Annotated in this window: 50 protein-coding genes and 1 pseudogene (1 of these 51 running past the window's edge); 27 read left to right on the forward strand and 24 right to left on the reverse strand. The window is 67.2% G+C overall.

Features of this window, described 5'->3' with window-relative positions; all coding sequences use genetic code 11:
* From ON39_RS44915 to ON39_RS44930, 5 genes and pseudogenes are all read left to right on the forward strand, one after another.
* Nucleotides 1-757, forward strand: a pseudogene (locus tag ON39_RS44915) (hypothetical protein); the annotation flags it as partial.
* On the forward strand, nucleotides 754-918 hold the full coding sequence (locus ON39_RS49545) for a hypothetical protein (protein WP_157195669.1): 165 nt from the start codon (nucleotides 754-756) through the stop codon (nucleotides 916-918). The pseudogene ON39_RS44915 and the gene ON39_RS49545, both read left to right, overlap by 4 nt.
* Nucleotides 919-1,073: 155 nt before the next feature.
* The gene (locus tag ON39_RS44920) at nucleotides 1,074-2,093 is read left to right on the forward strand and encodes a TauD/TfdA family dioxygenase (RefSeq protein WP_051187973.1); all 1,020 of its coding nucleotides are present in this window, start codon (nucleotides 1,074-1,076) and stop codon (nucleotides 2,091-2,093) included.
* Between the two features lie 190 nt (nucleotides 2,094-2,283).
* Nucleotides 2,284-2,430: a hypothetical protein gene (locus tag ON39_RS51660; RefSeq protein ID WP_110293363.1), complete on the forward strand. Its 147-nt coding sequence runs from the start codon at nucleotides 2,284-2,286 to the stop codon at nucleotides 2,428-2,430.
* 262 nt (nucleotides 2,431-2,692) lie between these two features.
* Nucleotides 2,693-3,343, forward strand: coding sequence for an HAD family hydrolase (locus ON39_RS44930; RefSeq protein WP_040743655.1), 651 nt, complete (start codon nucleotides 2,693-2,695; stop codon nucleotides 3,341-3,343).
* Nucleotides 3,344-3,348: 5 nt separating this feature from the next.
* Here the strand turns inward: ON39_RS44930 and ON39_RS44935 are convergent, their stop codons facing one another.
* From ON39_RS44935 to ON39_RS45000, 14 genes are all read right to left on the reverse strand, one after another.
* Complete coding sequence (locus tag ON39_RS44935) at nucleotides 3,349-4,284, reverse strand: helix-turn-helix domain-containing protein (RefSeq protein WP_083895112.1); 936 nt, start codon at nucleotides 4,282-4,284, stop codon at nucleotides 3,349-3,351.
* A 399-nt stretch (nucleotides 4,285-4,683) separates the two neighbouring features.
* Nucleotides 4,684-5,415, reverse strand: coding sequence for a phosphoribosylglycinamide formyltransferase (gene purN, locus ON39_RS44940; protein WP_083895113.1), 732 nt, complete (start codon nucleotides 5,413-5,415; stop codon nucleotides 4,684-4,686).
* A 199-nt stretch (nucleotides 5,416-5,614) separates the two neighbouring features.
* A complete protein-coding gene (locus ON39_RS44945; protein WP_040743513.1) occupies nucleotides 5,615-6,199 on the reverse strand; it encodes a hypothetical protein in 585 nt (194 codons plus the stop codon).
* Complete coding sequence (locus ON39_RS44950; RefSeq protein WP_040743514.1) at nucleotides 6,181-7,137, reverse strand: hypothetical protein; 957 nt, start codon at nucleotides 7,135-7,137, stop codon at nucleotides 6,181-6,183. The genes ON39_RS44945 and ON39_RS44950 overlap by 19 nt, the downstream gene beginning before the upstream one ends.
* 3 nt (nucleotides 7,138-7,140) lie before the next feature.
* Nucleotides 7,141-7,974 carry a TRAFAC clade GTPase domain-containing protein gene (locus ON39_RS44955; RefSeq protein WP_146251019.1) on the reverse strand — a complete coding sequence of 278 codons (834 nt, stop codon included), beginning with the start codon at nucleotides 7,972-7,974 and terminating at the stop codon, nucleotides 7,141-7,143.
* Nucleotides 7,975-8,237: 263 nt separating this feature from the next.
* Nucleotides 8,238-8,756: a hypothetical protein gene (locus ON39_RS44960; RefSeq protein WP_040743518.1), complete on the reverse strand. Its 519-nt coding sequence runs from the start codon at nucleotides 8,754-8,756 to the stop codon at nucleotides 8,238-8,240.
* A 341-nt stretch (nucleotides 8,757-9,097) separates the two neighbouring features.
* Complete coding sequence (locus ON39_RS44970) at nucleotides 9,098-9,973, reverse strand: coiled-coil domain-containing protein (RefSeq protein ID WP_040743522.1); 876 nt, start codon at nucleotides 9,971-9,973, stop codon at nucleotides 9,098-9,100.
* Nucleotides 9,970-11,664 carry an Hsp70 family protein gene (locus ON39_RS44975; RefSeq protein WP_040743525.1) on the reverse strand — a complete coding sequence of 565 codons (1,695 nt, stop codon included), beginning with the start codon at nucleotides 11,662-11,664 and terminating at the stop codon, nucleotides 9,970-9,972. Before ON39_RS44975 ends, ON39_RS44970 begins: the two co-directional genes overlap by 4 nt.
* Nucleotides 11,630-12,760: an Hsp70 family protein gene (locus ON39_RS44980; protein ID WP_146251018.1), complete on the reverse strand. Its 1,131-nt coding sequence runs from the start codon at nucleotides 12,758-12,760 to the stop codon at nucleotides 11,630-11,632. Before ON39_RS44980 ends, ON39_RS44975 begins: the two co-directional genes overlap by 35 nt.
* The gene (locus tag ON39_RS44985) at nucleotides 12,757-13,803 is read right to left on the reverse strand and encodes a hypothetical protein (protein ID WP_040743529.1); all 1,047 of its coding nucleotides are present in this window, start codon (nucleotides 13,801-13,803) and stop codon (nucleotides 12,757-12,759) included. Before ON39_RS44985 ends, ON39_RS44980 begins: the two co-directional genes overlap by 4 nt.
* A complete protein-coding gene (locus ON39_RS44990; RefSeq protein ID WP_146251017.1) occupies nucleotides 13,803-17,126 on the reverse strand; it encodes a hypothetical protein in 3,324 nt (1,107 codons plus the stop codon). Before ON39_RS44990 ends, ON39_RS44985 begins: the two co-directional genes overlap by 1 nt.
* 1 nt (nucleotide 17,127) lies before the next feature.
* Entirely contained in the window at nucleotides 17,128-19,587 is a 2,460-nt protein-coding gene (locus tag ON39_RS44995) for a dynamin family protein (RefSeq protein ID WP_040743533.1), read from the reverse strand.
* Entirely contained in the window at nucleotides 19,584-19,724 is a 141-nt protein-coding gene (locus ON39_RS49555; protein WP_157195670.1) for a hypothetical protein, read from the reverse strand. The genes ON39_RS44995 and ON39_RS49555 overlap by 4 nt, the downstream gene beginning before the upstream one ends.
* A 730-nt stretch (nucleotides 19,725-20,454) precedes the next feature.
* Complete coding sequence (locus ON39_RS45000) at nucleotides 20,455-21,414, reverse strand: alpha/beta hydrolase (protein ID WP_040743535.1); 960 nt, start codon at nucleotides 21,412-21,414, stop codon at nucleotides 20,455-20,457.
* A 155-nt stretch (nucleotides 21,415-21,569) separates the two neighbouring features.
* On the opposite strand from ON39_RS45000, the gene ON39_RS45005 reads away from it, so the two are divergent.
* Genes ON39_RS45005 through ON39_RS45015 form a run of 3 tightly spaced genes read left to right on the forward strand, consistent with a single transcriptional unit; the run spans nucleotide 21,570 to nucleotide 24,353 of the window.
* Nucleotides 21,570-22,235 carry a hypothetical protein gene (locus tag ON39_RS45005; protein ID WP_040743658.1) on the forward strand — a complete coding sequence of 222 codons (666 nt, stop codon included), beginning with the start codon at nucleotides 21,570-21,572 and terminating at the stop codon, nucleotides 22,233-22,235.
* Nucleotides 22,228-23,583 carry a glutamine synthetase family protein gene (locus ON39_RS45010; RefSeq protein ID WP_040743537.1) on the forward strand — a complete coding sequence of 452 codons (1,356 nt, stop codon included), beginning with the start codon at nucleotides 22,228-22,230 and terminating at the stop codon, nucleotides 23,581-23,583. Before ON39_RS45005 ends, ON39_RS45010 begins: the two co-directional genes overlap by 8 nt.
* Entirely contained in the window at nucleotides 23,580-24,353 is a 774-nt protein-coding gene (locus ON39_RS45015; protein WP_040743540.1) for a gamma-glutamyl-gamma-aminobutyrate hydrolase family protein, read from the forward strand. The genes ON39_RS45010 and ON39_RS45015 overlap by 4 nt, the downstream gene beginning before the upstream one ends.
* 59 nt (nucleotides 24,354-24,412) lie before the next feature.
* Here the strand turns inward: ON39_RS45015 and ON39_RS45020 are convergent, their stop codons facing one another.
* Nucleotides 24,413-25,078 (reverse strand): TetR/AcrR family transcriptional regulator, encoded by a 666-nt coding sequence (locus ON39_RS45020; protein ID WP_040743542.1) that lies wholly within the window; start codon nucleotides 25,076-25,078, stop codon nucleotides 24,413-24,415.
* 249 nt (nucleotides 25,079-25,327) lie between these two features.
* Here ON39_RS45020 and ON39_RS45025 point away from each other — a divergent pair, with 249 nt between their 5' ends.
* From ON39_RS45025 to ON39_RS45070, 10 genes are all read left to right on the forward strand, one after another.
* Nucleotides 25,328-26,932, forward strand: a complete 1,605-nt coding sequence (locus ON39_RS45025; protein ID WP_040743659.1) for a class I adenylate-forming enzyme family protein — start codon at nucleotides 25,328-25,330, stop codon at nucleotides 26,930-26,932.
* A 10-nt stretch (nucleotides 26,933-26,942) separates the two neighbouring features.
* Nucleotides 26,943-27,740: an enoyl-CoA hydratase/isomerase family protein gene (locus ON39_RS45030; protein WP_040743545.1), complete on the forward strand. Its 798-nt coding sequence runs from the start codon at nucleotides 26,943-26,945 to the stop codon at nucleotides 27,738-27,740.
* Complete coding sequence (locus ON39_RS45035) at nucleotides 27,737-28,831, forward strand: Zn-dependent alcohol dehydrogenase (protein ID WP_040743547.1); 1,095 nt, start codon at nucleotides 27,737-27,739, stop codon at nucleotides 28,829-28,831. Before ON39_RS45030 ends, ON39_RS45035 begins: the two co-directional genes overlap by 4 nt.
* 26 nt (nucleotides 28,832-28,857) lie before the next feature.
* Nucleotides 28,858-30,315: an aldehyde dehydrogenase family protein gene (locus tag ON39_RS45040; protein WP_040743549.1), complete on the forward strand. Its 1,458-nt coding sequence runs from the start codon at nucleotides 28,858-28,860 to the stop codon at nucleotides 30,313-30,315.
* Nucleotides 30,316-30,346: 31 nt separating this feature from the next.
* On the forward strand, nucleotides 30,347-32,011 hold the full coding sequence (locus tag ON39_RS45045) for a flavin-containing monooxygenase (RefSeq protein ID WP_040743551.1): 1,665 nt from the start codon (nucleotides 30,347-30,349) through the stop codon (nucleotides 32,009-32,011).
* Nucleotides 32,008-32,382, forward strand: coding sequence for a hotdog fold domain-containing protein (locus tag ON39_RS45050; RefSeq protein ID WP_040743555.1), 375 nt, complete (start codon nucleotides 32,008-32,010; stop codon nucleotides 32,380-32,382). Before ON39_RS45045 ends, ON39_RS45050 begins: the two co-directional genes overlap by 4 nt.
* A gap of 5 nt (nucleotides 32,383-32,387) precedes the next feature.
* On the forward strand, nucleotides 32,388-33,719 hold the full coding sequence (locus tag ON39_RS45055) for an NAD(P)/FAD-dependent oxidoreductase (protein WP_051187974.1): 1,332 nt from the start codon (nucleotides 32,388-32,390) through the stop codon (nucleotides 33,717-33,719).
* Nucleotides 33,720-33,741: 22 nt separating this feature from the next.
* Entirely contained in the window at nucleotides 33,742-34,434 is a 693-nt protein-coding gene (locus ON39_RS45060; RefSeq protein WP_040743557.1) for a hypothetical protein, read from the forward strand.
* 32 nt (nucleotides 34,435-34,466) lie between these two features.
* Nucleotides 34,467-35,825 carry a flavin monoamine oxidase family protein gene (locus tag ON39_RS45065; RefSeq protein ID WP_040743559.1) on the forward strand — a complete coding sequence of 453 codons (1,359 nt, stop codon included), beginning with the start codon at nucleotides 34,467-34,469 and terminating at the stop codon, nucleotides 35,823-35,825.
* A gap of 108 nt (nucleotides 35,826-35,933) precedes the next feature.
* Nucleotides 35,934-36,344 carry a hypothetical protein gene (locus ON39_RS45070; protein WP_040743561.1) on the forward strand — a complete coding sequence of 137 codons (411 nt, stop codon included), beginning with the start codon at nucleotides 35,934-35,936 and terminating at the stop codon, nucleotides 36,342-36,344.
* A gap of 50 nt (nucleotides 36,345-36,394) precedes the next feature.
* Here the strand turns inward: ON39_RS45070 and ON39_RS45075 are convergent, their stop codons facing one another.
* From ON39_RS45075 to ON39_RS45095, 5 genes are all read right to left on the reverse strand, one after another.
* On the reverse strand, nucleotides 36,395-36,901 hold the full coding sequence (locus ON39_RS45075; RefSeq protein ID WP_040743563.1) for a hypothetical protein: 507 nt from the start codon (nucleotides 36,899-36,901) through the stop codon (nucleotides 36,395-36,397).
* Nucleotides 36,902-37,045: 144 nt separating this feature from the next.
* The gene (locus tag ON39_RS46660; protein ID WP_051187955.1) at nucleotides 37,046-37,564 is read right to left on the reverse strand and encodes a MauE/DoxX family redox-associated membrane protein; all 519 of its coding nucleotides are present in this window, start codon (nucleotides 37,562-37,564) and stop codon (nucleotides 37,046-37,048) included.
* On the reverse strand, nucleotides 37,561-37,989 hold the full coding sequence (locus tag ON39_RS45085) for a S26 family signal peptidase (RefSeq protein ID WP_040743565.1): 429 nt from the start codon (nucleotides 37,987-37,989) through the stop codon (nucleotides 37,561-37,563). Before ON39_RS45085 ends, ON39_RS46660 begins: the two co-directional genes overlap by 4 nt.
* A gap of 342 nt (nucleotides 37,990-38,331) precedes the next feature.
* Nucleotides 38,332-40,143, reverse strand: coding sequence for an ABC transporter ATP-binding protein (locus ON39_RS45090; RefSeq protein WP_083895115.1), 1,812 nt, complete (start codon nucleotides 40,141-40,143; stop codon nucleotides 38,332-38,334).
* Entirely contained in the window at nucleotides 40,140-40,622 is a 483-nt protein-coding gene (locus ON39_RS45095; protein ID WP_040743566.1) for a TlpA family protein disulfide reductase, read from the reverse strand. The genes ON39_RS45090 and ON39_RS45095 overlap by 4 nt, the downstream gene beginning before the upstream one ends.
* Before the next feature lie 140 nt (nucleotides 40,623-40,762).
* Between ON39_RS45095 and ON39_RS45100 the strand changes: the two genes are divergently transcribed.
* Genes ON39_RS45100 through ON39_RS45115 form a run of 4 tightly spaced genes read left to right on the forward strand, consistent with a single transcriptional unit; the run spans nucleotide 40,763 to nucleotide 44,710 of the window.
* Nucleotides 40,763-41,806, forward strand: a complete 1,044-nt coding sequence (locus ON39_RS45100; protein WP_051187956.1) for a FecCD family ABC transporter permease — start codon at nucleotides 40,763-40,765, stop codon at nucleotides 41,804-41,806.
* On the forward strand, nucleotides 41,803-42,843 hold the full coding sequence (locus ON39_RS45105) for a FecCD family ABC transporter permease (RefSeq protein WP_040743568.1): 1,041 nt from the start codon (nucleotides 41,803-41,805) through the stop codon (nucleotides 42,841-42,843). The genes ON39_RS45100 and ON39_RS45105 overlap by 4 nt, the downstream gene beginning before the upstream one ends.
* Nucleotides 42,844-42,853: 10 nt before the next feature.
* A complete protein-coding gene (locus tag ON39_RS45110; protein ID WP_040743569.1) occupies nucleotides 42,854-43,675 on the forward strand; it encodes an ABC transporter ATP-binding protein in 822 nt (273 codons plus the stop codon).
* Between the two features lie 15 nt (nucleotides 43,676-43,690).
* On the forward strand, nucleotides 43,691-44,710 hold the full coding sequence (locus ON39_RS45115) for an ABC transporter substrate-binding protein (RefSeq protein ID WP_040743570.1): 1,020 nt from the start codon (nucleotides 43,691-43,693) through the stop codon (nucleotides 44,708-44,710).
* Between the two features lie 14 nt (nucleotides 44,711-44,724).
* Here the strand turns inward: ON39_RS45115 and rph are convergent, their stop codons facing one another.
* Nucleotides 44,725-47,352: a rifamycin-inactivating phosphotransferase gene (gene rph, locus ON39_RS45120; RefSeq protein ID WP_040743571.1), complete on the reverse strand. Its 2,628-nt coding sequence runs from the start codon at nucleotides 47,350-47,352 to the stop codon at nucleotides 44,725-44,727.
* A gap of 91 nt (nucleotides 47,353-47,443) precedes the next feature.
* A complete protein-coding gene (locus ON39_RS45125; protein ID WP_040743572.1) occupies nucleotides 47,444-47,800 on the reverse strand; it encodes a hypothetical protein in 357 nt (118 codons plus the stop codon).
* 442 nt (nucleotides 47,801-48,242) lie between these two features.
* Between ON39_RS45125 and ON39_RS45130 the strand changes: the two genes are divergently transcribed.
* On the forward strand, nucleotides 48,243-49,082 hold the full coding sequence (locus tag ON39_RS45130; RefSeq protein WP_051187957.1) for an EamA family transporter: 840 nt from the start codon (nucleotides 48,243-48,245) through the stop codon (nucleotides 49,080-49,082).
* Nucleotides 49,083-49,174: 92 nt separating this feature from the next.
* Here ON39_RS45130 and ON39_RS45135 read toward each other — a convergent pair whose 3' ends face one another.
* Entirely contained in the window at nucleotides 49,175-51,349 is a 2,175-nt protein-coding gene (locus tag ON39_RS45135; RefSeq protein ID WP_146251015.1) for a linalool dehydratase/isomerase domain-containing protein, read from the reverse strand.
* Nucleotides 51,350-51,670: 321 nt separating this feature from the next.
* Between ON39_RS45135 and ON39_RS45140 the strand changes: the two genes are divergently transcribed.
* The 4 genes from ON39_RS45140 to ON39_RS45155 all read left to right on the forward strand — a co-directional run bounded on the left by ON39_RS45140 (nucleotide 51,671) and on the right by ON39_RS45155 (nucleotide 57,176).
* Entirely contained in the window at nucleotides 51,671-54,238 is a 2,568-nt protein-coding gene (locus tag ON39_RS45140; protein ID WP_040743574.1) for an ATP-binding protein, read from the forward strand.
* Nucleotides 54,239-54,546: 308 nt separating this feature from the next.
* Entirely contained in the window at nucleotides 54,547-55,824 is a 1,278-nt protein-coding gene (locus ON39_RS45145) for a cytochrome P450 family protein (RefSeq protein WP_373283809.1), read from the forward strand.
* A 156-nt stretch (nucleotides 55,825-55,980) separates the two neighbouring features.
* On the forward strand, nucleotides 55,981-56,541 hold the full coding sequence (locus ON39_RS45150; protein ID WP_040743576.1) for a superoxide dismutase family protein: 561 nt from the start codon (nucleotides 55,981-55,983) through the stop codon (nucleotides 56,539-56,541).
* 128 nt (nucleotides 56,542-56,669) lie between these two features.
* Nucleotides 56,670-57,176 carry an O-acetyl-ADP-ribose deacetylase gene (locus ON39_RS45155; RefSeq protein WP_040743577.1) on the forward strand — a complete coding sequence of 169 codons (507 nt, stop codon included), beginning with the start codon at nucleotides 56,670-56,672 and terminating at the stop codon, nucleotides 57,174-57,176.
* 53 nt (nucleotides 57,177-57,229) lie between these two features.
* On the opposite strand, the gene ON39_RS49560 is transcribed toward ON39_RS45155, so the two are convergent.
* Nucleotides 57,230-57,671, reverse strand: partial view of a hypothetical protein gene (locus ON39_RS49560; protein ID WP_146251014.1) — the 3' portion only. It continues 425 nt past the right edge of the window; 442 of the gene's 867 nt are visible here — the last part of the coding sequence; the start codon falls outside the window, past its right edge — the gene reads right to left on this strand; its stop codon occupies nucleotides 57,230-57,232.

Below are 57,671 nucleotides of genomic sequence, written 5' to 3' on the forward strand. Positions count from 1 at the left end.
GGCCACGCTCGCCTTCGAACTCGTGCGCATGCTCGGCGTCTTCCGGCGCCACGGTGTCCTGCTCGGCGCGGCGTGCGTCGGCTTCGTGCACCACGCCTTCTACGAGATCTTCGATCAGATCGGCCCGCAACTGCGCTGGTGGGAATGGTCGGTGGACAACCCCATCAACCAACCGATGTTCGACTCCGTCCCGCTGCCCAGCGTGGTCGTCTTCGCCGCCCTGTGGCCCATGTCGCTGGCGCTGTGCGTGCAGTACTTCGTCGGCCGCCACGTCGACGCGGGCACGAATTTCACCGGACGGCAGTTGATTTGGCGCACCGTGGTCGTCGGCCTCCTCGCCTCGGTCGGCACCTTCGTACTCCCGCTACCCGCAACCATCTTCGGCATGGGCAGCGACTCCGTCCGCGGATTCCTCTACGCCGCAGAACTTTTCGTGCTCTCCGTGGTCGCGATAGTCCTCCTGTACCGGCGATGGTCCGCGCAACGCGCAGAACCCACCGAGCCATACCGCAACCGCCTCGCCCAGTCCTACGCACTCATCTACCTGGCCGTAATGGCCCTACTCTGGGCCACCGCCCTACCCGACTACACCGCAGCCGTGGATGGGCACACGCCCAATGGCGACCCTGTCGGCAATCTTTGGTACACGATCGCCTGTTTCGCCATCGCCCTCACCACCGTGCTCGCGACTTTCACGCTCCCACAACGCAACTCACCTGCTTCCGCCATCCAGCCCGCCACCACGCACACCGCGTGAACCGCGCGGAGCTCGCCCGCTTCCGTGTCGATGTGCGAGCGGACCGCACGCCGCTCGACCTTCCCGCCCACGACATCGCGTGCGATTCGCCGGCGGATGCAAGGGATGTGCGTAACTCAGCCTTCGGCGTTGCCGTCGGCGACGTCGTCGAAATGCGGTGACCGAGGCCCGCGGCGGGAGCACCGCCGCGGGCCTCAGGTCGAGACCCCTCGATGATGTCGGCGGTGCCCGACCGGTGGTCACGCTACGCCGCGTGCGGTGTGAGAAAACGGCCTCACATCTGGTTGCCACGACCCGTATCCGCTGCAATGAAAGCATGCACAACGTAACGCAATCGCCTTCATATCTGCCACATGCACTGCGCATTGTCCGACATCGTCTCGACGACAGCACTCGCGACTTTCTGCAACGGGAGCTGACTTCTGCCATCGCGGATCTTCGGCTGGATTCCGATCGGCATCAAGCTATCCTCTCCGCGATCGGATCGCAGGTACTGCGATCGCGACTGCCCGGCGAGATCTTGCAGGCATTGGCCTTCTACTCGACATCTCACAGACATGCACTTCTGCTCGAAAACCTTCCTTGCCAGAGGTTTCCGGCCAGTCCTCGAAGTGGCTTCACCGATGAAGCCGAATTGGCCTGTACGAATGCGCTGCATTTCGGTCTCCTCGAGCTTCTTTCGGTGACGCCGCTCGCCGTGGACTACGAGAACGACGGCAGGCTCATCCGGAACGTGACTCCGGTCGCAGGGGCGTCGGGGACAACCAGCTCGTGGGGGGCGGACGCGGAATTCTTCTGGCATACCGATAACCTTCATCTGCCCTTCGGGTCCGGAGGCGCCGATGCACAGCTGTATATCCCGCGCTATCTCAGCTTTTTCACGGTACGAAACTGGGAGAAGATTCCTACGGAAGTCGTGGCGCTCGACGACGTCATGAAATCCCTCGACCACTGTGCGCTGGACCAACTGCGGTCGTGCGAATATACCGTGCACGCACCGGATTCCGTCGAGACGGCGACGCCATTCACTGATGTGGCAGTGATCGAACGACACGGATCGGACCACTTCGCGAGGTTCGATCGCGCGGCAACCACGGCCGGCACGCTCCCTGCCGCGGAGGCGCTCGAGCTGTGGATTCAAACGCTGCGGCATGCGCGGGCGCAGGAGATCATTTTGCGACCCGGAGATTTTCTCATCTTCGACAACTACCGGGTCCTGCACCGTCGCAGGGCTTTTCAGCCCAACAGCCCGGAGACGTCCCGATGGTTGCGTCGTTGCTACGCATCGCGCCGGCCCACGCGCTGCCGCGCGGCCGGGATACGAAACAGGCGTTGACTGATAGCAAGTCCAGTGACCAATTCGGGCACGCCTCCGCGACGGGGGCAGTGCCCGTACGGATCGACGTTACATCGCAACGTCGTTTTCGACGCGTCTCGCCATCCATCCGAGGAGGTAGCAGCTCTCCTGCGGGCAGAGGTAAGTCACGTCGGTGAATTGATCGCGGCGGGAGTGCATCCCGTTCCGGATGAGCGTGGCCGATATCGTGATGACCACGACACACAAGGCGCTTCGTGGGCCGCGCGGTGCATTGATCATGTGCGGCAAAGAGTTGGGCAGACGATCGATCGCCCGGTCTTGCCGAAATGCGGCGGGACAACGTAGTGTCTGGTGACGGCCGACCGGCCGAACTCGCCGAAGCAGATCTATGATGTGGTCGATTGTCTGGCGGCTGACCGACCGCATCGCGTCACGCACGCGCACCTGACGTGTCGCGCGAATCGCAGCGCTTCATCCACTACCCGGCACTGGCTGACGGCGGATCGAACTAAGATGGCCGATGCACGCGCTGGTTTGTACGTGCCGACAACTCACAAACCTGGAGAGCGATGAACTCCGATCCACCTACGTCAGCCGCGGGAAAACCATTGGGGGCGGTGCTGTTCGACCTCGATGGCACGCTTGTCGACTCCGGACCGCTCTGGGACGAAGCGCTCGCCGAACTGGTGGAGTCGAACGGTGGCACGCTGGGATCCGACATCCTCGCCTGTACTCACGGTATCGACTCGACAGCCGCGGTTGCCCTGACCTATGAGGCTCATGGGTGGCGCGATCTGGATGTGGCGGCGGGCGTAGCGTGGATGCAGAACCGAGTCATCGAGAAGCTGATGACGAAAGTTCCGTTGCGTGCGGGTGCGCTTCGGCTCCTGGCCGAGGTTCGTTCGGCGGGGATTCCTTGCGGATTGGTGACCGCGTCGTATCGACCGGTGGTCGAACATATCCTCGGTGATCTCGGGCACTTCGACGTGGTTGTGTGTGGCGACGAAATAGACAATACGAAGCCACACCCCGAGCCTTATCTGACGGCTGCTGAGCGTCTCAACGTGGACCCGGTCGACTGTGTGGCGGTGGAGGACTCGCCGACCGGCATCGCTAGCGCGACCGAAGCGGGTTGCGCTGTCCTCGCGGTGCCGTCGCTGTCCGAGTCAAGGGTGTCGTCTCCGCTGCCGGAGGTCTCTGTCGAGCAGCTCGAGCAGCTGCTGGGCGGCAACCGATCTCGAGCATTCGCCAAGGTGAGTGCCGTATAACCGGATCAGTACTCGGGTGCGCCCGGCGCACGAAATCGCCAGTCGATTCGAAATCGAGTGCCGGTTTGCAAAGCATCGGGATCCTTTGTGGACCAAGAGAATACGATGCGATCGCCGTCGACCCTCGACCTGATCGGCGTCCGCAGTCCTTGCCTCGGCCTGAGCTCGGGTATCTCCCAGCCGCGGCAATAGGGATCCATCCACGAGGGGTAGTTGAGATCGACACTGAGCTCCTTCGTGCTGAAACGCACGGCCCGTTGGAACCATTCTCCCCATTTGTTGCGGCCCACCAGGTAGCAGTACTCGAGCGCCACGGACTGCCCGCTCTGTAGCGGGTAGACTCGATCGCTGTCTCGATGCTGGAAGAGAATCCACACTTCTTTCGTAGTGTCCTGGTCCGCTTTCAAGGTGCCTATCTTCAAGGGAATCCGGTCGTCGCCGAGCCAGGCACGAAGTTTCAGATCATCGAATATCAGCGGGTTCAAATAGTGGTGTGTACGCGATTTCTGTGGTTGGTCGGGATATCGGTCGACGTGCACCCGGATGAGATACTGACTTATCGGCCCGTTGCCGTTGTTGAGCAACTCGCGCCGCATCGTCATCCGGTAGTCGTCCTCATCGGGCAGGTAGTACAGCTCTGCGTGGTCACGGACCACCGTCAAATCATGACTCGACACCTGCCCGTGCTGACCATCCCGACATCTCCGCAGCAACTCCAGTAGCTCCCCGCCCGCCTGCAGGAAACGGTCCGCGGACTCTATGAATTGCTGTGACGGCACCTCGATATTCTTCGGCGACTCTACTCTGGAGACATAAGTCCGGTGGTATCGGATTCGGACCGCCAATTCGCCCTGCGACAGCCCCTTCGTGGTCCGTAGTTCGCGGAGGCGCCGGCCGAGAGTCTCGAGATTCTCGTTCCGTGTGGACGCTTCAGTCCTCAAGTGTGCCCCTGTACGTCGTTATCGGACCAGTACCCGCCACCAATACTGTGCGCGAGACGTGGTGGTCGTCGGGCGAGATCGCCCGACGGGTCTCGGTGCCGTCACGCTCTCGTTGCCCTCGCATATTTCGTTCGCACAAACAAACTGTCTCAGATCTTCGACCTCGGGCGCCCGATGGGCCGGGTCCCCTCTTCCGGATTTGTTTGTCCACACTCGTCGACGGAGCAATCACCATGTGTATCCTTGCTTTCGGCGACAGAGAGTCGAGATTTCTGTGCCGACTACAGAATAGCGAGTCCGCCCCCCGCTGCGGGGCTTTAGATTTAGGAATAACCTGAGAAGTTGGAACAGGCATCCGGGCTTGTTCGTCGTGGCGTCTCAGCTGCTCGCGTCGGAACCTCATGGATTCGGTGCCCGGTCCGGCAAAAGGATCGAATTCCGTTCCTGCGCAACGGTATTCGGTATGTCGCCGCTGCCGCTACGCGGTGCCGCACTCGTGCTCCGGCCGTTCGATCGGAAGCAGGCGTCGAGCGCTCCGGATCGCCACGATCCGGCAAGTTCTCGAACGACCTCCGGCAATAAGACGTGTTCTGCGGCGAGGACGCGCGCGGCGAGCGATTCCACCGTATCGGTGGCCAGAACCGGCACTCGTCGCTGCGCGATAATTTCGCCGGCGTCATACTCTTCGGTGACATAGTGCACTGACGGTCCACTGATCTCGTCGCCGCTATCCAAGACGGCCTTGTGTACCGCGTGCCCATACATGCCCGGACCGCCGTGGCGAGGCAGGAGAGCGGGGTGGATATTGATCATGCGCGATTCGTACTGGCGTCTGGTCCTCGGTCCGACGTGCTTCATATAGCCCGCCAGGACCACAAGATCAGTTGATCGATCGACCAGCGCCGCTCGCATAGCCTCATCCAATTCGTCCGGATCGCTGTGTGTCCGCCCCGAGAGATGGACGGTCGGGATCCGGCTTCGGCTCGCATACGCCAGGGCGCCGGAGGCGCTGTTGTTACTGACGACAAGAACAATCTTGAAATTGGCGGTTGGCATCAGCGACGCCTCATGCAGCGCGCGCATGTTCGATCCGTTGTGCGAAGCAAGGACGGCGACTCGTAATTCGGACATTGTCAGCGGTCTCCCACCGGTACGGTTGTGGTTGGGGTTCCCACCTTAGATCTCGGCATCCGTGTGCGAAATACCCGACCTCTGAAAGCGCTCCGGAGAGCGCAGTGGGCCGGGGTACCGTGGCGCGGTCAGGAAATCGAACCTCCGATTAGTGGCGCGCTGCCTACCGCGCTCCCGAACCGGTAGCGGAGGAAACGAATCAGCGGCGGCCGCGTCGCCAGAATCGAATGACGGAGCGGTCGAAGCGAAACATCTGCCAGTAGTAGTCCGGAACGTTCGCCCACTCCTTGAACTCGGTGAAATTGTCCGCGACTACGCGCAGCCCGCCCGCGCTGGAGAAGAGTGCGGGGAGGAGTTCGCCGAAGACGAAGGGGAACGGGATCGACTGTTTCGGCAGTGCCAGCAGGGCGGCGATGAGGCTGCCCTCGGCGACGCCGGACAACCGAAAGGTCGCGACCAGACCTTCGCGCGTCTCGGGGTTGCTCCACAGGGTATGCACCACACCCCACATTCCGTCCCGGACCGACGGAAAGTACAGTGCCACGGTCTGATCGAGTTCCGGCGCGCCGTTGCGCGCAACAATCGTCCGAAACAGTTTCGGCGTCAGTTCTCGATGCGCCAGGGCCGCGATCTCGCCGGCGGAGGCGGGCAGGATGTCGGCCAGCATCTTGTTTCGGCTACCCCAGGCCCCCTCGTACACCCGCAGCAACGCCACCGAAATCGTCTCGGACTCCATGTCGCGCACCACCATTCGCCATCCGTGCTTCACCAGATCGGCCAGCACGACCTCCTGCAGTCCGGAACCCCCTCGGGCTGAGCGTCCATCAGGCGTTTGAGCCGCGCGCCGTTCCCGCCGACGTACTCACGGACGGCATCGGTGATGCTGTTCGTCCCGGCCGACGCGGAGACCGCCGGGATGACCGTATCGTCCTTGCGCTGCAACAGATCCCAGGACAGCGTGAGCTGGTCCGCCGTCGTCGCGTTCGCGAGACTCGATCGAAGGGTCTTCCACTTCTCGTCACCGGATTCGAGGGCGAGTACGCGATTCGCGGCCGTGCGGTGGTCGCCGACGGCCACCGGTGCGCGCAGCGCCAGTCGCCACAACAGGCTGGGCCGGACCGACAGCAGCTGGAGGGTGGCGCACGCGTCCCACGCCGGGTGCAGCACACTCATCGCGTCGACAACGGCGGGCAGCTCCGCCGCGCCGACGTCGAGGTGCGTCCAATTCGTCGACCGCAGCGCGGCTATCAGCTGTGCAGCCCGTTCACCACTCGCGTCGTAGGCGTCGAGCAACCCCGGGCTCTCGATATCGAGATCGTCCAGTGATGGCGACTCGTCCAACCGCAACGTCGATGGCTGTAGCACGAGCGCAGCACGCAGTCGGAACACCGTCGAGAGGGGGAGCGCGGCGGATTCGGCGACGAAGAATTGCACGCTGTAGCGACCGGGCCGGTGAAATTTATCGTCGCCCTGGTACGCCTTGAACGCCACCACCGCCGTATCGTCCACCACGGACCGCACGGGTAACACCGCGTCGAAACCGAGCGGGTCCGAGCGGGCCCCTGCGGCGAGGGGTTCGTATCGGGTCAGCGTCTTGCTGATCGAGTGCAGCCAAGGGATCCTCGGCGCCAGGCTCGGTGAGGCCGAGACGAAGCCGAAACCAGTTGTCCCGGAGAGGGTCTCGGTCGACCAGGTATACAGCGCCTGCCCTATCATCGGCATCGGCTACACCCTGCCGAGCAGCAGCGCGAGCGCGATCGGCCGCCAGCAGCCGTCCGGTTTCATCGAACCCCCGTAACCCAGATGCTCGTAGTCCATGCCGAGCGCGCTGACCCGCGCGAAACGCGTCCGCTCCGCGCCGAAGCGGGAAAGTGCCGCGGTCACAACGGGTTCCAACCCCTGCGCGACAAGCATATTGCGCACGATATCCGATTCGTCTTCGAGATATTTCTGGACCTCGGCGGGAAAACCGATGGGGGCGGCATGAGCCGGCCAGTCGACGATCTTGTCCGATTTGGAGATCGCCACGATGAACGGCACCTTGACCCGTTGTCCCGTCGCCTGCTCGATGCCGTCGGCCAGATTGTGCACCATCTGTGGTCCTGCCATCTCGACGCCTTCGACCGCGGGCTTCAGGAATGCGTTCGGATCGGGAAATCCGTCCGGGTCGAGCAGGAGGATGATGGCGTCGCTCGTGTACAGGAAACGCCCGCTCTGGGCCACCTTCTGCACGCTGCGGATGACCTCGCCGGGGACGTCGTAGAGCGCGAGGCTGCGCCGTTCGCCGTTCTCGAATTGCAGTCTGGCGACGTAGCCCTCGTGAATCTCACCCTCCGGTGTGGGCGGAAGCGGCTGTCCGTCGTTATACACGCTGACGAGTTTCTGTTTGAGCGGATCGACCTGCGAGGGCAGCAGACTGGCGACGGTCGAGGTGATCCCGAGCCGCCCAGCGGTGTAGATTTCCGCCGCGACCGCGAGTAGGTAGGTCGACTTCGCGGCGCCGACATTGCCGGCGATTGTGATAACAAACGGTTTGTCGGCCAGGGCGTCGATGACCACGTGTCCCTTCGGGCAGTACGGGTCGTAACCGCCGCCCATCTTGGTCGCGGCATCGTCGAGGGCTCGCCGTTTCTTTCGCCACCATGCGGACTTGCCGACCGCGTCCGTCGGCGACGAACCGACCTCCGACCACGGCGGCGCGCCTTCCGGTGGTCCATCGGTGCCGAAAAGGGTTTGCGGGTCTATTCCTGTGGCTTGAACACCGACGATCTGAGAGGTCGGATAGTCCTTCAGGCAGTGCCGGCACAGCATCGTCTCGGTCATTACTGATGCCCTTCCGCCTCAGCCTGATTGCGCCGTTCTTCTTTGCCTTCTGCGTCGATCAGTATTTTCGTGGCGAACCCTTCGCCCCAACCGGGCGTATTGCGCAACTTTTCTTCCCATTCCCCCAGATGCTCAAGCGTGCCGCCAAGAATCCGGGGGATGTGGACGATTCTCTTGGCTATCTGCCAGAACCAGACGACCACAATGGCGAGCACCGGAAGTAGCCCCTGGCGCAGCACGTACTGGACGCCCACCGAGATGAACTTCCACACGACCTCCGGAACATCCAGCCACAGTCGCGTCTTCACCAGGAGGTAAACGGCGGCGATAGCCAGATACATGGCGACGGCACCGCGGACGCCGAGCCCGAACACGGAGTCGAGGCAGTAGCCGAGGCCGATCGCCAGGCTGATCCCCGCGATCGCGACGGCATTGACCGACACCACATTTCGGATTCGCGGGAACTTCCACGCGACGGCCTGCAGCGTCCCGAACAACACGATGTAGAGCCAGAGCATGAGCGAGGCGAGCCAGACGCTCGGACGGAAGGCCGCAGTGCCGCCGAGACTGTCGGCCCACGATCACACCAGCCGGAGAGCGCTACCGACGCCGGCGAAAACCTCGCCACCGTAGTACGACAGGTACACGGTCAGTGCCAGACTCGCGAGGACCAGGCCCCACCGGTCTCTGCGATGGCGCGGTACGGGATCGACTGTCGGAAATACCCTGGAGCGCCGCGAAACCGAGGCTATCGCGCCGCGTCCGAAAACTCGAACCGCGAAGGTGAGCAACGAGAGGGTGAGAAGCACCGCCCCCGCTATGATGTCGGTCCGCTCGACGAGACTCATTTCTTCCTCAACTAACCGACATAAGTCGATGGTTCACCGGTGAATACTTCTTGCTGGCGGTAGAGGCGACGACCTGCCCGATAGCCCGGCACCACGACGAACTGCACAGGGTGGTTCGGATCGCATGCGCGCCATGCTCTTTGGGTCTCGATATCGAGAACGCGACTCGAGCGATCGAACATCCAACCCGCCGAGTTGTCGAGTTCCTCTGCGGCTCTGCGCAAGTCGGCCCCACGGGCGCAGACCCATTCCGCGTCGGCGAGCAACGCCGTGTGTGGTGTCGGTATGCCCAACTGGTTGAGCAACTCGGCGGCGCTGTCGATGCCCGCGATCAATATCAACAGATACGCCCGCAGGATCAGCACTCCGGTCCGGCGCTGCGGCGGATGATGCGACCCCGACTGCGCCAGCGGCCGCACGAGACAAGGTAGTTCCTGTGTATCGAAGGCATGCAGCCGGTTCATGACGTCCAGATGTCCGGCGTCGGCGGCGCTGGACAGGTCGTCGGACTGCGCGAGCCGTTCGGCGGTCAACTTGTCGATCTGGCCGCGCAAATCCAACCCTTCGACGCGCAGCTGTTCGATCTCCGTCATCAGTCGCTGGGTCTCTCGATCCCGATCGCCGACAGCCTGTCGCAGTTCCGCCCGGTCCAGCTGTAACCGTTTCAGCTGTGCTTGTACGTCGAGCATCGCGTGCGTGTGTTCGCGGTGACGCTCGCGCAGTAGCCCGTTGTCGTCGTAGAGTCGGGTGAACTCCGCGCGTAAGTCTTGCCAGGAGAGTACGAGCAGTTCCAGATCTCGGCCGATCCGGTGGATCGGCCGCGGATGCGCCGCGGTGTGCTCGGCGCGCGCTTCGGCCTCGGGTCCGGCTCGATGTCTGTCGGTCATTCCGCCGCTTCCTCGATCAAGTAGTTCATGGATGCGCGCTGTTCGACGCCGGTGTTGCGGTCGAGCACCCGCATGGCGAGCTCGACGAGACCGAACACGAGGGTGACGGTGATCTTTCGCTTGGCGATCGGCTCGCCGACCGTGCCGCGGATGTCGATGTCGATCGTGAGCAGGTGTTCGGAGCCGGGTTCATCGATATAGCGCGGACGCGGATTCTTGGTCTGGAACAACCGAATGCCGAGGCTGGCGGTGTCCGAGTCCGAGGGGCAGAACTGCTGCGATATCTCGTGGCCGACGACCACCTGCTGGCCCATCGTCACCAGGACGGCGAAAGCGTCCTCACACCACAGATCGCCGTCCTCGTCGATGTGCATGCGGCGCAACTGGTCCGAGTGCTCGTGGAATCTCCTGCGCACCGCGATCCCGTAGGTGAACTGACTCGGCCGGGAAACCACGACACCCTCCAGGCCGGACCGCACCGCGCCGAACAACACCGCGTGCGCCGGTCGTGGCGCGGTCAGCACCTGCGTTACGATGCCGGAGAACGCCTGACGAAAACGGTCTTGCAGATAGTGCGATTGCGCGAACCCACCCACCAGCAGCAACGAGGGCGGCGTGCCACGGGGCAACGCCCGAATATGCTCGGCGACCAGCGCGATCATCGGGGTGATGGTCTTGTCGAACAGCGAGCGCACCTCGCCGGGCGAGAGCACGATCGAATCGTCGACGCCGCCCTGTGCCGCGGCCAAGGCCGCGCGGCTGCGGTCGTCCTCCACGTACAGCTTGCGAAGCACTTTGGGCGGCAACGTGACATTGAGCGGGCCGCCTCGCCGCGGATCGAAGTCGCGTTTGGCGCGCTCCCAATCATCAAGCAGCGCAATGCGTGACGCGCCGTCGGCCGCCATCTCCCAGGCGAGCGCCTGACCCAGCCGAGCCCGGACGATCCCACGGATGAACTCCCTGTCGAGGTCGCCGGCGCCGAGGGCCGCGCCGGTCGGGACACCGAGGCCGGCCAGGCGTGGCCGGTCGTCGGTACCCACCACCTCGTAGGAGGTGATATCGACCGTGCCACTGCCCGCGTCGACGACCACGAAGCGCCTGCCCGGCTGCGCGAGGTCCTCGAAGGCCGGGTCCTGCCAGCAGTCCAGCGCCGCGGCCTCCGGTTCGGTCACCAAACTCAGTCTGACACCGGAGAATCCGGCGATCTCGGCGGCGGTGCGCATGAGGTGCCGCTCGCGATCGCCCCAGATGGCGGGGACGGTGAGCAGCCACTCGACCTCGTCGGGTGTGATGGCCGTGCGAGTGACGATCTCCTTGATCGCGACTCGATAGACCTCGCGCAGGCACAGCGCGGTCAGCTCGATCGCACTCGGCTCGGATTTCCTCCGGTCACCGTCCCCGTTCGCGGCGCCGTCGGGCAGCAGGGCAATCTTGAAATGTGCTCGGTAGTCGAGGTTTTCGTCGGTCGCGTCGGCGAGCCGCCGGCGTCGCGCCTCGTACCCCCAGGCCACGACCATCCCGTCGGCATCCAGCAGTAGGGCACTGAGGTTCTTCGGGTAGGCGGCGGGCTGCCCCGGCCACTGGTCGTAGTAGAACACCGTGTGTTTCGGGTCGTTGCGCAGCGACCACGCGAATCCGGTACCGTGCGTGCCGAAATCAACCGCGGCCACGACGCGTGAACTGTCGGCCATGGTTCTCCTCTCTCGTCGGCTCTCGGTACTTCGACAACAGTGCGTCGGCTCGGTCGAGCAGATCCGCGAGTGCGCCGGGCCTGCCCGCCGAGTCGCCCATGTCGAATCGGCTTTCGTAGATGGCGTCTCCCATCGCCCGCAGTTCCGCCGCGGCGCCGTCGTCGCCTCGCTGCTCGCGGAGGTCGGCGAGGTGCCCCAAGCGAAAGTGGACGGCGGTCTCGTCGCTGTCCGCGGCGGCGGGGTACCGGGTGAGCGCGCGGCGGGTCGCCCCGTCGACGATCGCCTGGTCCGGTTGCGACGGAACGTGGACGGGGCCCCCGACGAATCGCGCCAGCGAGGACAAGAGCCCGTGGTCGCGCGGGTCGACGCCGATGGCGCGCACGTCGCCGAGTGCTTCGACGGTGCAGTCCGACTGCCGGAGAAAATACTTGGCGAAGACGATGATCGATTCTCCGGCTTCGCCTGACTCGGTGTCGTCCGTCGCGAAGACCCCGCGCGCCACCAGATCTCGCAACCTCGCGTGCCGTCTCAATCGATATCTCGTCGCCTTGCGATCCAGGAGCGAGATGCCGCCGTCGCGGCCGAGGTCGAGCAGCAGCAACGGTCCTGTGCCACAGGCGTAGTCGTCCGCGGTGGGGGTCATGCTCGCGGCTTCGGCGGCGGGGATCAGTTCCACCTCCGAGAACCCGCCGCAATCGGCGGCGAGTGCCAGCCGATCCCGTTGGCTCCGTGTCCAACCTGAGGGGTAGGCGATGACGGCGCCGCTGATCGGTCCGCTCCGCTCGATCAGTTCCGCACGCAACGCGGCCAGTAGCCGGCCGACGAGATAGTCGGTGGGGTAGTACGTGTCGGCGAGGGGAACCAGTTCGGCGTCACCGATGCGCTCGACTATGTCGGCACGGTGGTCGCGCGCGTCTCGCGTCCCGTCGTTCGATCGAACACCGGCCAGCAATTCGGCGCCGTGTCGGGCGACAGTGGCCGGAATCGTGGTGACTCCCTGCGTAATACGCCCATCGAGGGCGGTTTTCGCGCGCAGTGTCGTCGGCTCGATACCGATGCCCACGACGTGATGGCCAAGGGAATTCGTGGCGGTCATCCCGAATACACCACTCTGCCGGGAAGTCGCTTGCCGTCGACCTCGGCCCACAACCGCAGGCACCTGAGCACGTTTCCGCTCCCGTCCGAGCGGATCCGGACGTCGTTGTCGCCGGTCTTTCCACGGATCTGCCGATAGGGGTGAGCCAGTAGTTGCAGGTGGACACCGGGGTGGTCGCGCTGCGCGTTGAAAACCAGTGCCCTTGCTCGCTCGTGGATGCCCGACCACCAGCTACCTCCGGCCGCTACGGGCATGTGCAGAACCGATTGCAGCGCCTCGTCGACGAGGACGAGCGCCTCGAAGGACTCGGGTGATCCATAGCGGGTCCGGCCGTATTCGCCCAGCCGATACAGCAGGTCACGGTGGTACGCGGCACGGTTCGCCTCGGTGAATACGCACAGGCCCTTGTAGTTCACGCTCTCCAAGGCGAGCACGAGGTCGGGATCGCCGTCGACCATGGCGGCGACGATGGTGGCCAGGCGAGCCAACTCCCGGCGAAACGAGTCGGGTGATCGGGTCGCCAAGCCTAAACGGCGGGCGATCTCGTCGTCGATCGGCGCGGAGTCGAGCAATCGATAGCCCTCGCCGGCCATGGACGGCGGACAGAGCACGATCTCCGGAGTACCGGGTAGATCCCGCCATCGCCCCGAGGGCTCCGGGGAGCCGAGGGCCTCGGTCACCGCGTCGCGCCAAACGGCGGCCTCCGGCTCGGGCAGCCGTAATGTCGCCAAATGCATTCTGCGGCGCAGGGTGTGGGGCGCGGCGGCCGGATCGCGCAGCCAGGCAGGGGCACTCGGCGATCGAAGCAGGATGGTGAGCGCTCGGTCCGGTGCCGTACGCGCCGAATCGTGTTCTTCCGGTGCTTTCGCATCGAGCAGTTCGTCGAATACCCGGATCACCTCTCGGCACGCCGCGGCACCGGGATCATCGGGCCGTACCCGATAGGCGGCCGCGACGCCGGAGCGCAAGCCGATCAAGCCGTATCGGAGCACCGTGGCGAGCTCCGAAGAGGGGGTATTCAGCAGTGTGCGTGCGTGTTCCATCAATGTGCCCCGCTGAACGGATCGCGGGCCTCATCCAGCGGGGCGCGCACGGCCGGAAGCCGAACGGTGTGCACCCGTCCCGGATCGGACTCCACCTGACTCAGCGACGTCGCCGTCCGGTAGGGCAGTGCGCCGCCGTGTACCCGCAGCCGCCCCCGCCGGTCGAGCGTGGCGTGGTAGCGGGTGGGAAACCTGCCCGCCGACAGGACCGGTTGGCGTAGCTCACCGATGCGCTTCTGACCGCCCGGATAGTGCAGCGTGAATTCCCACCGGGCGGCCGCGCCGGCCGCCCGACGACCGACCGGAGCATCGAGATCTGTCCTAGCTTGCAGGCCTTCGATGCCGAGATCTGCTGGTGCGCTGTTGTTCTCGAAGAATGTCGCGTCGAAGCTCAACGGTTCGCCCGCAGGGAACACCACGGAACGCGATCTGGTCGTAGAGCCGCCGATGATCGAGTCGACCAGAATATCTCCGGGCAAGACGTCCGGTACGGTGCCGTCCGGACCACAGAACTCCGGACCGAACACCTCTCGAATCGCGTCGAGGACACTGATCGACGGGCCCGCGACGACATAGTGGGGACCACCCCGGCACAGATGAATCGAGAGATCGAGCTCCTGGGTCACCTCGAGCTGCGCCTTGATCTCGTGCGGCCAGACCGCCGAATCCAGCACCGAGGGCGGTTGTTCGTGGCGTGCGTACTCCTCGAACCGGAAGTTCCCCCAGAGCGCGTCGTGGCCGCCGCTGATCACCCGGTACACGCTGACGGCCGGCGTCAGCGCGTCCCATTCGCCTTCGCCGCGGGCCTTGCCGATCGGGTCCGCGTCGAGTTGCACCAGTTCGGTGCGGCTGGTCAGCCGCACCGCGGCGCCCTCCTGTTCCTTGATCCGGAACGAGCACGGCAGGTTGTAGAACAGATTCTCCACCTCGACGGCCAAGACCGTCTTGCCCTCCCGGAGGCGGCGGTGGGCGTTGTCGAGGTCGACACCGTACTGTCTGATGCTCTCGGCCCAGCATGCGCCGATGGCCGTGGCCGACTTCGCGTACTCGTGCTCGACGGTGACCCCGCTGCTGTCCCAGTTGATGTGCGCGCCGCTGTCGTCGCCACGACCGAAGTCCGCGCTCAGCGCGTGCCGGACCTGTGTCAGCGCACTGGTTTTCCCGGTGAGAATGATCCGGTCGAGTTTCTCGGCAGGCTCGGACTTGAAGGCGTCCAGCACCAAACCCGTTGCCAGACGCATGACTTCGGCGAGCGGCTCCGCGATGAGCTGACCGAACTCGTGCACGCCGAGTTGCCGTTGCGGCAGTCGTTCGAGTTCGGTCGCCGAGAGGCCGGCGCCGGCGGTAGTGGCGTGCACCAGCTGAACGAGTTCGGACCGGGTCAGCGGGAAAGGCACGGCGTCGGGCCTGCCGAGCGCGGCCTTCGCGCGGTCCGCCAGCCGCCACAGCAGCCAGAAGGCCTGTTCATTGTGCTGATCCGTACGCCACCGAGTCGGCAGGACGGATTCCAGGGCGTCGAGGACGTCGCGGTCCTCACAATCGGCGCGCACAGCGTGCACCAAGCTGTCCGATCGGTACTTCTCGTCGCGTCGGAAGTTCCTGGGCAAGGACTGAATCGGCGTGCCGTAGTTGGCCGGGAAGGTGGTCAGCAGCAGGTCTACGACGACGGCCTTCAGCCAGTGGAATACTCGCAATGTCAGGTACTCGCCACCGAGCTGAAGGTGGCCCGAAGAGCCCCTGACCTTGGGGGTGAGTACGTAATACCTTCCGTACCACGGGCTTTCGATGTCCGCGCCGGGGTCGGGCGCGGTCCGATCGGCGAGCACCATGGTCACCAGGGCGATATCGGTTGTGCCGCCGCCGATGTCGATCACCAGGATGTTCTGCTTCCAAGCCGGCGGCGATTGGCTGACGAAGCGATATCTAGCCTTGACCGCCTCGATGCCGATCTCGAACTCGCCACCGAAATCCCGCATCAGGAAGAACATCACGGCCGCGACGGCCTCGTCGTAGGACGTTTCCACCAGATCCAGGCCGTCGCGCAGCCGCGGGTGCCGCATGAGTTCGCGCAACCGATGGCGCACGATCGGCGGCGCCACCGTCGGATAGGTGAGGACCGCCTGATTCAATCGACCGCGCGCGAGCGACCCCGGATGCGCCGCGATGAAATCGTCCGTGCGCTCGATCAGGAACCACAGGGCAGCCTCGATCAGATCGTCGGTGCTCACGGTGGTCGTCTCGCCTGTGCCCGCATCGACGATGCGGCCCTGCGGTTTCCCGAGGTATTGCTTCAGGCCGTGGTGGTAACGACCGAGGGCGGGTTCCGCCGAGGGATCGTCGTCGGCGCTCAGTTGCACTGCCAGCGGCGCGATTCCGGTCACCTCGATCCGGCTCGGCAGCTCATGGCCGCCCGTCGCCGCGTCGAGCTCGACCGGAAACAATTGCAGCCCATCCAAACCCGGGACCGCGAAGGCGGCGTCATAGCAGCCGTGCAGACGGTCGGCCAGCCAGCTCCGCAGTGGCGCGCCGAGTCCGGGCAGGGCGCGTTCCAGGCCGAGGAGGACTCCGTACAGGACGGTGAGCCGATGACGAGGATTGTCCACCGGCTCGCTGTCGAGGGCCGCGACGAGACGGTCGCGGGCATCGCCGGTGCTTTCGCCGATCGTCGGTACCGTTCGAGCGATCGCGTCCATCATGCCCGCGAACTGCCGCGCGTGGGTCGGCGGGAGTGACGGGTCGCGCAGCAGTGCGACGACCTGGTCGCGCAGGGCGGCGGCTTGCTGCCGTGCCAGCGGGCGTTCGCTCAGGTTGTCTTGATCGAACAAGACGGCGGTCGAGTTCGAGGTGCCGAAATCCAGCGCTACCCACCCTGGATGGCGGGGGATGTCGGATACCTTGCGCCCGGCGACTTTCGGCGCGCTCGATTCGAGAGACAACTGCACTACCATCCGGAATTCTCTCGGGGGGTCGGGTTCTGCTACGAACGTGCCGATCCACGCGACCGTTATCTGCTCGTCGGGGTGGCCCGGTGCCAACGCCTCGACCTCCGTGGGATCGGTGCGTACCGGGTCTACGAAGGTCGTGCCCGAAAGCGGTGCCGCAGTCCAGCTCGCCAGCACCCGATCGGCCAATGGCCCTCGCGCCGAGGCGAGTTCGGGGCGTAAATCGATCAAGCGAATCACTGAGCCGTGGGCCAGCGGTGCCAGCTCCAGCACCGGCAATCGGAAGCGGCCGTCGCTCTCGCACACCGTGAATCGACCGCTGCCCTCGGCTCGGAAGACCGCGGGGTCACCGACGCAGCGCACCGTCAGACCCTGGTTCATCTCAGCCACCGCCCCCTCGCGCGGGGTGCCGTACAGCGGCAAGATCGGCCGCCGGGTCCGTTGGGTGATCGTCCTCGATGCCGATCACGGTGGCGACGAACAGCTCCGGCGCGTCGAGCCGGGCTCGACTGCGCCGCAGCAATTCCGCTACTACCCAAGCGATTTCGGCTTGCTCAGCGGAGATGCGCGAGATCACCAGATCCACGGCGCCGTTGACGAGTTCGCGGCGCAATCGCGCCGGACGGATCTGATGCCCGGCCACAGCTGTCACCACGCTCGCGCGGACCGCCTCGGGCATGCCTGGATCCCAGGCGAATCCGGCGTTGCGGCGCAACGGAAACTTCCCCACCGGATCGTCGGTGTCGGCGGCGTTCTCGTCGTTTCGCCCCGCCTCCGCGCGCCGAGCCATGCGTTGCTCGACGTTCTTGCGGGTGGTATCCGGCAACCATTCGAGGTTCAGTGCGCGGTCGAGGTAGCGCGGGTAGCCGCGGCCGGCGAACTGCGCGCACAGACGCTGCTGGACAGCGGGAGTGATGATTTCGGCTCGACGGTGATGTAAGGCGGACCGCTCCACATCGGCTCGGCGCGCCCACTCGGCGAGCAGCGTCCACGCTCGGTCCCTGGCGAACCGTTCGCCCAGCGTGACCGCTTCGGTGAAGCGCGCCTCGAACTCACGGGTGCTGAGCGGGAGCCTCGACGGCTGATCCTCCTCGTCCTCTTGGTCGAAAATCAGCTCGTCGCCCAGCCGGGCGCAGACGACACCGTCGCGAACGGCCGCGAACAGCGCAGACCATTCCGGCCAGCCGAAGATCTCACCGACGATCAGCTGTCGCACCGAATCCGTCAGGCCGGCTTGCCCGTTCACCCGCACCGTGCGCGGATCAGCGAGCTCGAGGGTGCTTCGATCGGCCAAGTGCGCCAACGAGTTTCGTACCGATTCCACCAGGGACTCCACGACGTCGCGCTGTGCGCGGGTCTCGTCGTTCTCCCGCGGTCCGTGCAGCCGTAGGGCGTCGATCAAACGCTGCTGCGTGGTTTCGAGGCGATCCGCTTGCCGGAGCAGCTGTGCGCGGCGAATGCGCAATCCATGGGTTTGCACGTGGCGTTCGACGCCGTCGCGGATGCGACGCACGCCGCCGTCGTCGGCGTACGCGGTGAGCGCGGGCGCCAGCACACTGCCCGGATCGTCGACGACGAGCCGGCCGACGATCCTCGACCACGACGCGCCGTTGTCGAGCGCGCGCGGAATATGTTCGGCCAGACTCCGTTCGGCGGCGAATTCAGGAGAGTAACGGCCGCGATCGGCAAACCGACGATCCAGGGCGGCGATACCCAGCATCGCGGAGTGGAAATGAATCCGCTCATCGCGATCGGAGCCGAGCAACTGCCGTGCGCTGCTCAGCACCGCGGCCAGCACGCCGCCGGTCAATTGACTATCCGACAGTCGCGCCGACGGACCTGTCGCAAGATCCGAACTGATCGAATGGGGGAGTTGGTCGAAGCGTCCGATGCCGACGAGCACGCTGTCGTGAATGTCCTCGGGCGCTCGGTCGAGCATATCGAGAATGGTCATGGCGGCGGCGTCGCTGACTCGCTGCCCGTGCAGCAGGACGAAGATCGTGGTCACGTCGGCGAGTTCGCGGCGAGCGAGGCCGCGATCGCGTATTTCCGAGACATCGGCGCCCAGGCCTGGAAAGTCCAGCAGCGCGAGCGCATTGTGCCCGCACAGGGCGGTGAGGTCCCAAATGTGCGTCGGCACCGCGATATCCAGTACGACCCGGCGTATCAGCGGAAGCGTCGCACGGAGCGAACTCGCATCGACCTCTCCTGTTTGCCTGCGGTCGCGGATGGTCCCGCGGAACCAATCGGGGAACACCGTGGGATCCGCCACGGGCGCGGGCAAACTCAGTGCTGCCCGGAAGACGTCCGCACCGATCGGTTTCGACCAGCCCAACGCCCAGGGGGCGGTGAGCACCGCGCCGCCGACGCGCAGCAGTTCCCGCACGGCGAGGCGAATCGACGGGCTGCGCGTCGGCCACGCGTTAGTTCTTGCCCAGGAACCGAATTCGCGCCAGAAGTCCGCCGTGGGCAAGCCGCGCATTCGGTGCAGTGCGGCGAGCGTCTCGGGAATCATGCCCGCGGATGCACAGCGCGAGGTCAACTCGTCGAGCATGGTGGCGACACAGGCCGAGACTTCGTCGTGGCTCAGATATTGCAGAGCGGCTCGGGTGATCAGCGTCGGATCGCCCTCTCGCCCCTGACGCAATTGCAGAACAGTGACGTTCGCGGTCGTCGGATCATCGCTCACCGGAAGCAGGTCCGGTGCGCCGAGGAGCAGGCCGAGCAGCAAAGACTTGCCCGCAGAGTACGTTCCCACCATACCCACGGTGATCGGTTCGTCCGCCAACGCGATCAGCTTGTCCGCCTCGCGGACAAGGGTGTCACGGACCTCGTCGATCACCGGTTCGGGGGAAGGCTCGCGGCGACATCGCGCAGTTTCGCGGCGTATTCACGTAGATCGTTCAGTTCCTCGATGAGATGCGTTCTCGCGCGCCCTGATTCATCGCTGCCAACGGAATCATCGACCCCTTCGGCCATTCCAGTCCCTCCGACACAGCCCGAATCGGCGCCCGAGCCAGGTCGAGCGTCCACCGATTCTGCGGCGCCGACGGTATGTCGATATCGCCCCGCCGCATTACTTCGGCGGGCACCGCTTTTCAGAAGGCAGACGAGCGTCGCGCGCTACGCATGGTCGGGTGTGAGTTCAGTTCGCCTGCCGAAATTTACGAATCACAGTGTTCCACGGGGAAAGCTCGCGGAGGTATCCGTCGAATGATGTACAGCGGGCCGCCCGAGCCGAAGATCGCCCTTTTCCACGAAATCGCCGTTCCAGCACTCTCATTCGCCGCTATGCGCAGACCGGATACTTCACGCCGGTCAGCCGTTCGGACTCCTCCACAGTCGAGCTTGCCGGTGTCGGTCGTGCGACATGGTGCTCGACCGCACGCGGTCCGGATGGCCTCGTATTTCGAAAAGGATTGAAGGCCCGTAGTATTCACCGCCTACCGCGCTCGGATCGGCGGCCGCGCGCAGCATCGGCAGCGCTCCGAGGGCGGGTGTGCGTCCGAGTAGTCGGGCGATCGCGAGATTCGGCAATCGGGATGCCGCCGGCGAGTACCGGAAGATGTCGGTGTGCGCGCCGCCGGGATGGGCGGCCAGTGCCGCGGCGGAGGTCTCGGTGAGGCAGCGATCGAGCTCGAAAGGATGACGACCGTGGTCCGCTTCGCCGAGCGCGCGAAGCGGGACGCTTTCAGGCGAGGGCGGGCACCTATGCGAACCCCCGCAGGTGCAGGCACACCTCATCGATCGCTTGCTTTGCCTGCGCGAACATCTCGACCTCGGTGAAGAAGCCGTGAAAGACGCCCGGGTACCTGGTCAGCGAGACCGGAACACCGTTGTGCCGCAACCGTTCCGCGTAAGCCTCGGCGTCGTCGCGTAGGGGGTCGACCTCCGCGGTCACGATCAGGGCGGGCGGTAGACCGCGCAGTGACTCGGCGCGCATGGGGGCCGCGAGGTGGTCGCCCCCTGGGTGCCCCGCGCCGACGTACTGCTCCCAGCACCAGCGCGCGTCCGCGGCGCTGAGCAGCGGCGCGTCGGCGAACTCCGACCACGACGGTGCGGTGAATGTGTCGTCCACGGCGGGGTAGGCGAGCACCTGTGTCACGGGCAGGGGGTCGCCGGCGTCACGTCGGTATAGGCACAGAGCGGCGGCGAGGTTGCCGCCCGCGGAGTCGCCGCCGACCGCGATCCGATCCGGGTCGATACCCAGCTCCGGCCCTTTCCGTGTCAGCCACGCGAAGGCGTCGACGCAGTCTTCGAGCGCCGCGGGGTAAGGGTTCTCCGGAGCCAGGCGATAGTCCAGGGACACGACCGTCCAGCCCGATCCCGCGGCGATCGCGCGGCACAGGGCGTCGGCTCCGTCCAGGGTGCCCAGGACGAAACCGCCACCGTGCAGGTAGATCAGGGTGGGTGCGCCGCAGGCGGGTACGGCGCTGCCCGCGCGGTACAGGCGCGCCCGGATCGCGCCCGCACGCGTCGGCACGGTCAGTTGCCCGACATGCTCCAGAGGCGTGCTCGGCTCGCCGGGTGGAGAGGTGTTCAGCAATGCCCGAGCCTGCTCCGCACCCAGTTCGCGCAGGGGTTTCGGCACTAGCTGGCTGATCATCCGGGCTACGGCCGCAGCCTGGTCATCGAGCAGACTCCGCCAGGCGGGAGCGTCGTCGTTCATGGGAAATCCTCGCAATTCGTTGACATGAAGTGATCTGTGCCTCACGATCATAGTCATCTGACTAAGACATATGACTACGAATGGATCCATTCGGGGATCGACTGCCGACGGTGTACCGCGCACACGATCTCGTCGAATCGAAAGGACAAGAAGAGATGACCGAAACGACGATCGGCCCCGCGACGCGCGCGGCCGACGCGGTCGGCGGGGTCGACATCCGGATCGAGGACGACGCGAGTCCGATCGTCCGGCTGATCGGCCGGACCCTCGCGGATTCCTTGCGCGCCAACGGGTTAGACTCGGGAACGGGGGTTCCGGAGGGCACGGTCGCCGTGCGCTCCCACGACACGCCGCAGTCCGCCACGATAACGATCGCCGACGGTGTCATCGCGGTATCGAGCGGGGTATTCGCCGAGTCCGACCTCACCATGACCATCGACCTGAACGCGCGGTGCGCGCCGGTCGGCGAGCCCACTGGCGCAAGCGATCTCGCAGCTGCGGTGCGGGCTCTGCTGTCGCCGCCGCTGCCGGATTGGCGGGTCGCGGCGGAGACGTTCTGGGCCGCGGCCCGAGCGGTGCCGGGCATCCCCGACGTGCTCGTCGCGATCACGGAGGGCCCCGACGGTGTGGCCCAGCACGTGGTCGGCGCGGGCGAGACCCACTATGTGATCGCGGGTCCCCCGGACTTGCTGGCCGGCGTCTTCTCGGGCGCCGACGATCTGATCGCCGCTCTGTCCACCGGCCTCGTCGGCGTGCGCGGCACGCTCTCACAGCTGTCGGTGCTGGTCGCCGCGTCCTGGAAGGTTCGATACGATGTCTGAAACCGCTACCACCGCAACGGATCTCCCGGCCGGCGTGCACACTGTCCGGCTCGAGGCCACCAACCACGAGGGCTGTTTCCTCGGCAAGAACATCGCGCCCAAGAAGTTCTCCGCGAGTGCGGGTTCGGGTTTCGCCATGGCCGATCTGCTTTTCGGCCTCGACCTGGGCAACGCGCCGACCTTCGGGTTCCCCTTCCCCGACTGGCGCGGACACGTCTCCGACGTACAGTTCCGGCCCGACATGTCGACGCTCGTGCAGTGGGAACCGGGCCTGCAGTCGGTGATCGGTGACTACTGGCAGGCGGACGGCGCCCCGATCGGGATCTGCCCACGCAACCTGACCCGTAAGTTGGTCGACCGACTCGCCGCGCGCGGTTTTACCGCCACCATCGCGGTCGAGATCGAGGCGACGCTGTTCCGGGAGTCCATTCACGAGGCCCGGGCCAAGGGCTACCGCGAGCTGACTCCGCTCGGCGGTTCCGCGGGCACCGCGTACCACCTCGCCAAGTCGAAGGACTGGGTCGACTACATGTCGGCGGTGGTCCGGCGCCTCGACGAGATCGGCATCGAGTGGGAGGCGTGGAGCGACGAGGACGCGGCGGGCCAGGTCGAACTCAATCTGGTTCCGGGCGAGCCGATCTCGGTGTGCGACAACTGGGCCCGGACCCGGCAGGTGATGCGCGAGGTGGCCTTCGAGCTCGGCCGCACCGTCACCTTCATGGCCAAACCGACCGCGGGATACGGCCAGGCCTCACACGTCAACCTGTCTCTGCGGCGCGACGGGGTCAACGCCTTCTACGCCCCGGACGGGGCGTCGCCGACGATGCGCCACGCCGTCGGCGGGCTCCTCGCGACGATGCGGGGCGCGACGTCGGTCATGCTTCCGCAGATCACCTCCTATCGCCGGCTGGTCGATCTGAGCGGCCCGCCGACCACGGTCACCTGGGGCATCGCCAACAAGAGCACCGCCGTGCGGGCGGTGTGCGGGCACCCGGCCTACGCCCGGCTCGAGTACCGCCTGCCCGGCGCCGACGCGAACCTGTACCTCGCGGTCGCGACCATCCTCGCCGGGGTGATCGCCGGCCTCGACGGCGAGATCGAGCCGCCGGAGCCGGTCAGCGACCTGGCCTGGTGTGTGCCCGATCTGGAGCGGTTGCCGGACACGATCACCAAGGCGGCCACCGCGCTGGCGGCCGATCCGATCCTGCGCGAGCAGCTCGGCGACGAGTTCGTCGACTACTGGGTCGGCACGCGGCGGTGGGAGTGGATGCAGTTCCACACCACCGGCGGCGACCCATTCGCGGAGTTGTCCGAGTGGGAGTCGGCTCGATACTTCGAATTCCCGTGACGGCCGGGCACGCGACGCCGGGCACCGTCCGGCCGTTGATCGGCACCACCGGCCGGCGGGTTCGGCTGGGGCTGGTCGAGGGGTTGGACAAGCGTTACGGTCATCTGTTCGCGGACACCTTCATGTCCGACTTCTCGGAGCGAATCGCCAGGGCCGGGGGAGTTCCGGTGAACCTGCCCTACGACGCCGATCCGGAGGTGCTGTGCCACCGGTTGTCCGGCGTGGTCATCACCGGCGGCCAGGATGTGCACCCCGCGTGCTGGGGTGGGGATCCGGCGGTGGTCCGGGATGTCGATCCTCGGGATGATCCGATGGTCCACGACGTCGAACGCGACTACTTCGAGATCGCGCTCGTGCGTGCCGCCCTGGACCGGCGTGTCCCGGTCCTCGGGGTATGCCGCGGTCTGCAGATCCTGAATGTCGCGCTCGGCGGCACCCTGATCCCGCATCTGCCGCCGGGATCCGTCGAGCATCTGTCGGCGTCGTCGCCGCTGTTCGACGGCGCCGACGACCATGCGGTGACGTTCGAGCCCGGTTCGATCGCCCGGCGGATCTTCGGCGCGAGCGCGGTGACCAACTCATGGCACCATCAGGCGGTGGACCGCTGCGGCGCCGGTCTGGTGGTCACCGGGCGCACAGCCGACGGTGTCGTCGAGGCGGTCGAACTGCCGGGGTCGCCGGTGCTCGGTGTGCAGTGGCATCCGGAGTGGATGGAGCGCGAGGATCCGGCGTTCGACTGGCTTGTCACCGAGGGGAGCAGGCGGATCTGATCCGGGCAGACCCGCGGGCCACCATCGAAAGGTGTTGGCCCGCAGGTCTTCCGGTCAAATCAATGACTCACCCATGACATGAGCGACCGCGCCGTTTGTTCCGATGTGGGCGCCGGGGCCTTGGCTTCGGGGGTGAGATTGAGGGTCATCCAGGCGTCGAGCGTGCTCACGCTGAGCTCGATCTGCCGCTGCGCCTCGGTGCGATCGGTGAACACCAGGTAGTTGAGTGCGAACCCGTCGGACAGCGTGGTCACGATGTAGGTCAGCGCCTCGATGGTGTTCGAGTCGATGGGTTGGCCCGCACCGGTCGAGGCGGTCTCGAGGATCGTCCGCACGGTCGCGAACGCTTCCTCGTAGACCATCTCGGCCTGCTTGTCCTCCTGGCGTCGGGCCCAGCTGATCAGCTCGATGATCGCCGCGCCGAGGTCCGGGTTCGCCAGATACCACTCCAGCACGCCGCGCAGCAGAGCCCGCGCGCTCGTCTGCAGGTCGCCGTGAACGTCGTTGCGGGTCAACACGTCTCGATACAGACCGGCGACATACTCGAAGACGGCCGCGAACAGGACCTCCTTCGTGGCGAAGCAGTAGTGCAGCGTGGCCAGCGGAGCGTTCGCCTCCTGCGCGATGCGCCGGGTCGTCGCGCCGTCCACCCCGTGGGCCGCGATCATGCGCACCGCCGCGGCCACGAGGTCGGCACGGCGCTCGGCGGAGGGAATGCGACCCATGCGTCACTCCTGTCGGATTTGAACGGTTGATCAAGTCAACCTGAACACTACCAGCCGTGTCGTCGCGTTATGGGCTGTCGTTTCGTCGAAGTTTCTATGAAGTTAGTCATTTGCCTTGATCAAATGACTATGTCGCGTTACCTTATGAAGGAAATCACATGCCGGCCCCGCGGCCGTGCCGCCCATCGCGCACAGGCGTCAGCGTTCACCCGGCTCGCCGCCGCCCGAGAACATTCCGAAGAGGACCTCGTGATCCAAGTCGACCCCGGACGTGCGATCGAACTCGATCGCCTGGCCATGGACCCGCCGATCAATACGCTCGTCGGCCTCCTGGCGCATCAGGCCGCGCGGTCTCCCGACCGTGAGTTCCTGCGTTTCGCGGAAGGGTCGTGGACCTTCGGCGAGATCGATTGCTGGACTTCACGTCTCGCGCGGCGACTGATCGCCGAGGACGGCGTGCGCCCCGGTGATCGGGTCGCGATCATGCTGCCCAATGTGGTGGAGTGGCCGGTCGCCTGGCTGTCGATCCTCGCGGCGGGCGGGGTCGCGGTGCCGGTGAACTCCTCCTATCGGCGGGCGGATCTGGAGTTCGTGCTCCGGGACTCCGGAGCGCGGGTGCTGATCACCGACGCCGCGCACGCGCCGCTCGTCGACGAGGTGCGCGCCGCGAACGAGGATCTGGCCGAGGTCCGGGTCGTCGAGGCCACGCCGCTCGGCGAACTCACGCGCTACCCGGCGGACCGGCCCGCGGTCGCCGTCGCGGGCGATACCCTCGCCAATCTCCAATACACCTCGGGGACGACCGGATTCCCCAAGGCATGCATGTTGACCCATGACTACTGGACCCGGCTGGGCTGGGTCTGCGCCAGCGCGACCGGCCTCGGCCCCGACGACGTGGCCCTCACCGCGCAGCCGTTCTCCTATATGGATCCGCAGTGGAACACCGCGCTGTGCCTGACGATCGGCGCGCCGCTGGTGGTGCTACCCCGGTTCTCCGCCTCGGGTTTCATGGCACACGTCCGCGAGCACCGGGCCACGTTCTGCTATGTGCTCGGCTCGATGCCGACCCTGCTGTTCAAGCAGCCGCCCAGCCCGCGAGACCGCGACAACGATTTGCGCATCGTGCTGTGCTCGGCCATCCCCGCCGCGCTGCACGCACAGCTCGAGCAACGGTGGGGCGCCCCCTGGCGGGAGATCTTCGGGATGACCGAGAGCGGAGTCGACCTGGTCAGCCTGCCCGAGAACACCGCCGATGTCGGCAGCGGCCGGCTCGGACAGCCGATACCCACCAAGCGGATTCGGGTGGTCGACCCGCAAGGCGAGGACGTCCCCGAGGGAGAACCCGGCGAGCTCATCACCTCCGGCGAACCGATGATGCTCGGCTACTGGAACCGGCCCGACGACACCGCGCGGGTGCTCCGCGACGGCTGGCTGCACACCGGTGATCTCGCCGTCCGGGAGGCGGGCGGCTATCGCCTGGTGGGCCGGATCAAGGACATGGTCCGGCGCGGCGGCGAGAACATCGCCTGCGCCGAGGTCGAACGGGTGCTGGAGCGCGACGACAGCGTCGTCGCGACGGCGGTCGTCGGCGTGCCGGACGAGCTGTTCGGCGAGGAGGTCAAAGCCTTCGTGCAGCCGGCGGCCGGCGTCGAAGCGAGCCGCGCGACCGCGCAGCGAATCATCAATGGTGCGCGAGATCAGTTGGCGCGCTTCAAAATTCCACGTTACGTGGAGTTCGTCGCCGATTTCCCGCGCACCCCCTCTGAACGGGTGTCCAAGCCCGCGCTGCGGGCGCGCGCGGCCGAGCATCCCGGCCTCACCTACGACCTGCGACCGCCGCGTGACATCGGCTGAGGACCCGGAGATGACCGACAACCACCTGAACGTGCGCCTCGACGAGGACGTCGCGGTGCTCACCCTGAACCACCCCGCGAAGCTGAACGTGCTCGACGTGGCCACCCGGGTACTGCTCGCGCAGACCATCCGCCGGTTCGGCGCGGGTGAGCGCGTGCGCGGGATCGTCCTCACGGGCGCGGGCCGGGCGTTCTCCGCCGGTGAGGACCTGCGGGCCCTGCCGACCACCTACGACGAGATCCGCGAGGCCTTCGCGACCTTTCACGACATCACCCGCGCGATTCTCGAGACGAGAATCCCCGTGGTCGCGGCCGTGAACGGGATCGCGGTCGGCGGCGCCTCGGAGATCACGCTGTGTTGCGACGCACGGATCGGCAGCCCCGCCGCCGAGTACTTCCAACCGGAGAACCACCGCGGAATCGTCATCTCGAACGCCGCGAGCCTCCTGATGGGCCGGCTGGTCCGCAACCACGCTATGCGAATCATTCTGGGCGCGAACAGGGTTGGCGCGGACGAGGCACTTCGGATTGGACTGCTCGACGAGATCGTCGCGCCGGAGACGCTGGTGTGCCGGGCGGTCGAGGTAGTTCGCCAGTGGAACGCCGATCCCCGCGTCACCGCACTACACCTAGGTCTGCTGCGACCGCGCCTCGAAGACGTCGAGTCCGCGTTCGCCCGCGAAGACGACGCCGCCCGGCGGTCCTGGGAGTCCGGCGCCTTCAGCGAGGGCATCGAGGGCTTCTGGACATCGAAGAACGCGGGGCCGCCGGCGCCCGCGCAGAGCAATCGAGATCGGAGACGAGAATGATCACCACGGAGGCGGCGATTCTCACCGCGCTGAACGAACCGCTGGAATTCACCGAGATCCAGGTCGACGATCCGGAGCCGGGTGAGGTTCGCGTGGCCGTCTCGAATGTCGGTCTCTGCCACAGCGATCTGCACTACATGACCGGAACCGTGCACACCGATCTGCCCGTGGTGGTGGGGCACGAGGTGGCCGGGGTCGTCGAGTCGGTCGGGTCCGCGGTGACCTCGTTGCGTCCGGGCGATCGTGTGGTCGGCGCCCTCACGCCGTCGTGCGGGCTGTGCCGCAACTGCCAGGTCGGACAACCGACCCAGTGCCGGCGTGTCGCTCAGATCCGGCAGCGACCTCGGGCCGCCTTTCAACTGCCCGACGGCCAGGTCGTGGATCGGCTGGGTGACATCGGCGCGTTCTCCCGCCACACCCTGATGCGGGAGAACGCGCTGGTCAAGCTGCCCGACAAGGTGGGACTGCAGGTGGGCTGCCTGCTCTCGTGCTGCGTCATCACCGGCATCGGCGCCGTGTTCCGCGGCGCGCGGGTGCGACCCGGCGCCACGGTTGCCGTAATCGGTTGCGGCGGTGTGGGTTCAGCCGTCATTCAGGGTGCGCGGCTGGCCGGCGCGTCGGCGATCGTCGCCGTGGATCTCGACGAAGCCCGGCTCGCCGCGGCGCGGACCTACGGTGCCACCCACGTCGTGCACGGCGCGGCCGATGTCGCGACCGAGATCGCGGACCTGCTCGGCGACGGCGTGGACTACGCCTTCGAGGCCGTCGGCTCCGCGCGGACCGCCGCCACCGCGCTGTCGGTCGTGCGAGCCGCGGGCACCGCGTGCCTCGTCGGCATCGCACCCGACGGGACCGAGCTGAGTCTCCCGGCCGCCGACTTCTTCTTCGGCGAGAAGCGCCTGATCGGCTCGTACATGGGCTCGGGTCAGGCGCGCGAGGACATCGCCCAGTTCGCCCGGCTGTACCTGCAGGGCCGCCTGCTGCTCGACGAGATGGTCAGCGACGTGATCCCGTTCCGGGCGATCGACAAGGGCTTCGAGGCGATGAAGTCGGGCCGGGTGACCCGCATCGTCGCCGACCTCACCGTGTGATCCCTGAGCGCCGAAGGAAGCCACCGATGACGAATCCGCAACTGCCCCAACCGATCAACTACATCGCCGGCGAATGGTCCGAGTGCGCGACCATTCCCGATGCCTGGAATCTCGACCCCAACACCGGGCAGCCCGTGCACCGCGCGGTCACGACCCGGCCCGCGGAGGTGGAGCGCGCGCTGCGCCATGCCGAGCTGTCTTACGACCTCGAACACTGGGACGACGCCGCGCGCGAGGAACGCGCCGCCGTCATCGAGCGGGCGGCCGACGTCGTCGAGTCGCGCATCGCGGACATCGCCCGCACCGATGCCCTCACCAGCGGCGTCCCGATCGCGAAGGCACGAGTGGTCGCGCAGTTCCTGCCGCACCGAATCCGTTCTGCCGCTGCGGAACTGCGCACGATCCCGCGTCGCACCGCGTTGGCCGCCGGGGGCCGTGATGTGCGACTGTACAAGGTCCCGTGGGGGCCCGCGGCCATCCTCACCCCGTGGAACGGCCCCAGTTTCATCCCCGCCGCGAAGGTGGTGAGTGCGTTGGCCGCCGGGTGTCCGGTCGTCCTCAAACCCTCCGAGCACGCGCCGAGCAGCGCGCAGATCATCGTCGAGTGCTTCGTCGACGCCGGATTGCCCGGCGGCGCACTGCAACTCGTGCATGGCGCGGGTGATGTGGGCGCGGCGATCACCGGCGATCCCCGGGTGAAGGTCGTCTCCTTCACCGGCGGCCCGCACGCGGGCCGCGCGATCGCCCGCGCGGCCGCCGCCGACTTCAAGGTGCTCCAGCTCGAACTCGGCGGCAACAATCCGGCCCTCGTGCTGGACGACGCCGACATCGACCTGGCCGCCGAGGGAATCCTCGACGGGATGACCAAGCTCAACGGTCAGTGGTGTGAGGGACCCGGAAAAGTGCTGGCGCACAACAGCATTGTCGGCGCGCTCCGCGAGGCGCTGCTGGATCGCATCGCCCGGATCCAGGTCGGGCACTCGCTGGACGAGCACACCCAGCTCGGCCCGATCTCCAACGCACCGCACTTCGCCACGCTGCACAACCGCATCGACGAGCTGCGAGCCAACGGCGCGATGATCCACCAGCCCGCGAAACTTCCCGACCTCGACGGGTTCTTCCTCTCGCCCACGGTCGCCTCGGGGATCGACGCGTCGATGGCGACCGCGGAGCTGTTCGGGCCGGTCGTCAGCCTGCACGCCGTGGCGTCCGACGAGGACGCCCTGCGCGTGGCCAACGCCCACCCGTCGGGCCTCGACGCCTACGTGTTCGGCGGCGACCTGGACCGCGCCATCGACATCGGCTCCCGGGTGCTGGCGGGAGAGGTGCGCGTGAACGGCGCCAAGGTCGCCGACCTCGCCGACGGTTCGGCGCAAAGCTTCTGGGGCCCTGCCGGAATCGGCGGTCACGGCCCCGGCGAGTCCGTGCGGGTGTTCTGCGGCGACCGCGTGGTCGGCGTCGACTCTCCCGAGCTTCCCCTGTGACAACCCACCTTCGACGAAAGCGGCAATCGCCATGAACTCCACCTCCACCGCGGACACCGGGATCGTCGACGTCATCGGCGTCGGCGCGGGCTTCAGCGGCCTCTACCTCGCGCACCGGCTCACCAGTGCCGGATGGACCTTCGCCGGTTTCGAGGCCGGGCCGAGCGTCGGCGGTACCTGGTTCTGGAACACCTATCCGGGCGCGCGCTGCGATGTCGAGAGCATCTACTACTCGTACTCGTTCGACGAGGCGCTGCAGCAGGAGTGGACCTGGAGCCAGCGGTTCGCACCGCAGGCCGAGATCCTGAGCTATCTCGAGCACGTCGCCGACCGCTTCGACCTGCGCAGGCACTTCACGTTCAACACCCGCGTGACCGGCGCGGCGTGGAACGCGACCGACCGATTGTGGGAAGTGCGGCTGGACGACGGCAGTGCCAGGCGCGGCCGCTACCTGATCTCCGGCGCGGGCGGCCTGTCCACCCCCAAGGACTTCGACGTGCCCGGCCTCGCGAACTTCGCCGGCCTGCGGGTGTCCACCAGCCGGTGGAACATCTCCCTCGACGACCTCGCGGGCAAGCGCGTCGCCGTGATCGGCACGGGATCCTCGGGCGTGCAGGCGATCCCACTGATCGCGGAGGTCGCCGAGCGGCTCACGGTGTTCCAGCGCACCCCCAACTACGTGATGCCCGCGCGCAACGCCGAGCTCCCCCCGGAACGGGTCGCCGCCGTCAAGAACGACTACGTGGCGATCCGCGAGGAGTGCAGGCACTCACCCGGCGGTATCCCCGACCGCCCCGTCACCGACAACGCCTTCGACGTCTCGGCCGAGGAGCGTCGGCGGCGCTACGAGCAGGCCTACGAGCGCAGCGGCTTCCAGGGCGTCGGCGCCGAGTTCGCCGACCTGCTCATCGATCCCGAGGCGAACCGGACCGCGTCCGAATTCATCCACGACAAGATCCGGGAGATCGTCGATGATCCGGCCACCGCGGAACTGCTGGTGCCCAAATACCATCCGCTCGGCGCCAAACGCAGCTGCTTCGGAACCGACTACTACGAAACCTACAACCGGCCGAACGTGTCGCTGGTATCGCTGCGCGACGAGCCGATCGAGACGATGACCGAGAACGCGATCGTCACCGCGAAAGGCGCCTACGAAATGGACGCCGTGGTGCTGGCGATCGGGTTCGACGCGTTCACCGGCCCGCTGTACGGGCTGAATCTCACCGGCGCGTCCGGTAAGAAGCTGCAGGAGGTCTGGCACGACGGCATTCGGTCCTACCTCGGGATGATGGTCGCGGACTTCCCGAACTTCTTCATGGTCGGCGGCCCGCTGAGCCCCGCGTTGGTGAGCAATGTGGTGGTGACGATCGAGCAGGCCGTCGACTGGATCGCCGATCTGCTCGAGCATGCCCGCGAGACCGGTGCCACGCTGGTCGAGGCCACCGCCGAGGCGCAGAGCGAATGGGTGGACATCACCGAGCGGACCGTCGCGCCCACCCTGTTCGCCACAACGGACTCCTGGTACCGCGGCTCCAACATCGAGGGCAAACCCAACACCTTCATGGGCTACGTGGGTGGCGTCGGTAAGTACCGCCGCATGTGCACCGAGCTCGCCAAGCGCGGCTACCCGGGCGTCGAGATCGACGGCGAAGCGCAGTCCCGCACCCTCGGCCCTATTCACGAGGAGATCTCATGAACAAGGCGGTCCATCGGCGCTACGTCGCGTTCTCCGACGCGCACTACGCGGGCAACCTCGTTGACGGCGCCTACGCCCTGAAGCTCTTCGGCGACGTCGGCACGAATCTGTCGATCGAGCTGGACGGCCACGAGGGCCTGTTCGCCGGCTACTCGTCCGTCGAATTCCTCGCTCCGGTCCGGGGAGGTGATGTCGTAGAGGCCGAGGCGACTCTGGTGCGGAAGGGAAACCGAAGCCGCACAGTCGATTTCGAACTGCGGGTGCTGTGTCGTGGCTCCGATGCCACCGGACGCGCGCAGGTCCTGCAACCACCCCTGATCGCGGTGCGCGCTCGCGGCACCGCGGTCATTCCCGTCGACGAAACGGAGTGATCACGATGGAACTGCTTTATGACACCGGGTGGGCGGAGCAACCCGCCACCGTGGAACAGCCACTGCGCGGCGACATCGACTGCGACGTGGTCGTGATCGGCGGTGGGGGCGGTGGCATGTCGGCCGCTCTCCGCCTCGCCGAGCGTGGGGTAGACGTGGTGCTGCTCGAGGCGAAAACCCTTGGCTGGGGCGCTACTTCGCGCAATGCCGGATATCTCACGAACTCGGTCGCCGCCGATCCGGAGGTGCTCGGGCTGCTGCTGAAGCGCGAGCGGTTGCGCGAGCTGTACCGGTACGCCGAGAACGCGGTGCACTTCGCCGAGGACGCTCTGTCGAGGCACGGGATCGACTGCGACTATGAGCGGACCGGCATCGTGATGGCGGCCGTGTCCAAGGGGCAGTTGCGCCACGCACGACGCAATGCGAAGGTCCTGGCCGAGGCCGGGGCCGCGGGCGAGTTCATCGAGGGTCCCGAGGCCGGGCTGCCGGAGGGCTTCCTCGGCGGCATCCGCGAGGGGGTCGGCGGGACGCTCAACCCGGGCAAGTTCGTCCTCGGCCTGCGGGACGCGACGATCGCGGCGGGTGTGCGCGTCTACGAGTGCACCCCGGCACGCGACGTCGTCGACACCGGAGACGGGGTCGTCGTAAACACCCCGGGCGGAAAGGTGAAGAGCCGCAAGGCATTGCTCACCACCAACGCCGCGAGCAGTGGACTGTCCAGCGCGCCCCGGCACCTCGCCACCCCGGTGTGGACGTCGCTGGTCGAGACCGAGCCCATCGCGCCCGAGCGGCTCGACGAGATCGGCTGGACGAGCCGCGCGCCGCTGGTCACACTGCACATGATCCTCGAGAGCTACCGCGTAACCCCGCGCGGGACAATTGCTTTCGGCACCCGCCGGATACAGGCGGGTCGTAATCCGTTGCCGGATCGCACGCCCGCGCCGAACGTCGTCGACGATCTCGTCCGCGGGTTCCGCGACCGCTTCCCGGGCCTGCGCGACGTCGAGCCGGTGCGCGCCTGGGGCGGTTGGATAGGAATGAGCTCGACGTGGCTTCCCGTTGCGGGGGAGGCCTCCGACAACGTGCTCTACTCGCTGGCCTGCAACGGCCACGGTTTCGCCCAGGCGCAGTATGTCGGCCACCTGTTGGCCGAACACGTCACGGGCGCACCGCTGCACGCGGACCTCGCGGCGATCTGGCACGGCCGCAAGCGATTTCGGCCCAGCTTCGTCAGCGGCCCCGCGCTGTACGCGGGTTGGCTCGCCGATCGCGCCGCCGACCGCCTGGCCGCGCTCACGACATCCGAAAGTCGAATCACCTCATCGCCGGTCGGCTGATGTACCCCTCGAGGAGAAGACCATGTCCATCAGAGAACTGCTTTTCGCGGTCGCGGACATCTGGATGCTCGCCGTCGGTTTCACCTACGGCATAAAATTCATCCGTCACCACAAGAATTACCTGCTCGGCATCGAGTGGATCATCGTCGCTACGTCGGGGACGAACTTTCTGATCTACGGCCTGCTTAAGGCGGGTCACGACAGTCCGATGTACGGCTTCGCCTTCTTCCTGGACGCCTTCTCCCGCTCCGTCGGTATCACGTTGATCCTGGTTTTGGGCCTGATGCAGGTCACCCACCGGTACAAGCCGTCGGTGGCGGTGGACGTCGGCGCCTTCGCGCTCGCGGGCGTGGTCGGCTTCGCCCTCAGCACCTACGCGGAGCAGATCGGCACCCCAGGCAAGGTTTTCTACATCGTCGTCAACGTGCTCACCACGATCTTCCTGCTGTATTTCGTCAAGCGGCTGTGGGAGGTCGGCGAGCGCGGGCACGCGGTGTGGTCGGCCGCCGCCACGGCCTGTGGCTTCGTCATCGCCGCGATCTACGACTTCGTCCATATACCGGCCGACGACGCGGAGCACACGATCTTCTACATCTTCGCGCTCTCCACGTGGGGCCTGCAGATGTTCACGTACTACCGCGCTTATCGCGCGTTCGACGCCTGCAACAAGCGCGCCGAGGCGCATGCCGTCGGCCGTGACGCCGTCGCGACGTGAGCCCTTCACCCATCTCGAGTCGAGGAGTAGAGATGACAACGCACGATATTCGGGAAGAGAGCACCGACGTGGTCGTCGTCGGCGCCGGAATGGCGGGCCTGACGGCCGCGACCACGCTCGCGCCGCACACCGGCGTGATCGTCCTCGAGTCCGCCGATCGCACGGGCGGCCGGGTCGAGACCGTCCGCCGCGGCGACTACTGGGTCAACCTCGGCACCCAATTCACCGAGGGCACCGGCACTTTGATCGACGCCCTGGGCCGGCACGGCATCGAGATGGGCTCGCTCGCGGGCAAGAGCGTCGCGCTGCACCTGAACGGCGGGACGGTCGACACGGCGAACCCGTTCGAGCTCATGTTCCGCACCCGGATGTCGATGCTGGATCGTCTCGGCATGGCCGTCGTCGGCGCGCGCATCCTCGCGGTCACCCCGTTCCTCGAATCGCAAAGTCGTGTCGCCCAACGGATTCGGGCCCGGCTCGACACCAAGCTCGCGTCCTATGTGCTGAAAGGTGTCCGGTCGGAGCTGGTCCACACCGTCATCCGGTCGTGGTCGGCGCAGTGGATGGGGTGTGAGGTGGAGGAGACGGCCGCGACACAGTTCGTCACCTCGGTCGGCATAGCGCTGGCCGACCCGGAGAAGGTTCCCAACTTCTCGCTGCCCGCCGGGGGCAACCAGACACTGACCGATGTGCTGACCGAGGATCTCGGCTCCCGGATCCGGCTGAACTCGGTGGTTCAGTCGGTGCGGGACGACGGCGCCGGTGTGGTCGTCGATTATCTCGACGGTGATCGGCCGGTGCGGTTGCGCGCGAAGCGCGCGATCGTGACCACACCCGCCGACGTCGCCGAGCGAATCATCCCCGACCTCCCGCAACGGTACCGAAACGCGTTCAACGACATCACCTACGGCCGATATGTCGTGGTCGGCTTCTTCACCGATGAAGTCGGGCCGCAACGCTGGGACGACTACTTCGGCATATCCACCCCGCAGCTGTCGTTCCAGGCCGTGTTCAACCACGCCGCCGCGCTGCGCACCGGCAGCGACCGCGAACCGGGCGGCGCGCTGGCCTGTTTCGCGGGCGGCGCGCAAGCCGACGCGTTGCTGGACCTACCCGACGACGAGATCGTGTCGCGGTTCACCGACGACCTGGTCACCGTGCTGCCCGAGCTGAAAGGCAAACTGGGGCAGGGCATCCTGCGCCGACACCACCGAGTCGTCCCCTTCTGGGCGCCCGGGCGGCGCCGATCGCTCCCGACGCTGCGCGATCCGCTCGCCAACATCCACCTCGCCGGCGACTACCAACTCGACATGCCGTCCCTCGCCGACGCCGCCACCTCGGGCGAACGATCCGCGCTGGCTGTGCTGGCGAGCCTGGGGCGGTCGCGATAGGGCTGCGGCGTTGCGACCAGGCAGTTGTCCGATTCGGTCCACCCGATCGGCGGCCCGATTACGATCGAAGTCGGTTTCCGTGGCGTCGGATGGACAGGAGGTCAGGCAATGTTCGGTACGAAATGCGCGCTGGTCGCGGTCGCTGGGGCCGCGACGACGATACTGTGCTCGATCCCGGTGAACGCCGCCCCCGAGGACGAGTTCATCACGTTGAACTCCGTGGTCACGGCGTTGCCGGACGGTTTGCAGGCCACCGGCGTCTATCAGTGCGACGACGGTATCGGCTACCTCGACGTCACCGCGCAGATGGCGACGAACGGCAGCGGCACCATCTCGCTGGTCAGCTACCCGCCGGGTGTCACCCTGCAATGCACAGGCCGCGTCGAGACCTGGTCCGTCGTGCTGAGGCCGTCCAATGGGGTACCGGTACTCGTGCCCTACACGGAAGGCACCGGTACTGCGCAGCTGAACAGGAAGTACTGGAAGACGGATTCCGGACAGGTACCTCTGCATCTCTGATAGTCCGCTATCGGAGGACTTATTGGCAGCCGGGTGGGCATCGTTCGCGTTCATACCTGCCTGAGCGGGCAACGCCGCGCCTTCTGCACCAACGGATCGCTCTCCTGTATGGGAATGTCGCGATTCGGCCAGTCCGTCCACTGCTCGGCCTGCGGGGTGAGCGCGGCCAGTGAACTGGCGCGGCCGTCGACTGGTGCTTGTTGCGATAAAGACCGTCCCCGTTCAGGTTTCGGCGCGTTGGTGCCCAATCCCCATACCCCGTCGACGGTGGTGCCGTCCGGCACCTGGAAGCGCATGACGACGATGTAGTAGTCGTTGTAGGGCACCGACTGCCGAGACCTCGCGAACGGGTCTTCCACAGCCACCGCTGCCTGCGGCGTGATCGGCCCCGCCGCAGATCGGGTCGCGATCAGCGTTACGAGGCTTTCATCGACGGCAAGGCAATCATCGGGTTCGCGCACATCGCCGACGACGGCCACCACCAGGGCTACGGCAGCGACCGCCGCCACGACCAGTGCCATCGCCGCATAGATCGAGGTCCTCTTGGGGCTGTCCAACCCGTCTCCACCTCATCGTTCCTCGTCGTATCGGTCCTACCGAGATTATGCCGACAGGCCGAACCCGGGTTCCGATGTCGTACGCGTGCTCGCGAGCGCAGGCCGCCAGATTCTGCTCTCAATAGTTCTGCTACGACGCAACTTTCAGCGCAGCAAGTCGACTACGTCATCGAGTCGGGTGATCAGCAGAATGCCCATTGCCACGGCCGGAGCCGCGACCGCGACACCGGCCGGGGCGTAACTGTGTGTCTCGAGGGTGAGATCGGCCAGCAGTCCGGCGAGTGCGAGGACGCCGAGTGAGGCACTGCGCATTGCGTGGTGGACGCGGATCGGCGTGGTGGACGCGCCGAAGCAACGGCAGGGCGTCGTCGAACCGCGTCGCAGTGCACGCCCGAGCGCGACGGTGAAACATCCCAGCAGCAGCGCGGCCAGCACAAGGCCGATGCGGGCGGTCGGTTCGGCGATCAGCGCGCAGACGATCAGCGCCTCGGCCGTGAGCGTCGTCAGCGCCGCATACCGCGCCGTCGGATCGCCTACGCCCAGCAGCGCGCCCGTCGCCGCGGCGAACTCCGAATATGCTGTGCGGCTTCGTAATTTGCCGACAAGCGCCACGAGAAACACGCCCGCGAGCAGATACCGGCAGGACAGCACGGCGTAGCTCATTCGGCCCGGCCCGAGGTCCGGCAGACGAGTGTGCCGACGAGTCCGTCGACGCGGTACGGCCCCCAGTCGCGCGAGTCGCCGCCGAAAGGGTTGTCGCCGAACACGACAACCGAATCGCGCGGCACCAGGCCCGTCTCATCGGCGGGCGGAACATCGGCGGGCAGCGGGTCACCGGCAAGGGCGACAACGCGTTTCACGTGCCAGCCGGGACACTGCCACTGCGGCCCCTGGGCCGCCTCGGGCGCCATCAAGACGACGATCTGGCCGCGTCGCAGGGCGGCGGGGCCGCGGCGGCGGACCAGGATCCGGTCGCCGTCGCGCAGTGTCGGCTCCATGCTGGCGCCGGTGACGTTCACCAGGACCAATTTCCGCCGCGCGGCGAATATCGCGGCCAGTAGCGTGACGACCGCGCCCAGCGATCTCATATTCGTCTCCTGCAATTCTGTTGCCTCGATCGAAAGCATTATGGTTATGATCGGTCCGCCGCCGGACGGGCCGGCGAGTTATGAGGTGAAAAAGTGATCGGAATCGCACGCAGGGCCGGTGACAGATTGCTGGCGAAGTTCGTGCCGAAAATGGACGCATCCGCCTGCACCGCGCCGGAACGGGAATGCTGGTGCGATCACGACAACAACTATCCGTCGTATTGCTGCCAAGAATGCCGCTATTGCCCGGGAACCGGTTACACGTATGGTGGCTACGGCTGCCGCCAGGGCTGCCCCTGACCCAGCACACCCGGCCCGGCGGCGACGCCGGGCCGGGGTTCGTCAACCCGTGCCCGCGGTGGCGTAGCCCTCTGCCTGCAGCGTGAACATGTGGGCATACTGCCCGTTCAGCGCCATCAGCGACGCATGGGTGCCCTCCTCGGCGATCCGGCCCTCGTCCAGCACCAGAATCCGATCGGCGTCTCGCACCGCACCCAGCCGGTGCGAGACGAGCACACTCGTCCGGCCCGTCCGATGTGCCTCCAATCGCCGATGTATTCGATGCTCCGCCTCCGCGTCGAGACCGGAACCCGGCTCGTCCAATATCAATAGTTCGCGGTCGTCGCGCATCAATGTGCGGGCGATGGCGATGCGCTGCCATTGCCCGCCCGATAATGTCACGCCGTGCTTCGCGTCCTTCTTGTCCGTCTCCTTGAAGAATATTCGACTGAGCATCGTGTCATAACCGTGTGGCAGCGTCTCGATTTTCTCCGACACTCCGGCTTCGGCGGCAGCCCGTGCGATCCGGTCCCGATCGGAAAGCGCGGAAAGTTCCCCTATCCCGATATTCTCGGCCACCGTGAGGTCGTACTCCATGAAGTCCTGGAAAAGAACCCCCAGCCGACGCCGCAACTCCGTGATCGGAACATCGCGAATGTCCACACCGTCCCAGCGAATCGCGCCGCGCTCAGGCTCGTAGAACCGGCACAGCAGTTTGATCAGCGTGCTCTTACCCGCCCCGTTGCGCCCGACCAGCGCGACCGACTCACCGCACGTGATCCGCGCATCGAGCCCGCGCAGCACCCAGGGCTGCGACTCGTCATAGCGGAACCAGAGGTCGACGAGCTCGATGCCGGAGGTCAGCGTGGGCAGGATCGCGGGCAGTGCGGGCGCGGGCCGATCCGGCGGCATATTCACCACGCGCACATAGTGTTCCAGCTGCAGCAGCCCCCGATGCGCCCCGCTGATCTTGGTGACCAGACCGGACAGCGCAGCCTGGGTAGCCGCGACCGCGGTGACGAAGGCCGACACATCACCGATCGACAACCGCTCGCGGCTCGCCGCGTACACCGCCCACGCGAGCCCGCCCGCGCCGATCACACTGCCGAGCGCGGCCAGCGTGGCCTGCACCCGCAACTGCCGCCGATCGAGATCGCGCTGCGCGTGATTCGTCGCGACGATCGCCGAGAGCACCCGCTCCCGGAAGAAGTCCACGAGGCCGAAGAGCCGAATCTCCTTGACCGCCCGCACATCACTGTTGAGCGCGGACAGCTGGAACTGCCGCCGGCTCGACGCCGACATCGTGTCCAGCATCCCGGCGAACCGGCGCGACAGCGACAACTGCGCGAAGAACACCGGCACCGCCGACAGCACCAGGATCAGTGCCATGGCCGGCGCCAGCAGATACACCGTGGCGAGAAGGCCGGCCAGCGACACGAGATCGCGCACGGCGGAGAACAATCCGGTGGTCGCGGGCGCCACCGCGTTCGAGGTGCTCTGCTGCGCGGACCTGATGCGGTCGAGCAGCCGAGGATCCTCGAATCTCTCCAAACCCTGGAATTCGCCTACAGCCGTGAACAATCGGTCGTTCATGAGTAGATAAGCGCGTCGATTGGGTTCTGCCCGAACGTATTCGGCGACTCGCGGCTCACAGGCGCCGATCAGCCCCGCCACCGCCAGTACCGACACGGCGATCATCGGCTGTCGCGCAGGACCGTGCTCGGCGAGGCCGTCCATCATGAACTTGGTCGCCCACGTCACCGCCGAGGCCAGGAATCCGCCGATGAGCGTGAGCCCGACCTGAACGAGGGTGAGCCCCCGCCCCGTCGCCCAGCACAGCTGCCACGCGATGCGCAGCCGCGACCACACCGTCACGCGACGCCTGCGGCCAGCGCGGCGAGCGAGTGCCGCGCCGCCACGATCGTCCCGGACTCGTCCACCAGCAACAACTGTGGAAACGACCGCACACCCAACTCCGCGGCGAGGGCATCCCCGTCCGGCTCGGTGATCACGGTCGGCGCGTCACCGAGCGCGGTGAGCAGGCGCTGCCGCTCGCTCTCCGACGCGGACCCCAGCACCAGAATCGCCACCCGCTCGGCATCGGCGTGCCGCGCGAACTCCGCCGCCTGCTCCACGCACGGCGCGCAGCCCGCGGAGAAGAACGCCACAAGCCGAGTAGCTCCGCTCGCCCCGAACCGCGGCAGCCGCCGCCCGATCAGCTCATCCCGAACCGTCCCCGGCGCCGATAGCCGCGCCTCGTGAATTCGCAAGCGCCGCAACACCGCAAAGGTGAGCAGCAGATCGAGAACCACCAGGACGGCGAGCACGACGACAGCTGCGACAACGTAGGCCATGCGAAGCAGCGTCGGCCAATAGGTATGCGATGAACATCGGTACCCGCATAGGTGCCTCAGGCCCGGCGGCGCGAACCCTCCGCAACCTATGAATTAGGGTAGGCAAACCAATAGATCGCAAACGAAGGTGACCGACACACATGGATCGCGCCCGCACCAGGACGCTCCCGCTGGCAACGGGGTTGGTGCTGCTACTGGCAGTGCTCGCGTGCACGGTGCTGCTGAGCATCGCCATCGGCTCGCGCGCGCTGCCGTTCCCGACCGTGGTGGACGCCCTGCTGCACTACAACCCCGCGAATGTCGACCACGCCGTCGTGCGCGATCTGCGATTGCCGCGCACGGTGATCGGTGTGCTGGTCGGTACGGCGCTGGGTCTGGCCGGATCGATCATCCAGGGCGCGACGCGCAACCCGCTCGCGGACCCGGGCTTGCTCGGCGTCAACGCCGGCGCGGCCCTGTTCGTCGTCCTCGGGATCAGCGTCCTCGGGTTGACCTCGGTCACCAGCTATGTGTGGTTCGGCTTCGCAGGCGCCGCGGCCGCGGGTGCGATCGTGTTCCTGGTCAGCTCGTTGGGCCGCGACGGCGCCACCCCGATGAAACTCGCGCTCGCCGGCGCCGCGGTGACCGCCGCCTTGCAATCGGTGACCAGCGGCCTACTGCTCACCGACACAACCACTTTCGATCAATACCGCTTCTGGCAGGTGGGTTCGCTCGCCGAGCGTGACCTGCCCACCGTCGGCCAAGCCTTGCCGTTCCTAGCGGTCGGCATCCTGCTGGCGGCGCTGTCGGCGCGCCTGCTGAACGCGCTGGCGCTCGGCGCGGACGTGGCCCGCGCGCTGGGCCAGAACGTGCCGCTCGCCCGCGGCGTCGCGGCGCTTGCGGTGGTCGTGCTGTGCGGCGCGGCGACGGCCATCGCCGGACCCATCGCCTTCGTCGGCCTGATGATCCCGCACGCGGCCCGGTTCCTCACCGGACCCGATCACCGCTGGCTGCTGCCGTACTCGGCGGTGCTGGCCTCGATCCTGCTGCTGGCCGCGGACGTGGTCGGTCGCGTGATCGCGAGACCGGCCGAGGTGCAGGTCGGCGTCGTGACCGCGGTCATCGGCGGCCCGCTGCTGGTCGTGCTGGTGCGCCGCCGGAAGCTGATGCGCGCCACGGCCGAGCCGAGCGGGGCGCGGGCATGAGCGTTATCGATGCGGCCTCGCTCGACGCCGTCGCCCACGCCCGACGCCGGGGCGCCACTCGCGCACGGCTGGTGACGCTGGCGTTGTTCCTCGCGCTGATAGTGGTTTTCGCGTTGACGCTCAGCGTCGGCTCGTATTCGGTTCCGCTGAGCGAGATTCCGGGCATCCTGCTCGGCGGCGGTGCGGGGCAGGACGCGTTCGTGGTCACCCGGCTCCGGTTGCCGAGGGCGGTCGCGGCCATGCTGGTCGGCATCGCGTTCGGCTTGGGCGGCACACTGTTTCAGCGACTGCTGCGCAACCCGCTGGCCAGTCCGGACGTGATCGGAGTCGCCCAGGGCGCGAGCGCGGCGGCCGTCGCCGGACTGATCGTGTTCGGACTCTCCGGCGCGGCGCTGTCGCTGGCCGCCTTCGCCGGCGCGGTCGGCACGGGCGCGGTGATCTACGGCCTCGCGCGGCGCGGTGGGGTGAACGGCTTCCGGCTCGTGCTGGTGGGTGTCGGCGTCGGCGCGGTGCTGACCAGCGTCGTGTCGTACCTCATGACCTGGGCCGACGTCGCGCTCGCGCAGCAGGCCCTGGTCTGGATGATCGGCAATCTCAACGGCCGAAGCTGGAATTCCATTGTGCCCCTGGCTATCGCACTCGCGGTCCTGGTGCCCGCCGCCACGCTGCTGGCTCCCGCGCTCGACGGGCTCCAGCTCGGCGACGACCTCGCCGCCGGTCTGGGCCTGCGGGTGGAGTACACGCGTCTGCTATTGCTGCTGATCGCCACCGCCAGTGTGTCTTTCGCGACCGCGGTGGCCGGGCCGATCGCGTTCGTCGCGTTCGTCGCGAACCCCATCGCCACCCGGCTGACCGGCGGCGGTCGCACGGCCCTGGTCCCCGCCGCGCTCACCGGCGCGCTGGTCACCCTGCTCGCGGACTTCGTCGCGCAGCATCTGCTCGGCAGCCCGCTGCCGGTCGGCGTGGTCACCGGCGCGGTCGGCGCGCCGTATCTGCTGTGGCTGCTCGCCGCGGCCAACCGAGCCGGTCGTGTCTGAAAGGCCTAGCGTGACACCAACTTTGCACACCGAGAACCTCCGGCTCGCCTACGGACCGGTGACGATCGTCGACGACCTCACCGTGCGCATCCCCGAGGGCGCGGTGACCATGATCGTCGGCACCAACGCGTGCGGAAAGTCCACGCTGCTACGCGGTTTGGCGCGGCTGCTCGCGCCCGCCGAGGGCGCGGTGTACCTGGGCGGCGCGCCGATCTCCTCGTTGCGCAGCAAGGACGTCGCGCGGGTGCTGGGCCTGCTGCCGCAGTCTCCCGTTGCGCCCGAGGGCATTACGGTCGCCGACCTGGTCGGTCGCGGGCGCTACCCCCATCAGGGCATGTTTCGCCGATGGACCGCCGAGGACGACGCGGCCGTGGCGCGCGCCCTCCAGGTCACCGACACCGTCGAGTTGGCGGCGCGCTCGGTCGACGAACTCTCCGGCGGTCAGCGCCAACGGGTGTGGATCGCCATGGCGCTGGCCCAGCGCACCCCGATCATGCTGCTGGACGAGCCGACCACCTTCCTCGACATCGCCCACCAGGTCGAGGTTTTGGACCTGCTCGCCGATCTCAACGCTGACGACGGCACCACCGTGGTGATCGTGATGCACGACCTCAATCTGGCCGCCCGCTACGGCGATCACCTCATCGCCATGAAGAACGGCCGCATCGCCCGCGAGGGCGCGCCCGCCGACATCCTCACCGCGGAGCTGGTCGAGGACGTCTTCGGCATGCCGTCGCAGATCATCCCGGACCCCGTGTCCGGCACCCCGATGGTCGTTCCGATCGGACGACATCGCTCCGGCCGGGCCGTCGCGCCCGCCGCCCGGTCCTAGGAAAGGAAGCACACAATGGTCGGATGGACGAAGGCGGTGCTCGCGGTGGCCGCCGCGGCGCTGCTCACCGCATGCGGGGCCGACCCCGCGACCACCCCCGCGGGCGCGGGCGACACCGGTCACGGTGACAAGAACGTCGCCACCGGCGGGGCGCAGTTCGCCACCGCCGACACCGAGACCGCCAAACTGAAGGCCGACGTCGGACCCGGCGTGTTTCCCCGAACGGTCACGCAGGCAATGGGTTCGACCCGCATCGAGAAAAAGCCAACGCGGGTGGTCGTTCTCGACTCCGGCGAGCTGGATGACGTTCTCGCCCTTGGTGTCACGCCGGTCGGCATGGCCACCACCGCCGGACAGCAGGGCGTGCCGTCGTACCTGGCCGACCGCGTGCAGAACATCGCGACCGTCGGCCCGACCAACACCCTCGACCTGGAGAAGATCGCGTCGCTGAAGCCGGACCTGATCCTGGGCAGCAAGTTACGCGTCAGCGACCTGTATCCGCAGCTGTCGGCCATCGCGCCGACCGTGTTCTCCATCCGGCCGGGCTTCCCGTGGAAGGAGAACTTCCTGCTGGTCGGCGCCGCACTCGGCGCGGAGGAGCAGGCCACCAAGCTGCTCAACGACTATCAGGCCAAGGCTAACCAGGTGAAGGCGAAACTGCCCGGCGCACATACGGTCTCGCTCGTGCGCTTCATGAGCGGCAATATCCGCCTGTACGGCAACAAGTCCTTCATCGGCGTCATCCTCGCCGACGTCGGCCTGCCGCGGCCGGCGAACCAGAACGTCGACGAGCTGGCGGTGCAGGTCTCCAAGGAGAACATCGACCAGGCCGCCGGCGACTGGATCTTCTACTCGAGCTACGGCGCCGACGTCTCACCGGACCAGAAAGCCGTTACCTCGGGCCCGATCTGGCAGAACATGAGCGCGGTCAAGGCCGGGCACGCGATCGCGGTGGACGACGAGGTGTGGTTCCTCGGACTCGGGCCGATCGGCGCGATGCGGGTGCTCGACGACCTGAACAAGACCCTGGCCTGACCGGCGCGTGGAGGTCATGACTCCTGCGTCAAGACCTCCACGTAGCCGTCCGTGCCGTGCACGCGGATGCGCTGCCCGTCGCGGATCAGCCGGGTGGCGTGCTCCACCCCGACGACGGCGGGCAGACCGTACTCGCGGGCGATCACCGCGCCGTGCGTCATCAGCCCGCCGACCTCGGTCACCAGCCCCGCGATGGTGACGAACAGCGGGGTCCAGCTCGGATCGGTGTACGCGGTGACCAGGATGTCGCCCGCCTCGAGATCGGCCTGCGCGATATCGGCGACGACGCGGGCGCGGCCCTCGATCGTCCCGGCGGACACCGCCATTCCGGGCAGCGCGCCAGTCGGCAGGTCGGCGCGCCGGTACGCCCCGGTGAGGGCCGTGCCGTCGGAGGTGAGCACGCGCGGCGGGGTGAGCGCCTGGTACGCGCGGAACGCAACTCTTCGCGCATCGATTAGCTCCGCGCTTGCGCGGTCCGTGCGAACCACCTCGCTGAGTTCGTCGAATCGCAGATAGTAGATGTCGTGCGCCGCGCGGAGGACGCCGGCTTCGACCAGGCGTTCGGCCTCCCGCAGCAGTGCCTTCTTATAGACGAAGTAGCGGCTGACCATGCCGTACTTCGGATACTCCCGATACCCGGAGAACGTGCGGACGCGGTCGATCATCCGCTCGGTCTCCTCGGCTTTGCGCTCCCCGTCCGGCAGGGCGCGCAAGCGTCGCAGCAGTTCGGCTTTCTTTCGTTCGGCGTCGCGCAGGCCGTCCGCGAAGCGTTGTTTGCCCGCGCCGGGGCGGAAGTTCTTGATATTGCCGAGGATCGCGGGCACGAGGGTGGCCGGGCTTTCACTCCAGCGTGGCCTGGTTATGTCGATCTCACCGACACAGCGCATGCCGTACTTGTCGAGGAAACCCGTTATCGCCGCCCGTGCTTCCTCGCCACCCGGGTATTCGGTCAGCCGATCCAAGAAATCGTTCCCCGCCGCGCCTTCCTGCTCGACCAGCCGCAGATAAGCCACCACCTCCGGGTACGGGCGGATGGCGTCGGCGACGTCGAGCAACGCCAGGCCCATCTCCGAGGTGACGTTTCCCGGCACCGACTGGGTGAGCGCGTCGGCGGCATTCTTCTCGCCCAACCATTCCCGCAGCCGATCGTTGAGCCACTCCGAGGACTCCATCGCCGTGGTGATCAGCTGTAAACCCTGCGGCGTGAACAGGACTCGGCGCAGCTCCTGCTGGATATCATCTTTGATGAAGTCGAGCAGCTCCGGCCCGGACCTGGTCTCGATCTCGCGTTTCAGGGTGGCGAGCGAGGCCTCGCTGTCCGCGATCAGCTCGGTGACGATACCGGGATCCGCGTCGACGAGCGTGGCGGCGGCGCCCGGCGTTCCGGGTGGCGCTCCGGCGGAATCCTCCGGCGGCACAGGGCGAACGAAGTCATCGCGGTCGAGCAGGGTCCGCAAAGCGTCCCCCAGAAGCGGGTCGGACTTGCCGAGCCCTTCGACCAGTCCGTCGCGGGTGGCCGGCGAGGAGAGCGCCTTGGTGACATCCACGAACAGCCGCCCACCCGCGTCGCGCATGGGCGCCCGACTTGTCAGCTGCCACACCGAGATTCCGAGCGGTTTCATCGCGTCGGTCATCATCTGCTGATGACCGACCGAGACGTAGACGTGGTTTTCCGCGTCGGCCGCGACGGGAATCGGGAAGAGCGTGGTGATCGGCCTGCTCTGCACGATGCGGAAATCCGCACCGTCCAAACACCATTCGACGTCCTGCGGGTCGCCGAAGTGGACCTCGATGCGACGGCCCAGCTCCGCGAGCCGAAGCACCTCTGCGTCGGTGAGCACCGGTTCGTCGCGGCGTTCCTCGGGGATCTCCCGCACCTCGGTACCGCCCGACGGGGCGGGCTCGACGGCGACCTTCTTGGTGGCGATCGTCCTGCCGGTGACCTCGCCGCGGCGAACCTGGTAGACGTCGGCGTTCACCAGCCCCGACACCAGGGCCTCGCCGAGACCGAAGCCCGCGTCGATGGAGACGATCGTACGGTCGGAGGTGAGGGGGTCCGCGGTGACCATGATGCCCGCGGCGCGCGGGAACACCATCCGCTGCACGACCACGCCCATGCGAATAGCGTTGTCGTCGAAGCCGTTTCGCAGCCGGTAGGTGACGGCGCGCTCGGTGAACAGCGAACCCCAGCACCGGCTGACGTGGGCCAGAATCGCCTCGGACCCTACGATGTTCAGATAGGTGTCCTGCTGGCCGGCGAAGGACGCGGTCGGCAAATCCTCTGCCGTGGCGCTGGATCGGACGGCGTACGCGTCCTCCGCACCCAATTCGGCGTGCGCGGCGGCGATCTCGGCCGCCACCTCGCCGGGAATGACGAATTCCTCGATAGCGCAGCGTATTTGCGCGCTCACCGCGCGGATCGCATCCCGATCGTCCGGTGCGAGGCGCGACAGTTCATCGAGCCGGTCCGTGAGCGACGGCGCGCCGGCCACGGTCCGCGCGAACGCCTCCGTGGTCACACAGAAGCCCGCGGGCACCGCCACGCCGTCGATCCGCGACAGCTCACCGAGGTTCGCCCCCTTGCCGCCGACGATCGCGACCTGCGTCCGGTCGATCTCCCCGAAGCCAAGCACATAGGACATTCCGTCACTCCTCCTGTTGGTTTCGGTATATCGCGAGCGATTATGGACCACGAGTCCGCGTCTTATGGCGACGCCTCGCTGAGCAGGGCCGTTACCACGAGGCGAGCAGTGCGGCGCCGAGCAAGGCCAAGCCGAAAGCGGTCGCGACGGCAAGTGCCAAGGGGCGGATCAGACCCGGTCCGGTCGCTCGCGCGAGGAGGTAGCCCGCGCCGCCGCCGAGTGCCGCCACAATCACTCCCTCGCCTTTGACGAGGTAGTACGCCGAAGCCAGCGCCGCGTTGCCTGCCTCATCGACGCCGCGCGCGTCGTCGCCGAACGGGATCGGAAACCGGTAGACCACGCCGAGCAGGATCGCGGTGATCGGTGCGGTCAGCACGGCGGTGAGCGCGCCCCACAGCGCGATCGCCCATCGCGCGGGCGTGCTCGTGCGGACTTCGTGGATCTCCATATCACTCCCTGCTCTCCGTAGCTGAATCGTAGAGTGGGCGCCTCCGGCCGTATCCGTCCGGGCGAGTGTTGGTGAATGAAAAGCCAACAATGAAAGTCGCTGACATTTATAGAATTCGATGACGGATATCGCCCGTCGATAGGTACCTGCATAAATCTACCTAGCGCATTACCGATTGAGCGGGGATATGTGCCCGAGTACCTTGGCTGAATCGTAGCTGAGAAGGTCGTTCCAGCGTTTGAACGTCGCCGATGGCGAAAGTCGATGAGGTCGGGGCAATGAACACGAGTAATGTCGATGAAACAGGGCTGTGCCGATCGAATGACACTGTGTCGCCGTCCGAAATGGCAAGTGGCCGAACGGGTTCCAGGGTTCTACTATCAACCGCGGCGGGACCGCTGCTTTTCGGCACCGCGTTTCTCACCACAGAGCACCTGCCCGCGTGGTTCCCGCGGGTCTGGTCCTGATCATTTTCCGTCCCGCGCTGCCGCAAAGGGGTTGGTGGCTGCGCATGGTCGTGCTCGGTGTGCTGAATTTCGCGGCTTTCTTCGCCTGTCAGGCCATCGCGGCGCATCGGCTGCCGGGCGGGGTGGTCTCGACCATCGCCGCGGCGCAGTGCGTGGTGGTGCCGTTCGTGGTCCTCGCGCTCGGGCAGCGGCTCGGCGCAAGGCAATTCGTGGCGCCGGTGCTCGGATTGCTCGGCGTCGGATTGCTGGTGCTGCGCGGCGGCGTGTGGACGGACACGACCGGCATCGCGGCGGCCGCCGCCCTCGCGCTGCTGTCGGCCACCGGCATGGTGCTCACGCGCCGCTGGGGCGTCCCGCCGTCCGTGCATCCGTTGAGCGCGGTCGCGTGGCAGATGCTCGCCGGCGGCCTGATCCTGATTCCGCTCGCGATCGCGTTCGAGGGCGGCCCGCCGAGCATGACGCTCGGCCAGTTGGCCGCCACCGCGTGGCTTTCCATCCCCGCGACCGCACTGGCATTCGCACTGTTTTTCGGTGGCCTGTACCGAGGTGTCGAGCCGACCACCGCGTCGCGACTGATGCTGCTCGGCCCCGTAGTCGCCGTCGCACTCGGCTGGGTGTTCGCCGCCGAGAGTTTGACCACGCAGCAACTCGCCGGAGTTCTGCTCGTGCTCGTCGCGCAGTTCGGCGGACTGGAGCGCGGCGGCGCCCGACGGCTCGGCAACCGCACGCGGTCAACCGGGCCGGCGAATCGGCAGCGCCGACGTGCGCTTGTGGACTCCACCATACGAACAGGTTCCGACGGACGGCTCGGCTAGAGACCTTTGCCCGAGATCGCTGTACTCGCTTTCTCGCGGCAGCGGAGTCTTGCGCTCCGCGAGAACGCCACCCGCACAGACTATTTGACGGCTCAGGTAGGCCGGAGGGTGAGAACGGTGCGCTCACCGACGTCGACCGTCAGTTCCACACGGCCGTGGTCATCAGCCCGGACCATCGCCTCGTGCGCGCCGAGCACTCGATAATCCCGTTGCGGCACAAGCTGGTCCAGCCGCACCGTGCAACGCCCCGGCTGTTGCCCGGCGCGCAGGACAGCATCGAGACCCGCGCCGTCGGTGACGGCCTTGGCGACGAGCACCGCGGGGTAGGGGACCGCCCGGATGCGCGGGCCGCGCGTCCACCGCTGCGGCCTCGGCACGGTCATCATGTCGGTCAGCGCGTGCGCCCGGCCGAGACCGCCGAGTCCGAGCATGCCGTTGGCGTGCACGGACGCTCGCTCGAAGGCCCACACGCCCGGCTGCGCGTCATCGGGCGTGAACTGGAGTTGCCTGGTCGCCTCCGTCCACAGCGTGTCCCACCACTCGCCCTCGCCGCACTCCTGCGCCAGCAGCAGCGCCGCGGCCAGCGGTTCGGCATTGGTCGGCGCGCCGGATCCCCAGTCACCCGCCGTCGGCGACTCCTTCCCGCCGGAGGTCGGGTGCCGATAGCGACCGCTGTCGAGCCACTCGTCGCGCAGGATCTGCCAGGACCGCCACGCCAGATCCGGCAGCAGTGGGCTGACGAACGCGGCGATCGCGGCGGTGGACGCGGGACCGCGAAAGCCGCGCGCGGCCAAGCCGAGTCCGGAGACGAGAAACGCGATGACGTCCCCGTCGGCGGCGGTGAACTCGCTCTCGAGCCGCTCCCGCAGCCTTGCCGCGATCTCGGCGGCGTGCGCGGTGCCGTTCATGGCGTCGAGCACGGCGACGCCCGCGGCGGCGACGGCATTGCAATAGGGAAAAACCAAGCCGTGCTTGCGTTTCCGCCCGACCGGCACCGGCTCGCACGCCCACAGGCACAGGTCGGTCCGGAAGTTCCGCAGGACGATGTCGTTGATCGCCGGATGGTCATACACGTAGCTCCGCTCCGGAGAGCGTTGGAAGCGCAGCGATCCCGGCCGATCGAACCCGGCGTCCCCGGTCGCTTGCCGGAACATGGCGAGTTGCAGGTTGAGATACCCGGTGAACATGATGTTCTGCGGCACGTCGATCGGGTCGGCACGACGGTGCCGAAAGTCCCAGTTGCCCAACAGGTTCTGTCGATACCAATAGCCCCAGACCCGGGGGTCCTGCATGCGGGCGAGGAGGTTCAGCTGCGCCTGATGCGGTGCGCCCCAGTAGGCCGGGGTGTGGGCATAGCCGAACATCGACAACCCCCACCCGACGGCGTTGAGTTGATATCGGTACTGCTGCAACGGCCCTGGGCCTTCGCGGTCGAATCCCGCCCAGCTGTCGACCGGTTGCAGCGCCAGTCTGGTCAGATGCCGGTGCAGCCGAAGCTGATCGATGCTCGCCTCGACGACGAGCGGCGTTCCCCGCCGGAGCGGGACCGGCGCGGTCTGGATCGGACAGTGCAGCATGGCGCGGCGCTGCTCGAGATAGTGCTCCCGCTCCTCTCCGACCCGGCGGGCCGCCTGGTGCCGCAGCTGCTCACGCAGCACGACGCCGAGGGTGACGCCGAGGGCGAGCGCCGGAGCAGCCCACGAGACCCAGGAAAGCGGAAAAGACTGTGCATCATGCGAATTCGTGAGCAACGCGCCGACGGTCGCGGCGCCGACGACGAGGGCGGGCACGGTGACATGGTCCGAGCGCGCGATGGCACGGAACATGAACGCCCAACCCGTGGCCGCCGCGACGAGCAGAAATCCCGCGATATGCCCGGCGAGGACGATCGCGAACGGCGCGGTCGTCACGGTCCACCCGACCGCGGCCACGGCGGCGACCACGACCGCGCAGGCGAGTCCGCGACGATCGCGCAACGCCCAGCCGAGCGCCGCGATCACCGTCGCCAGCAACAGCACATGCACGGTCGTGGTGAACGCATCGGCACCGTGGTGATGCGGCGCGGGCGTCGAGTAGAGCAGCCCGGCCCCGGGCACCGCCAGCCCGGCCGCGAACGCGCGCCACGGCGCGGACAGCCCGAGCAGCCACGGCCCGACCGCCAGCAACACCCACGCCGATATCGATACCGACAAGGTCCTGCGCCACGCCCGCGCGGTGATCGGACCCCGCAGTCGGCGCACGGTGCCTGTCGGAACTGTTTGCGTCACAGTGCTTCCCGGGATGAAGAGTCGCCGAGGAGTTCGAGATAGGCCGTGCTTTCGGCCGGCCGATCGCGTGACGGCGGGTCATCGTCGCGACGACCGGTCCGGCGCAGCACAGCCGCCAGGCGCGGCCCGACGACCAGCACGAGCCCGGCGAGCAACGCGCAGCACACCATGGCGGCTTCTCCTCATCGTCTCGGCGGCAACGTTGGGGCGGTGCCGCAAGGGGTTTGAAGAGAACGGCACCGCTGATTCGAGGTTGGCTCCTAGAGGGGGTGTGCGCATCAGTAGGCGCATAGGTACGACGGCCGACTAAGGTCCGTGACCATGGGTGCTCGAGACCGCTCGGAGGGACCCGGCCCGCGCTCCGCCCCGGACGCGTTCGTCGGACGACAGCTGGAATTGGACCAGCTCATCACCTTGCTGCTGCGCGCACCGCGGCTGGTCACCCTGCTGGGGCCGGGCGGGATCGGCAAGACCCGGCTGGCGGCGGAGGCGGTGGCCCGGTTCCAGCGCAGCACCGGTGTCGAGGTGCATTGGGCGCGGCTGGCCCGCCTCGCCGCCGGCTCCGACGCGAACGCCGTCGCCGAGGAGATCGCGCACGCCGTGATGGAGACCGACTTCTCGGGTCGCTCGGTGTGGCAGGCGATCGTCGACGCGCTCGCGGGTCGCGGCGATCAGGTGGTGCTGGTGCTGGACAACTGCGAGCACCTGCTCGAGGGCGTCGGCAGCGTGGTCGACCGGCTGGCGGCCGAGGCGCCGAACCTGAGCATCGTCGCGACCAGCCGGGAGGCCATCGGCTGGATCGACGAGCACCGGGTGCCGGTGCCGCCGTTGTCGCGCGAGCACGGGGTCGCGTTGTTCCAGCAGCGGTCGGAGTTGATCGGCCGCTCGGTGACCCACCCGGAGCAGGCCGAGATCATGGCGGAGATCTGCCGCCACGTGAACAACCACCCGCTCTACATCCGGCTCGCCGCAGCGCGTTTGGTGCGCGAGCCGCTGCCAATGATCCTGCGCGAACTCAGCGGCGAGGTGCACAACGATCAGCGGATGCGCTGGTCGGACGGTCCCCGGGTCGGCGCAGACGCGCGCCACCGCCGGGTGCGCGACGTCATCTCCTGGTCCTATGAGCTCTGCGATGAGCAGGAGCGGATTCTGTTCGAGCGGATGGCGGTCTTCGCGGCGGGATACGACGTCAACCCCGCCGACTCGCCGGACGGTGCGGCGCTCGATGTCGGCGCCGAGCGCGAGGCGATCGAGTTCGTCTGCTCGGATCCGGACGACGACGCGGTGACCGGTGGTTCGATTCGCTTGTGCCGGAACGAGATTCCCGATGTGCTCGACCGCCTGGTCGACCAATCCCTGGTCTCGGTGCACCTCACCCCGACGACCGTTCGGTACTCGCTGCTGGAGAGCATTCGCGTCTTCGCCCAGCATCGACTCGAACTGCGTTCGCGCGCGGGCTCGGACGAGCGGGCGCGGCTGGAGCGCAGGCATCGCCAGTACTACCGCGACAAGGTGGTCGACGCGGCGACGAACTGGTTCGGGCCCGCCGAGCTGCGCTACCTCGACTGGGCGCGCGCGGCGTGGGACAACATCCTGACCGCGATCGACCGCAGCGTGGCCGAGCCGGGCCAGGCCGCCGTCGCGCTCGACATCTGCCGCGGCCTGCTGGCGATCCGGCTGCCCTTCCTCGGCTGCTCGTTCCGGGAGATCCGGTTGTGGTCGGCCAGGACGCTCGCGGCCTCCCGGCAGCTCGACGCGCGGCCGACCGAGAAGCACATCGAGACAACGGCTTTGGTTGTCTGGATCGCCCTGTGCCAAGGAATGCTCGACGAGGCCGAGGAGATGCTCGACGAGTGCGCGCGGATGTGCCTCGGCGACGACGCGGGCCCGGCTCGGTGGCGTGCGGCGCCCGAGATCGATGCGGGATTCACCGCCGCCGTCGAGTTCGCCTGGGGCGTAGAGCTGTTGATCGCGGTCGGCGACCCGCGTTCGGTCGTGGTGCTGCGCCGGGCCGCCGAGAAGTACCGGCGGGACGATGATGTCGGCGGTTCGGTCACGGCCGAGCTTTTCGGCGCGCTGGCCGCCGGCCTGCTGGGCACGGTCGAGGAGGCGAACGCGCTGTCCGCGAGTTTCCTTGCGCGGGTGGAGGACTCGGGAGCCTCCTGGGTGCACTCGTGGGCTCGGCTGGCACGTGCCGTCGCGTTGATCCGTGCCGATAAGCCCTGCGCCGCAATGGAGTCCGCGCGATCCGCGCTCACCCACCTCACCCGGATCCGCGACCGGTGGGGCGAGCTGTGGGCGGTGCAGTTCCGAATCTGGGCCTTGGCGCGACTCATTCAGCAGGCGCAGCAGGCCAGGGACCGGCCGCGCGCGGTCGCGGCGGCGACCGAGATCGCGCAGCTCACCGGCGGCACGAAAGCGCTTCTCGCCAAGGCGAATATGGACGTCAGCGGGCTGGGGCCGTTCACGACCGAGACCGAGCAGGCGGTCGCGGCCGGGCGCGCGGTGCTCGGCGAAACCGCCTATGCGGCCGCCGAAGAGCAGGGGAGCCGGCTGCGACCCGAACGCGGCGAACTACAGTCGCTGGCCCTCGGCTCGCTGACGCTGAATCGACCCCGGGCCGAACGCGAGGACGGGTGGTCGCTGCTCTCGCCCGCGGAGGCCGAGGTCGCCATCCTCGCCGCCGCGGGCTGGACCAACAGCGCGATCGCCGTCCGGCGTGGCATTTCGACGCGCACCGTCGACGCGCAGGTCGCGTCCGTCTTGCAGAAGCTGTCGATCGGGTCCCGTGCGGAGATCGACGAGCGGGCGCCGCGCGCGCTGCGCGATCGGTTGCGTGCGGAGGCCATGCGGGCGCCGGGGCGCCAGCAGCGTCGACGGGACCACTAGGCCCTCGGTTGTATTCAGTCCTAGGGGGAGAGCTGATGGCGGGCGCTGCTCGACTATGCTGCCGCCGGCTACTTATGGTCGTTTGACCAGCCCCGAGGGTTGCCTGTCGAGAAGCCTCGCGGGTCGCGGGTCTGCCCTGGTGTCGATTCGTTTCGGCTGCTGGAGGCGCCGGTTGGGGCTTCGCGACAGGGCTCAATCCGCATAGGTGATCTACCGATACGTATGCCGATGCCGTTGCGCGTGACGCAAGGCAAGGTCGCAGGGCAGCGGCTGGACAGCCGTTGATGACCGTTGTCGTTCCCTCGCATATGTTCCCTCGCCGGAAGGCCCGGACTGTGACCTCATCAACCAGTGCCCGTGCGCCACGTTCGTCATCGCGTCACGGTTCGCCGGTGCACCCCGACATCGATCGAGTCTTGTTGTACAGCCCCGAATTCGCGGCCGATCCGCATCGCGCGTACGCCGCGATGCGCGCCGAATACGGTCCGCTGGTACCGGTGGAGCTCGCGCCGCAGGTGCCCGCGACACTGGTCATCGGCTATCACACCGCGCTACGAATCCTGCACGACCCCGAGCACTTTCCGGCCGATCCGCGGAGCTGGCAGCACACCGTTCCGGCCGACTCCGCCGTGCTGCCGCTGCTGGAGTGGCGACCGAATGCCTTGCGCAGCAGTGGAGCCGAGCACGCGCGGTACCGGGTGGCGAACACCTCGGCGATCAACGGCGTCGATCTCGGCGAACTGCGCGACGCGGTCGACGAACTGGCGACCGCGTTGATCGACCGATTCCGGCGTGCCGGAACCGCGGACCTGGTGCGCGAGTACGCGCAGCCGTTGGCGTTCGGCATCGTCAACCGCATGCTCGGCTGCCCGGCGGAGATCGGTGAGCGGATCGCGCGCGGCATGGTCGCGATCTTCGAGGGTGACGATGCGGCGCAAGGCAATCGGCTGCTCACCGAGGCGCTCATGGAGTTGGTCGAGCACAAGCGCGCGGAGCCCGGCGCGGACATCACCACCAGCCTGCTCAACCATCAGGTAGCGCTCGACGACCTCGAACTGGTCCACCAGCTGGTGGTGCTCTACGGGGCGGGCATCGAACCGCTGCAAAACCTCATCCTCAACGCCCTGCTGCTCATTCTGGACGACGATCGCTTCGGCGGAGACCTGCTCGGCGGCAGCCTGTCCACCCGCGACGCGCTCGACGAGGTCCTGTTCACCGACCCGCCCATGGCCAACTTCTGCGTCACCTACCCGCGCCAGCCCGTCCTGATCGACGGGGTCTGGCTGCCCGCGCATCAGCCGGTGGTCATCAGCATGGCCGCAGGCAACAACGACCCCGCCATCCGCGCCGACGACCGCACCGGCAACCGTTCACACCTGGCCTGGAGCGCCGGACCGCACGCGTGTCCCGCCCGGTCGGCCGCGTACCTGGTCGCGCAGGAGGCCGTCGACCAGCTCCTCGATATCCTGCCCGACCTCGAATTAGCCACCCCGGCAAGCGAATTGGTGTGGCGGCCGGGGCCGTTCCATCGCGCGCTGGCGACTTTGCCGGTGCGGTTTCCACCGGTCTCCGCACTGCCGCGGTGAAACCGGAATCATCACGGACGCACCATCGTCTACGAAATCCCCATTCTCGCAACGTTTATCGGTGGGAGCCCGCGTCAACAGGCATGAAGGATCCGGCGCGCAGATCCCCACACGGAAGCGTTGACGCGATTTGTCGCGCAGGCGGAGCCTGGTCGCATGAATTACAGGCCATTCATGCTCTGCGCCGTCGCCGCCGTGCTCTTGATTCCCGCGGCCACGGCCAACGCCGCCGAACCCATTGTCGTCAAAGGGACATTCGCGCCGTGGAAGGAGGGCGCCACCGCCGTCACCTACGATCAGACGCTCGCCCCCGCCGGCAGCCGCGCCACGGTCATCCTCGCCGAGAAGGGCGATAAGACCACGGCCATCCTGCGAGTCAGCGGACTGCTGCCCAACCGCGTCTACGGCTCACACGCACACCAGAAGTCCTGTGGCGCGAAGCCGGCCGACGCCGGTTTCCACTACCAGAATGTTGAGGACCCGAACGCCAAGGACAAGATGTCCATGGACGCGAGATACGCCAATCCGCAGAACGAACTCTGGCTCGACTTCACCACCGACGAGCACGGCAGGGCGCTGCAGGTGTCCACCGTGCAGTGGCACTTCCGAGCCGGGCAGCCCGGTTCGGTCGTCTTGCATGAGAAGAAGACCGATACTACGGATGGCAATGCCGGTATGGCCGGGGCCAGGGTTGCCTGCTTGAGTATTCCGCACTGATCGTTTGCTTGCGGTCTCAGCCCAGCTATATGACGTTTCGCGGGCGCCCGCTGTTTTCTCCGGCGGGCGCCTCCAACGCGTCTCGGTGCCGATTTTGTCGCGTCACCGATGATGACGAGAATGGTCGCATGGTCGAACTCGTACTGGTCCGAGGCGATATCACCGAACAGGCGGTGGACGCGGTGGTGAACGCGGCGAATTCGTCACTGCTCGGCGGAGGCGGTGTCGACGGAGCCATTCACCGCAAAGGTGGTCCGGCGATCCTGGCCGCGTGCCGCGAGCTACGCGCGTCCCGGTACGGCAAGGGACTGCCCACCGGCCAGGCCGTCGCGACGACCGGCGGCAACCTCCCCGCACGATGGGTGATCCACACGGTCGGCCCGGTCTGGTCGACCCGTGACGACCGCTCCGAACTCCTCGCCTCCTGCTACCGCGAATCCCTGCGCGTAGCAGACGAATTGGGCGCCCGCACCGTAGCATTCCCCGCCATCTCCACCGGCATCTACGGTTGGCCGATCGATAACGGCGCCCGCATCGCGATCGACACCGTGCGTGCCACCGACTCCGCGGTGGAAGAAGTGCGTTTTGTACTCTTCAGCCAAGACGCCTACGACGCCTTCGCCGCCGTGGTGTAAGTCAGCCGCTCCGACATTTTCGGTAGCCGCCGCGTTCAACGGTCTCTGCGGCGTTACGGTGCGGCAGGCTCCACGGGAGGATAGCCACAGGTTTCCGGTCCGCAATCGTCCTTGTGGTCACGACCCCATAGACCGATGTCGCGTTCGAGGGCTCGGCCGAGATGCAGCAGTTGGCGCTGCCGCCTTCTCGGCACGGTGGACGGCAGCGCGGTGAAGGTTTCCGGCGCGACCTCCACCGTGCTGGTGACTTGCTCGCCGTCCGACATCCGCACGAGCACTCTGCATTCCCACAGGAGCGTTCCCTCCGGCCCCGGCCATTGAAAATCGGAGGGATCGGGCACCAGATAATGCATGCCCTCCGGATCGAGATGTGCTCGCAGCCAAGGAAAACCGTCGCTGTAAAGGGCGCAAAGGGCATCGGTGTCCACCGCTTTGAGAACACGACCTTGCCGAGGCAGCGCCCTGCGCCCGCGCGGCCGTCGGACCGGCCAGCGT

This window comes from Nocardia tenerifensis NBRC 101015 (genome assembly GCF_000308715.1).
GTDB lineage: Bacteria > Actinomycetota > Actinomycetes > Mycobacteriales > Mycobacteriaceae > Nocardia > Nocardia tenerifensis.

What these genes read in the sequence shown, in the direction of transcription:
- ON39_RS46660 (WP_051187955.1), bottom strand. Translation starts at nt 37,564, where the DNA reads ATGAGCTACGCCGTGCTGTCCTGCCGGTATCTGCTCGCGGGCGTGTTT.
- ON39_RS45030 (WP_040743545.1), top strand. Translation starts at nt 26,943, where the DNA reads ATGACCGACAACCACCTGAACGTGCGCCTCGACGAGGACGTCGCGGTG.
- ON39_RS45145 (WP_373283809.1), top strand. Translation starts at nt 54,547, where the DNA reads ATGTTCCCTCGCCGGAAGGCCCGGACTGTGACCTCATCAACCAGTGCC.
- ON39_RS45085 (WP_040743565.1), bottom strand. Translation starts at nt 37,989, where the DNA reads ATGAGATCGCTGGGCGCGGTCGTCACGCTACTGGCCGCGATATTCGCC.
- rph (WP_040743571.1), bottom strand. Translation starts at nt 47,352, where the DNA reads ATGTCCTATGTGCTTGGCTTCGGGGAGATCGACCGGACGCAGGTCGCG.
- ON39_RS44960 (WP_040743518.1), bottom strand. Translation starts at nt 8,756, where the DNA reads ATGCTCTGGCTCTACATCGTGTTGTTCGGGACGCTGCAGGCCGTCGCG.
- ON39_RS44985 (WP_040743529.1), bottom strand. Translation starts at nt 13,803, where the DNA reads ATGGAACACGCACGCACACTGCTGAATACCCCCTCTTCGGAGCTCGCC.
- ON39_RS45060 (WP_040743557.1), top strand. Translation starts at nt 33,742, where the DNA reads ATGTCCATCAGAGAACTGCTTTTCGCGGTCGCGGACATCTGGATGCTC.
- ON39_RS45040 (WP_040743549.1), top strand. Translation starts at nt 28,858, where the DNA reads ATGACGAATCCGCAACTGCCCCAACCGATCAACTACATCGCCGGCGAA.
- ON39_RS44975 (WP_040743525.1), bottom strand. Translation starts at nt 11,664, where the DNA reads ATGGCCGACAGTTCACGCGTCGTGGCCGCGGTTGATTTCGGCACGCAC.
- ON39_RS45095 (WP_040743566.1), bottom strand. Translation starts at nt 40,622, where the DNA reads ATGGCCTACGTTGTCGCAGCTGTCGTCGTGCTCGCCGTCCTGGTGGTT.
- ON39_RS45050 (WP_040743555.1), top strand. Translation starts at nt 32,008, where the DNA reads ATGAACAAGGCGGTCCATCGGCGCTACGTCGCGTTCTCCGACGCGCAC.
- ON39_RS49555 (WP_157195670.1), bottom strand. Translation starts at nt 19,724, where the DNA reads ATGGCCGAAGGGGTCGATGATTCCGTTGGCAGCGATGAATCAGGGCGC.
- ON39_RS44950 (WP_040743514.1), bottom strand. Translation starts at nt 7,137, where the DNA reads ATGCCGATGATAGGGCAGGCGCTGTATACCTGGTCGACCGAGACCCTC.
- ON39_RS44920 (WP_051187973.1), top strand. Translation starts at nt 1,074, where the DNA reads ATGCACAACGTAACGCAATCGCCTTCATATCTGCCACATGCACTGCGC.
- ON39_RS45140 (WP_040743574.1), top strand. Translation starts at nt 51,671, where the DNA reads ATGGGTGCTCGAGACCGCTCGGAGGGACCCGGCCCGCGCTCCGCCCCG.
- ON39_RS45070 (WP_040743561.1), top strand. Translation starts at nt 35,934, where the DNA reads ATGTTCGGTACGAAATGCGCGCTGGTCGCGGTCGCTGGGGCCGCGACG.
- ON39_RS45065 (WP_040743559.1), top strand. Translation starts at nt 34,467, where the DNA reads ATGACAACGCACGATATTCGGGAAGAGAGCACCGACGTGGTCGTCGTC.
- ON39_RS45055 (WP_051187974.1), top strand. Translation starts at nt 32,388, where the DNA reads ATGGAACTGCTTTATGACACCGGGTGGGCGGAGCAACCCGCCACCGTG.
- ON39_RS51660 (WP_110293363.1), top strand. Translation starts at nt 2,284, where the DNA reads ATGAGCGTGGCCGATATCGTGATGACCACGACACACAAGGCGCTTCGT.
- ON39_RS45150 (WP_040743576.1), top strand. Translation starts at nt 55,981, where the DNA reads ATGAATTACAGGCCATTCATGCTCTGCGCCGTCGCCGCCGTGCTCTTG.
- ON39_RS45105 (WP_040743568.1), top strand. Translation starts at nt 41,803, where the DNA reads ATGAGCGTTATCGATGCGGCCTCGCTCGACGCCGTCGCCCACGCCCGA.
- ON39_RS45045 (WP_040743551.1), top strand. Translation starts at nt 30,347, where the DNA reads ATGAACTCCACCTCCACCGCGGACACCGGGATCGTCGACGTCATCGGC.
- ON39_RS45035 (WP_040743547.1), top strand. Translation starts at nt 27,737, where the DNA reads ATGATCACCACGGAGGCGGCGATTCTCACCGCGCTGAACGAACCGCTG.
- ON39_RS45155 (WP_040743577.1), top strand. Translation starts at nt 56,670, where the DNA reads ATGGTCGAACTCGTACTGGTCCGAGGCGATATCACCGAACAGGCGGTG.
- ON39_RS45020 (WP_040743542.1), bottom strand. Translation starts at nt 25,078, where the DNA reads ATGGGTCGCATTCCCTCCGCCGAGCGCCGTGCCGACCTCGTGGCCGCG.
- ON39_RS44970 (WP_040743522.1), bottom strand. Translation starts at nt 9,973, where the DNA reads ATGACCGACAGACATCGAGCCGGACCCGAGGCCGAAGCGCGCGCCGAG.
- ON39_RS45005 (WP_040743658.1), top strand. Translation starts at nt 21,570, where the DNA reads ATGACCGAAACGACGATCGGCCCCGCGACGCGCGCGGCCGACGCGGTC.
- ON39_RS45000 (WP_040743535.1), bottom strand. Translation starts at nt 21,414, where the DNA reads ATGAACGACGACGCTCCCGCCTGGCGGAGTCTGCTCGATGACCAGGCT.
- ON39_RS44990 (WP_146251017.1), bottom strand. Translation starts at nt 17,126, where the DNA reads ATGAACCAGGGTCTGACGGTGCGCTGCGTCGGTGACCCCGCGGTCTTC.
- ON39_RS45100 (WP_051187956.1), top strand. Translation starts at nt 40,763, where the DNA reads ATGGATCGCGCCCGCACCAGGACGCTCCCGCTGGCAACGGGGTTGGTG.
- ON39_RS44980 (WP_146251018.1), bottom strand. Translation starts at nt 12,760, where the DNA reads ATGACCGCCACGAATTCCCTTGGCCATCACGTCGTGGGCATCGGTATC.
- purN (WP_083895113.1), bottom strand. Translation starts at nt 5,415, where the DNA reads ATGTCCGAATTACGAGTCGCCGTCCTTGCTTCGCACAACGGATCGAAC.
- ON39_RS45125 (WP_040743572.1), bottom strand. Translation starts at nt 47,800, where the DNA reads ATGGAGATCCACGAAGTCCGCACGAGCACGCCCGCGCGATGGGCGATC.
- ON39_RS45010 (WP_040743537.1), top strand. Translation starts at nt 22,228, where the DNA reads ATGTCTGAAACCGCTACCACCGCAACGGATCTCCCGGCCGGCGTGCAC.
- ON39_RS45115 (WP_040743570.1), top strand. Translation starts at nt 43,691, where the DNA reads ATGGTCGGATGGACGAAGGCGGTGCTCGCGGTGGCCGCCGCGGCGCTG.